50 protein-coding genes (2 of these 50 running past the window's edge) are annotated in these 57,671 nt (G+C 55.1%); 41 read left to right on the forward strand and 9 right to left on the reverse strand.

Features of this window, described 5'->3' with window-relative positions:
* Window positions 1–2,100 carry the 3' portion of a glycoside hydrolase family 38 N-terminal domain-containing protein gene (locus NST26_RS10555; protein WP_340979122.1) on the forward strand. Its footprint begins 345 nt before the window's first position, so only the last 2,100 of its 2,445 coding nucleotides appear in the window; its start codon lies beyond the left edge, outside the window; the stop codon is at window positions 2,098–2,100.
* Between the two features lie 174 nt (window positions 2,101–2,274).
* The gene (locus tag NST26_RS10560) at window positions 2,275–3,828 is read left to right on the forward strand and encodes a response regulator transcription factor (protein WP_036725307.1); all 1,554 of its coding nucleotides are present in this window, start codon (window positions 2,275–2,277) and stop codon (window positions 3,826–3,828) included.
* A gap of 371 nt (window positions 3,829–4,199) precedes the next feature.
* Here the strand turns inward: NST26_RS10560 and NST26_RS10565 are convergent, their stop codons facing one another.
* The 3 genes from NST26_RS10565 to NST26_RS10575 form a co-directional block, all read right to left on the reverse strand.
* Window positions 4,200–5,153: an ROK family protein gene (locus NST26_RS10565; protein WP_340979123.1), complete on the reverse strand. Its 954-nt coding sequence runs from the start codon at window positions 5,151–5,153 to the stop codon at window positions 4,200–4,202.
* Window positions 5,143–6,969, reverse strand: coding sequence for a class I mannose-6-phosphate isomerase (locus NST26_RS10570; RefSeq protein ID WP_340979124.1), 1,827 nt, complete (start codon window positions 6,967–6,969; stop codon window positions 5,143–5,145). The genes NST26_RS10565 and NST26_RS10570 overlap by 11 nt, the downstream gene beginning before the upstream one ends.
* A gap of 108 nt (window positions 6,970–7,077) precedes the next feature.
* Window positions 7,078–7,977 carry an AraC family transcriptional regulator gene (locus NST26_RS10575; protein WP_340979125.1) on the reverse strand — a complete coding sequence of 300 codons (900 nt, stop codon included), beginning with the start codon at window positions 7,975–7,977 and terminating at the stop codon, window positions 7,078–7,080.
* Window positions 7,978–8,058: 81 nt separating this feature from the next.
* On the opposite strand from NST26_RS10575, the gene NST26_RS10580 reads away from it, so the two are divergent.
* The 7 genes from NST26_RS10580 (at window position 8,059) to NST26_RS10610 (ending at window position 18,997) form a co-directional block, all read left to right on the forward strand.
* A complete protein-coding gene (locus tag NST26_RS10580) occupies window positions 8,059–9,591 on the forward strand; it encodes a response regulator (protein ID WP_340979126.1) in 1,533 nt (510 codons plus the stop codon).
* Window positions 9,592–9,747: 156 nt separating this feature from the next.
* Window positions 9,748–11,445, forward strand: a complete 1,698-nt coding sequence (locus NST26_RS10585) for an extracellular solute-binding protein (RefSeq protein ID WP_340979127.1) — start codon at window positions 9,748–9,750, stop codon at window positions 11,443–11,445.
* Window positions 11,442–12,332 (forward strand): ABC transporter permease, encoded by an 891-nt coding sequence (locus NST26_RS10590; RefSeq protein WP_036725300.1) that lies wholly within the window; start codon window positions 11,442–11,444, stop codon window positions 12,330–12,332. Before NST26_RS10585 ends, NST26_RS10590 begins: the two co-directional genes overlap by 4 nt.
* Window positions 12,333–12,347: 15 nt before the next feature.
* Window positions 12,348–13,229, forward strand: coding sequence for a carbohydrate ABC transporter permease (locus NST26_RS10595; protein WP_036725298.1), 882 nt, complete (start codon window positions 12,348–12,350; stop codon window positions 13,227–13,229).
* Between the two features lie 124 nt (window positions 13,230–13,353).
* Window positions 13,354–15,078: a sensor histidine kinase gene (locus tag NST26_RS10600; protein WP_340979128.1), complete on the forward strand. Its 1,725-nt coding sequence runs from the start codon at window positions 13,354–13,356 to the stop codon at window positions 15,076–15,078.
* A gap of 293 nt (window positions 15,079–15,371) precedes the next feature.
* Window positions 15,372–18,455 (forward strand): PAS domain S-box protein, encoded by a 3,084-nt coding sequence (locus NST26_RS10605; protein WP_340979129.1) that lies wholly within the window; start codon window positions 15,372–15,374, stop codon window positions 18,453–18,455.
* Between the two features lie 146 nt (window positions 18,456–18,601).
* Window positions 18,602–18,997, forward strand: coding sequence for a NusG domain II-containing protein (locus NST26_RS10610; protein ID WP_036725293.1), 396 nt, complete (start codon window positions 18,602–18,604; stop codon window positions 18,995–18,997).
* On the opposite strand, the gene NST26_RS10615 is transcribed toward NST26_RS10610, so the two are convergent.
* From NST26_RS10615 to NST26_RS10625, 3 genes are read right to left on the reverse strand one after another with little or no spacing between them, the layout of a single operon-like run.
* A complete protein-coding gene (locus tag NST26_RS10615) occupies window positions 18,998–19,855 on the reverse strand; it encodes a TIGR03943 family putative permease subunit (RefSeq protein ID WP_340979130.1) in 858 nt (285 codons plus the stop codon).
* Between the two features lie 37 nt (window positions 19,856–19,892).
* Window positions 19,893–20,882 (reverse strand): permease, encoded by a 990-nt coding sequence (locus NST26_RS10620; protein WP_340979131.1) that lies wholly within the window; start codon window positions 20,880–20,882, stop codon window positions 19,893–19,895.
* Window positions 20,883–20,913: 31 nt separating this feature from the next.
* Window positions 20,914–21,951: a CobW family GTP-binding protein gene (locus NST26_RS10625; RefSeq protein WP_340979132.1), complete on the reverse strand. Its 1,038-nt coding sequence runs from the start codon at window positions 21,949–21,951 to the stop codon at window positions 20,914–20,916.
* Window positions 21,952–22,166: 215 nt separating this feature from the next.
* On the opposite strand from NST26_RS10625, the gene rpmG reads away from it, so the two are divergent.
* From rpmG to NST26_RS10660, 7 genes are all read left to right on the forward strand, one after another.
* Complete coding sequence (gene rpmG, locus NST26_RS10630) at window positions 22,167–22,316, forward strand: 50S ribosomal protein L33 (protein ID WP_036725285.1); 150 nt, start codon at window positions 22,167–22,169, stop codon at window positions 22,314–22,316.
* Between the two features lie 320 nt (window positions 22,317–22,636).
* The gene (locus tag NST26_RS10635) at window positions 22,637–23,845 is read left to right on the forward strand and encodes a GTP-binding protein (protein ID WP_340954229.1); all 1,209 of its coding nucleotides are present in this window, start codon (window positions 22,637–22,639) and stop codon (window positions 23,843–23,845) included.
* 524 nt (window positions 23,846–24,369) lie between these two features.
* Complete coding sequence (locus NST26_RS10640; RefSeq protein ID WP_340954226.1) at window positions 24,370–25,077, forward strand: metal ABC transporter ATP-binding protein; 708 nt, start codon at window positions 24,370–24,372, stop codon at window positions 25,075–25,077.
* A complete protein-coding gene (locus tag NST26_RS10645; protein ID WP_340958096.1) occupies window positions 25,023–25,886 on the forward strand; it encodes a metal ABC transporter permease in 864 nt (287 codons plus the stop codon). Before NST26_RS10640 ends, NST26_RS10645 begins: the two co-directional genes overlap by 55 nt.
* On the forward strand, window positions 25,880–27,079 hold the full coding sequence (locus tag NST26_RS10650; protein WP_340954223.1) for a metal ABC transporter substrate-binding protein: 1,200 nt from the start codon (window positions 25,880–25,882) through the stop codon (window positions 27,077–27,079). The genes NST26_RS10645 and NST26_RS10650 overlap by 7 nt, the downstream gene beginning before the upstream one ends.
* 21 nt (window positions 27,080–27,100) lie before the next feature.
* Window positions 27,101–27,370, forward strand: coding sequence for a 30S ribosomal protein S14 (gene rpsN / locus NST26_RS10655; protein ID WP_076078385.1), 270 nt, complete (start codon window positions 27,101–27,103; stop codon window positions 27,368–27,370).
* 169 nt (window positions 27,371–27,539) lie between these two features.
* Window positions 27,540–28,163, forward strand: coding sequence for a class I SAM-dependent methyltransferase (locus NST26_RS10660; protein ID WP_340954220.1), 624 nt, complete (start codon window positions 27,540–27,542; stop codon window positions 28,161–28,163).
* A gap of 117 nt (window positions 28,164–28,280) precedes the next feature.
* On the opposite strand, the gene NST26_RS10665 is transcribed toward NST26_RS10660, so the two are convergent.
* On the reverse strand, window positions 28,281–28,865 hold the full coding sequence (locus NST26_RS10665) for a helix-turn-helix domain-containing protein (protein WP_036702276.1): 585 nt from the start codon (window positions 28,863–28,865) through the stop codon (window positions 28,281–28,283).
* Between the two features lie 199 nt (window positions 28,866–29,064).
* On the opposite strand from NST26_RS10665, the gene NST26_RS10670 reads away from it, so the two are divergent.
* The 17 genes from NST26_RS10670 (at window position 29,065) to NST26_RS10750 (ending at window position 46,987) form a co-directional block, all read left to right on the forward strand.
* The gene (locus NST26_RS10670) at window positions 29,065–29,352 is read left to right on the forward strand and encodes a Dabb family protein (protein WP_036702274.1); all 288 of its coding nucleotides are present in this window, start codon (window positions 29,065–29,067) and stop codon (window positions 29,350–29,352) included.
* A gap of 218 nt (window positions 29,353–29,570) precedes the next feature.
* Window positions 29,571–30,011, forward strand: coding sequence for a DUF86 domain-containing protein (locus NST26_RS10675; RefSeq protein ID WP_036725274.1), 441 nt, complete (start codon window positions 29,571–29,573; stop codon window positions 30,009–30,011).
* A 43-nt stretch (window positions 30,012–30,054) separates the two neighbouring features.
* Complete coding sequence (locus NST26_RS10680) at window positions 30,055–30,720, forward strand: helix-turn-helix transcriptional regulator (protein ID WP_340954216.1); 666 nt, start codon at window positions 30,055–30,057, stop codon at window positions 30,718–30,720.
* A gap of 98 nt (window positions 30,721–30,818) precedes the next feature.
* Window positions 30,819–31,298, forward strand: coding sequence for a YtxH domain-containing protein (locus NST26_RS10685; protein WP_340954213.1), 480 nt, complete (start codon window positions 30,819–30,821; stop codon window positions 31,296–31,298).
* A 225-nt stretch (window positions 31,299–31,523) separates the two neighbouring features.
* Window positions 31,524–32,330 (forward strand): glutamate racemase, encoded by an 807-nt coding sequence (racE, locus tag NST26_RS10690; protein WP_036725271.1) that lies wholly within the window; start codon window positions 31,524–31,526, stop codon window positions 32,328–32,330.
* A 168-nt stretch (window positions 32,331–32,498) separates the two neighbouring features.
* Window positions 32,499–33,707, forward strand: a complete 1,209-nt coding sequence (locus NST26_RS10695; protein ID WP_340954210.1) for a M14 family zinc carboxypeptidase — start codon at window positions 32,499–32,501, stop codon at window positions 33,705–33,707.
* Window positions 33,708–34,180: 473 nt separating this feature from the next.
* Window positions 34,181–35,557 carry an FAD-dependent oxidoreductase gene (locus NST26_RS10700; protein WP_209874345.1) on the forward strand — a complete coding sequence of 459 codons (1,377 nt, stop codon included), beginning with the start codon at window positions 34,181–34,183 and terminating at the stop codon, window positions 35,555–35,557.
* Complete coding sequence (locus NST26_RS10705; protein WP_339255324.1) at window positions 35,554–36,492, forward strand: carbohydrate ABC transporter permease; 939 nt, start codon at window positions 35,554–35,556, stop codon at window positions 36,490–36,492. Before NST26_RS10700 ends, NST26_RS10705 begins: the two co-directional genes overlap by 4 nt.
* A 25-nt stretch (window positions 36,493–36,517) precedes the next feature.
* On the forward strand, window positions 36,518–37,354 hold the full coding sequence (locus NST26_RS10710) for a carbohydrate ABC transporter permease (protein WP_209874339.1): 837 nt from the start codon (window positions 36,518–36,520) through the stop codon (window positions 37,352–37,354).
* Between the two features lie 102 nt (window positions 37,355–37,456).
* The gene (locus NST26_RS10715) at window positions 37,457–38,821 is read left to right on the forward strand and encodes an ABC transporter substrate-binding protein (RefSeq protein ID WP_162174689.1); all 1,365 of its coding nucleotides are present in this window, start codon (window positions 37,457–37,459) and stop codon (window positions 38,819–38,821) included.
* 82 nt (window positions 38,822–38,903) lie between these two features.
* The gene (locus NST26_RS10720; protein WP_340954206.1) at window positions 38,904–40,658 is read left to right on the forward strand and encodes a sensor histidine kinase; all 1,755 of its coding nucleotides are present in this window, start codon (window positions 38,904–38,906) and stop codon (window positions 40,656–40,658) included.
* Entirely contained in the window at window positions 40,633–42,255 is a 1,623-nt protein-coding gene (locus NST26_RS10725) for a response regulator transcription factor (protein ID WP_340980833.1), read from the forward strand. The genes NST26_RS10720 and NST26_RS10725 overlap by 26 nt, the downstream gene beginning before the upstream one ends.
* Window positions 42,256–42,362: 107 nt before the next feature.
* Window positions 42,363–43,715, forward strand: coding sequence for an FAD-dependent oxidoreductase (locus NST26_RS10730; RefSeq protein ID WP_340954205.1), 1,353 nt, complete (start codon window positions 42,363–42,365; stop codon window positions 43,713–43,715).
* A 23-nt stretch (window positions 43,716–43,738) separates the two neighbouring features.
* The gene (locus NST26_RS10735; protein ID WP_340954203.1) at window positions 43,739–45,859 is read left to right on the forward strand and encodes a family 16 glycoside hydrolase; all 2,121 of its coding nucleotides are present in this window, start codon (window positions 43,739–43,741) and stop codon (window positions 45,857–45,859) included.
* A 166-nt stretch (window positions 45,860–46,025) separates the two neighbouring features.
* Window positions 46,026–46,277 carry a hypothetical protein gene (locus tag NST26_RS10740; protein ID WP_036725259.1) on the forward strand — a complete coding sequence of 84 codons (252 nt, stop codon included), beginning with the start codon at window positions 46,026–46,028 and terminating at the stop codon, window positions 46,275–46,277.
* Window positions 46,278–46,402: 125 nt separating this feature from the next.
* Window positions 46,403–46,705: a HesB/IscA family protein gene (locus NST26_RS10745; protein WP_036702251.1), complete on the forward strand. Its 303-nt coding sequence runs from the start codon at window positions 46,403–46,405 to the stop codon at window positions 46,703–46,705.
* 42 nt (window positions 46,706–46,747) lie between these two features.
* Window positions 46,748–46,987, forward strand: coding sequence for a DUF1450 domain-containing protein (locus NST26_RS10750; protein ID WP_036725257.1), 240 nt, complete (start codon window positions 46,748–46,750; stop codon window positions 46,985–46,987).
* A 359-nt stretch (window positions 46,988–47,346) separates the two neighbouring features.
* Here NST26_RS10750 and NST26_RS10755 read toward each other — a convergent pair whose 3' ends face one another.
* A complete protein-coding gene (locus tag NST26_RS10755; protein ID WP_036725255.1) occupies window positions 47,347–48,480 on the reverse strand; it encodes a THUMP domain-containing class I SAM-dependent RNA methyltransferase in 1,134 nt (377 codons plus the stop codon).
* 250 nt (window positions 48,481–48,730) lie between these two features.
* On the opposite strand from NST26_RS10755, the gene NST26_RS10760 reads away from it, so the two are divergent.
* Window positions 48,731–49,360 carry an O-methyltransferase gene (locus NST26_RS10760; protein WP_209874312.1) on the forward strand — a complete coding sequence of 210 codons (630 nt, stop codon included), beginning with the start codon at window positions 48,731–48,733 and terminating at the stop codon, window positions 49,358–49,360.
* A gap of 52 nt (window positions 49,361–49,412) precedes the next feature.
* Here NST26_RS10760 and NST26_RS10765 read toward each other — a convergent pair whose 3' ends face one another.
* Window positions 49,413–50,633: an MFS transporter gene (locus tag NST26_RS10765; protein WP_036725253.1), complete on the reverse strand. Its 1,221-nt coding sequence runs from the start codon at window positions 50,631–50,633 to the stop codon at window positions 49,413–49,415.
* A 229-nt stretch (window positions 50,634–50,862) separates the two neighbouring features.
* Between NST26_RS10765 and hemE the strand changes: the two genes are divergently transcribed.
* From hemE to NST26_RS10800, 7 genes are all read left to right on the forward strand, one after another.
* On the forward strand, window positions 50,863–51,924 hold the full coding sequence (gene hemE, locus NST26_RS10770) for a uroporphyrinogen decarboxylase (RefSeq protein ID WP_209874309.1): 1,062 nt from the start codon (window positions 50,863–50,865) through the stop codon (window positions 51,922–51,924).
* 88 nt (window positions 51,925–52,012) lie between these two features.
* Window positions 52,013–52,957 (forward strand): ferrochelatase, encoded by a 945-nt coding sequence (gene hemH, locus NST26_RS10775; RefSeq protein WP_209874306.1) that lies wholly within the window; start codon window positions 52,013–52,015, stop codon window positions 52,955–52,957.
* Window positions 52,954–54,414 carry a protoporphyrinogen oxidase gene (hemG, locus tag NST26_RS10780; RefSeq protein WP_209874302.1) on the forward strand — a complete coding sequence of 487 codons (1,461 nt, stop codon included), beginning with the start codon at window positions 52,954–52,956 and terminating at the stop codon, window positions 54,412–54,414. Before hemH ends, hemG begins: the two co-directional genes overlap by 4 nt.
* A 130-nt stretch (window positions 54,415–54,544) precedes the next feature.
* Window positions 54,545–55,945 carry a CapA family protein gene (locus NST26_RS10785; RefSeq protein WP_340954197.1) on the forward strand — a complete coding sequence of 467 codons (1,401 nt, stop codon included), beginning with the start codon at window positions 54,545–54,547 and terminating at the stop codon, window positions 55,943–55,945.
* A 19-nt stretch (window positions 55,946–55,964) separates the two neighbouring features.
* The gene (locus NST26_RS10790; protein WP_340958094.1) at window positions 55,965–56,696 is read left to right on the forward strand and encodes a glycerophosphodiester phosphodiesterase; all 732 of its coding nucleotides are present in this window, start codon (window positions 55,965–55,967) and stop codon (window positions 56,694–56,696) included.
* 60 nt (window positions 56,697–56,756) lie between these two features.
* A complete protein-coding gene (locus NST26_RS10795) occupies window positions 56,757–57,380 on the forward strand; it encodes a fumarylacetoacetate hydrolase family protein (RefSeq protein WP_339255344.1) in 624 nt (207 codons plus the stop codon).
* Window positions 57,381–57,405: 25 nt separating this feature from the next.
* On the forward strand, window positions 57,406–57,671 hold the 5' portion of the coding sequence (locus NST26_RS10800; protein ID WP_340958093.1) for a DUF92 domain-containing protein. Its footprint extends 547 nt past the window's final position; the window shows 266 of its 813 coding nt (coding positions 1–266); the start codon lies at window positions 57,406–57,408; the stop codon falls past the right edge of the window.

Raw genomic sequence — 57,671 nt, forward strand, 5'->3', positions numbered from 1 at the left:
GCGGGGAACTTCGCCCGGCCGCTGGGGCTTCAGGTGAAGTCGGCCATGACCGCGGATATTAACGGATACAGCTGGGGTTATGCACAGGCTCTGGCAGATGCAGGAGTCGAGAATTTGCTGTCCAGTATCCACACGCATCACGGGATGTTTGCCATCGGGCGCAAGCAATTCCCCTTTTATTGGGAGACACCCAAAGGCAACCGCCTGCTGGTATGGAGCGGCGAGCATTACATGATGGGGAATGATCTGGGGATCAATCCGGATGGGGCATTGTCTTATACCATCAAAGACGAAGACCCGGTATGGGGGATCTCTAAAGATCACTGGAAGCTGGCCGAGACCCGGATTGCCCGCTATCTGGATCAGCTGGAGAAGGAGCAGTATCCCTACGATTTTGTATTGGTGAATGTCATGGGGCTGCTGCGGGATAACTCGGCGCCGAACCCCGGAATCATAACCTTCATCAAGGAATGGAATGAGAAGCACGGGGACCGTGTTGAGCTTGAAATGACAACGCTTAACCGGTACTTCGACCTGTTGCGGCAGCAGGAGGCCGAGATTCCTGTCTATAGCGGGGACTGGCCGGACTGGTGGTCCGATGGCGTGGCATCAACCGCGATGCACACCCAGATCTTCAGGAATGCCCAGCGGACCCTGGACGTCGTCAAGCGGCTGGACCCGGAGCGCAAGCTGGCGGCGGCAAGCGATATTGCCCATGCAGAGCAGCAGTTAATGATGTATGCCGAGCATACCTGGGGATATCACTCCTCCATCTCGGAGCCCTGGCACATCATGGTGCAGGAGCTGGCCGTCCGCAAAGAGGCGTATGCCGCCAATGCCAGCAGACTGGTTCATGCCTCGCTGGATGCGGTACTGAAGGCGCGGGGCGATGTGCTGCTGCGGGCTGACCGGGCATTCACCTATAAAGTAATCAATTCCTTCGATTACCCCGTTGAGGATCTGGCTCATTTCTATCTCGAGGAGCAGTGGGAAGCGGATTATTTCCGGCAGGGGCTCGAGGTGGTCGATGAGCAGAGTGGAGAAGTGGTCCACCATCAGCAGGAGAAGGTAAGCAGAGGATACCAGATTGCGGTCATGGTCAAGCTGGGCGCAAAGGAAGAGAAGCGGTTCCGTATCCGGGAAGCCTCGAAGACCGTCCCGGTGACGACGAGCAGCACCCGCTTGCGGGGAGCCGACCGGATTCATGATATCCGGGATATCTTCCCTCCTGTGCAGGAGGAGACCCCCCGGCTGTTCATCACGGAGAATCATATTGAATCGCCTTACGTACGTATTGCGTGGAGAGCAGGAGAAGGCATCGTCTCCTGGATGGATAAACAAACCGGTCAGGAATTCATTGATCCCCGTCAGGCTCACGGAGCCTTCACTCCGGTGTATGAAGTGACCCCCGGCGGCGGTGACGACCAGATGACCGTGCGTAGAATCATGGGCAGGAACCGCAAAGGTATGAATGTTCAGCGGTCGGAGGGGCTCCTCTCAGGCGTGAAGGAAATAACGAATGGCCCGGTGTATGGCATCATTGAATTGAAATATCAGGTTCAAGGGATGAGCCACTATTCGTTATTCCTGAAGGTGTTCAAGGACCGGAAGAGAGTTGATATCTCTGTCCGCATCCACAAGGATAGTGTGTGGGACCCGGAGAATGTGTACGTCGCCCTCCCCTTTAGTGCAGGCGGCAGCAGTGAGCTGTGGTTCGAGAAGGCCGGGGCTGTCCTAAGGCCCGGAGTAGATCAGATCCCGGGCACCTGTACGGATTTCTATTGTATTCAGGAAGGGCTTGCGGTTATATCCCCTCAAGGCGGGCTGTCCATTGCGGCCCCGGATACGCCGCTGATGCAGACCGGGCCTTTGGAATACGGCCCAAGACTCGTGCAGGGCCAACAGGAAGAGAACGGACATACCTCGTTATACGCCTGGGTGCTGACCAATTACTGGGAGACGAACTTCAAGGCGACCCTCGGGGGATTCTACGAATTCCGGTATATGCTGCAATGGGGAAGCGAAGCGGATACGGCAGAACAAGCTATTCAGTTGTGCCACAGTGCCAATGCAGGCACGGTTGCATTCAGAACCACATAAATTCCGGCGGGCTTAAGAAGGGCTGAATCTTTTATAGAGAAGCCCTTTTTTTGGAATATAAGAAATTATATGTTTCACACCATAACTTATCCTTCTATTTCTGGCTGAAACGGTGCCGTCCCTAATAGGACGGCATAGCTGTTTCCACTTGTGTAAAAAAGGGAGGCGTGCGCTGTGTACCGTATTCTGATTGTGGATGACGAACGCATAGAGAGAGAGGGCATTCAGCAATTGATACAGGATCACCATCTGGAGCTGGAGACACTCCTTGCGGCGAATGGCGAGATTGCGCTGGAGATCCTCGGGAAGCACAGGATTGATATTCTGATTACAGATATCAAGATGCCTTTTATGGATGGACTGGAGTTGTCGGAGAAGGTTAGCAGCCTGGGTCTGGATATTGAAATGATCATCTTCAGCGCTTACCATGAGTTTGAATACGCGAGAAGAGCCTTGCGGACCAACATATCGAATTATTTGCTCAAGCCGGTTCATATCCCGGAGTTTCTCAGTGTGATTAACGAGGCGATCAGGGCCTGTGAAGACAAAGCGGCAGAGAAATTGCGGAACGAACAACTGGTGGAGGGATATAACCGGGGGCTGCTGTATGAGAAGGAGAAAATGCTGCTGGACTCCCTAAACGGTGTGAAAATCAATACAGAGGCCTGGATGTCCCCGGAACTGCTGGAATATGTCCAGCACAAGCATTGGCTGCATATGATTCTGGTGGATTGCCGCCGGAAGTTTTTTGATATTCACAATGATGAATTCATTAGGCTGTTACATGATAACCTCAGCTACGCCTTCGATTATGTGAACTTGAGCGAGCATCAAAGTATGCTGTTCGTCAAGCACCCCCGCCCCATCCCCAAAGAGACGCTGAGGCTGCTTGGAGATCAGATTATCCGCGCCGCCGCCGGGAGCCTGGAGCTGAATGTGGGTCTGGTGATCGGGAGAGCGGTGAATCAGCCGGAACAGTTGTATGATGCCTATACCGAGATGGAGCAGATGCTGGAATTCAAATTTTTCATGGATGAGTATACCCTTCTATTTGCCGATGAACCCTTTGAGCAAGCGGGCTTTGACGAGATCGAATTGAATCCGATTCTGGATAAGGTCTACCAGTGTCTGGAGTATAACGATTTTACCGGTGCGAAATACAGTATAGAGCTGCTGTTCACCTACCTGAGAACCAAAGGGCAATTCTCGTCCCTGTACACCAAGTTCATCTGTTCGGAAATTATGAAAAAGGTGGTGACGAGAGAGAAAAACCATGAGCCTGTGGAAATGAATCATTACTTGGACCAGATTCATAAGACCGTTTCCCTTCAGGATCTGAAGGATCACATGTTTGCGATCCTGTCCCTCATGGAAACCGTCAGCGGAGCGAGCCCCAAGAAGGCCGCCAATCTTAAGCTGATCCGGACCATTACAGATGTAATCGACAAGGAGTACGATCAGGATCTCTCTTTGGAGGGCATCGCGGAGAGGGTCTATTTGACCCCCAGTTATCTGAGTTATTTGTTCAAGAAGGAGACGGGTCAAAGTCTCATCCGGTACATCACGCAGGTGAGAATGGACAAAGCCGTCGAGCTGCTGAGTACAACGAATATGAAGATCGTCGATATTTATAAGAAGCTGGGCTACAGAAGCTCGACCTATTTTATCCAGACGTTTCGTAATTACCATGGAGTCACTCCGGCCAAGTTCAGGGAAGGCTCTCCGTAGGGTAGCGCCCTCACCATGATCCAACTATTTCTCGCTGGCACGATACCGGAAATAGTTGGATTTTGTACACTTACTGATGGACGATGGGAACCTGCGGCGGCAACAGTTGTATAAACAGCACTTAAATTCTCCGATTTCACCCCAAGCAGCGAAAACGCACAATAGCAGATGTAGTTTATCCACTTGCTTCCGTCCATCCCTCGGAAATGGTCAATTTAAGTTACGTATTTCCACTTGTGATCCTAAGCTGGACGGGTGCAACGACGAAGCGCATGGCGAAGCTAGCCGCGAAGCACACGGCAAAAGCACATGGTCAAGCTTGCGGCGAAGCTCGCCGCGAAGCTCATGACGAAGCAATGACGATGCCCCGCCTATCCCTCACTGAACATCCGGGCAATGCCCCGGAAGGTATACGCGAGTACATGCTCCGCCGTGCGGACCGTCAAGGCGGGGGAGCATGACCTCTGCAAGCGGTTCAGCAAGGCAGGGCCTAACAGATCATGGCTTTTGGAGATTTGCCCGCCCAGTATGATGAAGTCCGGCCGGTAACCGTCCACGTAAGGCTGGAGCAGCTCCCCGAGCCGGGCTCCGAATTCGGCGAATACCCCGCGCGCGGCAGCATTCCCCTCTCTGGCTTCATGGGCAAGCTCCTTCACATCCATGTTCGCTCCCGGAAGCCCAGCCTCCCCAATCCCCGCTTCACGGGCCAGCTTCAGGATGCCTCTCCTGGAGAACCAATCATCCGCCCTGCCGTCAAGATAAGGCTGGTCATACAGCCAGCCGTTCGGCGGGATGCCCGGCCCTGATTCCATGATCCGGGAGTTGTCGATGAAGGCGGAACCGAGGCCGGTTCCTAACGTCAAGGCCATGAACCGCTTACGCGGGAATTCGGCGCTGACTCCCAGCGCAAACAGGCGGGCGTCATTCTCGAAGCGGATATCCATGTCCGGCAGCGTGCCGGCCTCCCGGGAGCTGCCAGCGTGCCAGCGTGCGCGTAAGGCTTGGCCCAGATTCAGCCCGTAGATCGCCTCGAATTTGCCAAGCCCCCGGATCAGACAGACGCCCTGCCTGTAATCGAACGGGCCGGGAAAAGCCATCCCGATATGATAGCGGCAGTCCGTTACAGCGTCCCGGTACCTATGCTGATACAGGTTGTACTGGGCCTGAAAGATAGACATGAAATGGTCAAGGATCGTTTCCCGGTCCCGGTCAGCCAGGGCGGGGAATTCCATGTCACTGCCTTGCAGCGGAAGGCCGTCCTCTAGCACGCAGGTCTTAATAAAGGTTCCGCCCACATCCAGCGCAAGTACGATATCACGGCTCAAGGAGACTCACATCCCATGCTGCGGAGACACCGGCCTTGATCAGCTTGCAGGGGCCGGAACCGGTATTGACGATGGTGTATTCCCCTAGTACAGCCGGGAGAATATACGATTCCGCATAATGCAGCTCCACAAATACCGCCTCGTCCGCAGCAGACACAATCCGTACAGACTCTCCTTCAACGAGGTTATACATGGTCATTTCGCCGCGCGTATCGTCTTTCCAGGTATCCTTCAGATGAACACGGTGGACATAGAACAGCAGATCACTGCGCTGTCCCAGCACATACTCTTCATTCTCCCCTTGCTGCTGCAGAAGCACTGGCGAAGGCATGAGCTGCTCTTCAACCCGGGCGGTCTTCTGCGTGAAGTCAATATTGTCGAAGGCGAAGTCGATATTGATCGGCCGGGGTTTGCCGTCCAGGTCCTTGCGCAGAAAATCATAGATTTTGAAGGTGAACCACCAGGTGGTAGAGGAGATTTCCAGCACCAGATTGTCTTTGCCTGCGGAATGGACGGTTCCGGGCGGAATCAGGAACAGCTCGCCCTTCCGGGACTCATAACGGTTGACATAATCGGTCAGCGGCAGCGGGATGCCCGTCTCCTGAGCCTTCTGCACCTCATGGCGGAACTGCTCAGGTAGGCAGTCTTCAGTCAGTCCCAGATAGACCCCGGAATCCCCCTGCTGCTCCATGATGTAATAGGATTCCTGCTGGGCCATGAATTCATTGAACCGGCTGCGGATATAGTCCTGGGTGGGGTGGACTTGGCAGGACAGATTGTCACCGTCCATTGTGTCCAGATAGTTGAAGCGGATCGGGAAATAATCTCCGAATAAGCCCGTCAGACGTTCCCCCAGAATCGCTGGATGCTCCTGCTGCATAACCAGCAGAAACGGAATCTCCATCTCTTTGCCTTCATACCCTACAAGGATGGAATTCTCGGGGGCGATCGGCTCAAAGCTCCAGGCGCAGTTCACCCAATCCTCCGGCAGATCAGCCAGCTGTTTGAGGAATTGTCCGCCCCATACCCCCGGTGCATAAAAAGGCTTCACCCGCAGCGGTGACCCGGCAATATCCGAGATCATCCGGCGCAGGGACGGCACGGCAGTCATGACTGGCTGCTTCGGCTGATTCAGGTCGATGTAGTAGTCCATTTGATCCAGGATTTGTTTGCGGTAGGTTTCGAGAATAGGCCATTCGACGAACAGGGCGATTTTATATTTCTCCACCGCATCCCGGTTCCAGTTGAGGCCGAAACTCAGCAGCTCCTGCCGGTGGCCGGCCTGCTGGTATTCACGCGAGACATCCAGATAGAAGGAAAGATCGAACCGCCCCTCTCCAAGCCAGTAAGCCCCCGGGCCAAAAACGATACAGAATGCAGCCGAATCCGCACCCGGCTCTGCCTCATCCAGCCTGCGGACGGCTTCTTCCCTGGCCCCGTCTCGGAAATAATCCTCTATACTTCCGTCAGTGAAATAGCCGAAGGCGCGGTTATCCGTAATATTGGCCGCAAAAAACTCCCGCAGCTCTTCGCCTGACTTGAGATAGCTGCCCGAGCCGATGAGGGACACGGAATGGCCCGCTTGCTCAAGCGCATCCACTGCTCGCTGCAGAACGGTTTGAAACGGGGCGCCGTGGGTTCCGTCAAAAGCAACATACAGATTGCCGCTTCCCTTCTCACTGGCGAGCTGAAGCAGGGAAGCGGCAATCGCTGAATAGCCTTCCCGGAGCACTGCGGGAGGAGCAGCCAAGGGGATGTCGTCCTGCGGAACAGGAATGGGGCTGCGTACAAGGTTGACTGGTCGTTTAACAAACATGGGGAACTCACTCCTTCTAAGGGTTTACAACCATTGTAAGGAGTCCTTACGGAATTATCTTTGAATACGGCGTCTAATTTTTTGTACAATCCGGACATTTGGCGTTGATTAGCTCAGGTTCTGTCTTCCGTCTGCAAACTGCGATCTGCGGAACCGGGCGGGGGAGACACCAAGCTGCTTGGTGAATACGCGGGTGAAATAGTGCACAGACTCGAAGCCGCAGCGCTCGGCGATGTCTTTGATAGGGTAGTCGGTGTGCAGCAGCCAATCCTTGGCTTGTTGGATTCTTCGTTCCTGAATATAATGGACGAAAGTCTGGCCCAGGCAGGCCTGGAAGATCCTCGACAGATGGCGTGGAGAGATATCCAGTTCCAGGGCCACTTGGGCCATATGCAGCGGGGAGGACAGATTGTCGCGGATATAGCGCTTGGCCCGTTCCAAATGGCGGTGTTCCCCGCTGTCCTCCTTCATTGCCCCGGCCTGCAGATGGGGTTCGGGGGAGAACGCCTGCGGGAACGAATGCAGCAGAGCAAGCGCCAGATGATTCATCGGCAGCCTGGACACCCCCGCTTCGCTCTCGGCCAGGCTGAAGAGGGTCCGCCAGATTCGGGCAGAGAGTGCGGCAGCTTCATGCGGGGCTATGGCCTGCCCTCCGGCGGCGAGTTCCTGAAACGGCTTGCGGCCGTCCGCAGAGCTTAAGGCTTCGTCGATTTCAAAGGCAACGAAGAACAGGACCAGCCCCTGCTCACTGCGGATCTGGTGCCAGATGCCCGGATGTGAGCAGAACAGGGTTCCCGGCTCCAGGGGGAAGAGCGCATCGTCATCCTGGTAGGAGCCGGTGCCTTGCTGAACATAACAGACTTCAAAAAAAGAATGGCGGTGCAGGGAATTATTATAATGATTCGGCATGAAGCCCCAGTAATGAATATGAAATGAGGTTTGTCCGTCACTGATATTTGAGATATGCTGATTCAAAAGTGCATTGGCTTTGCGGTACGCCAGGCGCATGGCGGGACCTCCTCATGGTGTAGGCTTCAATGAAATGATAACGTTTGCTTATGATTCTATCAGACATCAGGAGGGAACTCTATGTTTACCATATTGATCGTGGATGATGAGAAAATTGAACGGGACGGCATCCGGGGGCTGATCGCTGACATGAACTACGAGCTGCGGGTTGCCGAAGCGGAGAACGGGGAGAAGGCGCTGGAGTATCTTCGTCTGAACCCGGTGGACATCCTGCTCACAGATATCAAAATGCCCTTCATGGGCGGTCTGGAGCTGGCGGAGCAGGCAAGCCTGGCGCAGCCCTCCCTGGAAATTATTATCTACAGTGCTTACGGGGAATTTGACTATGCCCGCCGGGCGCTCTATACCAATGCTTCCAGCTATCTGCTGAAGCCGATTGATATTGAGGAGTTCGCCGGGGTGATGTCAGGCGTGATACAGAAATGCGCGGATAAGGCCACCCAGCAGCGCCGCACTGCCGAGCTTATGCAGGGGTATCAAAAGGGCCTGGAGTATGAAAGGGAGAAGTGGCTGACCGATGTGCTGAACGGGGTTCAGGTGATCGCGGATGATGCCGCTCTGCCGTTCGGAGGGCAGCCGGCCGCTCTGCTGCTGATTGATTTCAAGGAGCGTTTCTTTGACCGCAGCTACGAGGCATTTGAACAAGCGGCAGAGCAGCTTACAGCCGGTGAATATGAGCTGCTGAACCTGAATGAATATCAAAGTGTGCTTATGGTCCCTTGCCCAGGCAGCGGCGGACAGAAGAGGATCAGGGAGATGAGTGAAGCGCTGGCGGAGCGGATCGCGGAACGCTTTTACCGGTATTGCTGCATCGTATACAGCCCCGTGATCTCCGATTGGCAGGAGGTTTCGGCGTGTTATGAGCAGATGGAGCAGACGCTGGACTACAAATTCTTTTTTGAAGATACGGTGGTGCTGTTTGCCGGAGATGATCTGGCGGGCCGTGTCCCGGAGCTTGTCAGCACCGAGACGCTGATGGCGGATATCAACCAATTCATTAACCATGGGGAATATGCAGGCGCAGCCAAAAGCATTGAGCTTCTGTTCAGCCACTTGAGCCGGAACGGCGGATCTTCTGCAATCTATGTTAAGTATCTCTGTTCGGACCTGGTGCGGAATGCGTTTGAACAATCAGCCCGCAGGCAGAAGGCGGATTTCCAGCAAACGGTAGAGCGTATCTTCAAAAGCGATTCGATTCTCGGGGTGAAGCAAGTGCTGCTGCAGGCGCTCTCGGAAATAGAACCGGACAACGGGGCTCCCGATGAGAGCAAACGCCATATTGTCCAGCAGGTCATCCGGATTGTGGAGAAGGATTACAGGGAGGATATCAGTCTGGAGGTCATCGCCGGGCGCGTATCGCTTAATCCCAGCTACCTGAGCCATTTATTCAAGAAAGAAACGGGGCAGAGCCTGATCAAATTCATTACTCAGCAGCGTCTGGAACGGGCAAGGCATTTACTGGACAGCACCAATATGAAAATCGTCGATATCGCTGAACATGCCGGCTACTGGAGCTCCTCCTACTTCTGCCAGACCTTTAAAAAATATTACGGCATCAGTCCGCAGAAATATCGTGAAATACTGGACGAATAATAGTACGAATTATTGGAGAGCACCTGCGGGTGCTTTTTACTTCCAAATTAATTGACGCGTATCCAAAGAATTTGGGATTTCGCTCCCTTCCAGGCTAATTTACAATTTAACTGTAAGCATGAAAGCGTTTTATAACAAAGTTTGGGAGGGGCATCTATGAGATTGAAGAAAATTCGTGTTATGGCCTTGCTGCTGTCCATGGTAATGGTGCTGGGAGTGCTGGCGGCCTGCGGCAGCAGTCCAAAGGAGGAGAAGGTTGCTGCGCCCGCCGGCAGTGAGTCCACGAATGCCGGAGGCAATGAACCATCCGCCACCGCCAAGGAGGACGATGGACCCTTCAGCAAATATGAAGAACCCGTTACCGTGTCTCTGGGGAGACAGGGCGTATCGGGGAATAACCTGCCGGCAGGAGATACGCTGGAGAATAACAAGTATCTGAAATATGTCGAGGACCGCCTGAACGTAAAGGTGAAATACGATTTCTCGGTGGAAGACCAGGATGCATATAACCAGAAGGTTACCCTGGCGATCTCGAGCAATTCCCTGCCGGACATTCTGGTGGTGGATGAACAGCAGTTTAAGAGAATGGCCAAAGCGGGTATGCTGGCCGATCTGACCGAGTTATACGATCAATATGCCTCGCCGCTGATTAAAGATTATTACAACTCCTACACAGGAGACCGGGTGCTGAACACCGGAAGAATCGACGGCAAGCTGATGGCGCTGCCCAATACCAACATCGACGGCAATTATCAGCTCCTGTGGATACGCCAGGACTGGCTGAACAAGCTGAAGCTTGAGACGCCCCGTACCATGGATGAAGTTAAGACTGTGATTAAGGCGTTCAAGGAGCAGGACCCTGACGGTAACGGGAAAGCGGATACCGTTGGTCTGCTTGGCGATAAAAGTGTGGTTGCAGACGGCGGCTTCTTCACCTTCGATCCGATCTTCAATGCCAATCATGCCTATCCGAAGAATTGGTTCAAGGATGAGGGAGGAAACATCATCTACGGCTCCACGACTCCAGAGACCAAGCAGGCGCTCTCTGAGCTGAGAGAGATGTATGCGGACGGGTTGATTGACAAAGAGTTCTTGACCCGGAAGTATGAGGATAATGCCGGGCTGGTGTCAGGCGGCCGGGCCGGTATCCTGTTCGCCCCCTGGTTCGGAGGCTGGGCGTTGTCTGATGCAGTGAAGGCCAACCCGGAAGCGGATTGGGTGCCGCTGGCTGTGCCGCTGGACGGAGACGGCAAACGGAATATCGTACCATCCACGCCGTCGGGAACCTTCATGGTGGTGAACAAGAAGGCGGAGCACCCCGAAGCTGCCTTGAAAATGCTCAGCGTGGAGTATGAAGGCATCCGCCTGATTGATCCGGCATCGCAGGAGCTGTATAAGGATCTGGGTGTAGGCTGGCTCAATTATCCGATTAATGTGCAGCTGGATTATCAGGATTCCCTGGCACGCGATGTTCCTATCTATGAGAAGGTGATTAAGGATAAGAAGCTGGACGGTCTGCCGGCCCGCATCCTGCCGAGAGTCAAGGCGGTCTTGAAGAATAATGAAAATCCGAAAAAGGATATTCCGGCTTATGCCGATTCACTGGCCTTCTATACTGCCGCCTCCATCACCGGAGCGAAAGAAATTGTGAAGGTGGAGCCTGTGTTCTACGGCAAGACGGAAGCGATGCTTAAAAAGGGAGCCAATCTGGAAAAACTCGAAAACGAGACCTTTTTGAAAATCATTACCGGCACTTCTCCCCTTGAAGAATTCGACAAGTTCGTGGAGACCTGGAAGAGCATCGGAGGGGAAGAAATCACCAAAGAGGTTGCTGAGGCAGTTGAGTCACCATGAGAAGCAGAGCTTCTATCTGGAATTACCACCTGATGCTGCTCCCCGGCATATTGCTGCTCATAGCATTCAGTGTAGTTCCGATGTTCGGAATCGTGATTGCCTTTCAGGACTTTCAGCCTACGCTGGGCATCTTCCACTCGGAATGGGTGGGCTGGGAGAATTTCGAGTATATGTTCAGCCTGCCGGACAGCAGGCTGATTCTCGGAAACACCCTGAGCATTGCACTGATGAAAATCATTGCCGGATTGACCGTTCCCTTTGTATTTGCACTGCTGTTCCATGAAGTGGCGAATATTAAATTCAAGCGTACCATCCAAACGATTGTGTACCTGCCCCATTTCATGTCCTGGGTCATTCTCTCAGGGGTGCTGATTAACCTGCTCAGTCTGGACGGCATTATCAATCAGATGATCCAGTGGTTCGGCGGCGATCCGATTATGTTCCTTCAGAGCAATCACTGGTTCCGATTTGTGATCGTATCGAGCGATGTATGGAAGGAATTCGGCTTCAATACGATCATCTATATCGCTGCCCTGACTTCCATTAACACCAATCTGTATGAAGCAGCCGCCATTGACGGAGCAAACCGGTTCCAGCGCTTAACCAATATTACGATTCCGGGTCTGATGACCACGGTGATTCTGCTGGCGACCTTAAGCCTCGGCAATGTGCTGAATGCGGGCTTCGAGCAGATTCTCAACCTGTATAATCCGATTGTCTATGAGTCGGGGGATATCATTGATACTTATGTATACCGTTCAGGATTGCTTGAAATCCAGTATGGACTGGCAACAGCGGTAGGCCTGCTCAAATCGGTCGTAAGCTTTGTGCTGATTGCCGCTTCCTATGGTCTGGCTGCCCGGTTTGCCAACTACCGTATTTTCTGACAGAGGTGATTTGCTGTGATCCGTGGAACCAGCCGGACTGTTGATATTGTGATTTATTGTATTCTAACCGTGATTGCTTTTCTCTCCTTGGCCCCCGTACTGAATACCTTGGCTATTTCGTTCAGCGGCAAGGTGGCGGCCATGTCGGGTCAGGTCTTCTTCTGGCCGGTTGATTTCAATCTGGAGGCCTATAAGTCGGTCATCAGTGACCGGAGCTTCTTCACTTCCTTTGGCGTATCTGTGAAAAGGGTGCTGCTCGGAGGAGTCATCAATCTGCTGGTTACGGTGCTGATGGCCTATCCTTTATCGAAATCGAACAAACATTTTCCGGGCAGAAATATCTATATGTGGTTCGTTATCTTCTGTATGCTGTTCAACGGCGGGCTGATCCCGTGGTATATGACGATCAATACGTACGGGCTGCTCGATTCCATCTGGGCGCTTGTGCTGCCTACCGCCGTTCCGGTATTTAATGTGATTCTGCTGATGAACTTCTTCAAGGGCGTTCCGAAGGAACTGGAGGAGGCTGCCGGGATGGACGGGGCGGGGGCGTGGAGAACGCTGGTGACGATTTATATCCCCATCTCCCTGCCCTCACTGGCGACAGTCACCCTGTTCTCGGTCGTCGGCCACTGGAATGCGTTTTTTGACGGGATGATCCTGATGAACCACAAGGAGAACTGGCCGCTGCAAACGTATATCCAGCAATTGATTATCAGCGTGAATTCGATCATGAACACCACCGATCCGGAAGAGATCAAGCGTCTGTCGAATATGTCGAGCCAGCTGCTAAATGCGGCCAAGGTGATGGTCTCGATGATTCCAATCATGCTGATCTATCCGTTTCTGCAGCGGTATTTCGTCAGTGGAATCGTGCTCGGTGCCGTCAAAGAGTAAGCGTTAACTGCATGTAAGCGGGTGTCCCGTAAGCCGGAAACGGCTGGGGACACCCCTTTGTTGTTTCGGGGCAGGGCTCATGCGGCGGGCCGCCGCTTTTACAGATTGTTATTTGCCGGGGGCAATGCTACGTTATAAGGACAAGAGGCTTAAGACAGGAGGGGTAGATCTGGAGCGCCCAGGCCGTTTCATCAGGAATTTAAGAATTAAGCATAAGCTGTTTGTCTCTTATTTACTCGTTATCATTATTCCGCTCAGTGTGCTTGGCTGGTATTCGTATGATCAATCCAGGAGTCTGCTCGTTCAGCAGGCCCGGCTGACCTTAACCGACAATGTGTCTGAGATCGCCGCCAATCTGGATTATAAGTTCAGCAAGCTCAATGCCGCGCTGGACTCGTTCACCTTTAACTCCAGTGTAGTGTCCGTCTTCAACAATGATTACTCGGACAATTATTACTATATGTACAATGATCTGAACACCATCGTGGAGCCGCTGTTCAATACGCTTCTGTTCCTGAACGAAGAGATCCGCCAGCTGACGGTGTATACAGGGAACAACATCACGGAACGGAAGAATACGATTCTGCCGATTAGCACCGTATCCGGGAAGCCATGGTATGAAGCGGCGATGGCCAGCGGCCAGACGCATTGGATCAAGGAGGGTACGGCCTTGTCCGCAGTGCGTAGGATGGTGGGCGGCTCGGGAACGCAGTATGACAACCTGATCTACTTAGGCTTTGACAGCAAGGATATGTTTGCGGGTCTGACCAATGTGGTCTCCGGTGAGTACGGCGTCCTGGTCGAGAATGGAGCGGGGGAGCCTGTGTATGACTATCACAACGGGCTGCCGTCCTTTGAATCGGCTAAGGCAGCGGAAGAGCGCGCGAGCGATTTCATCGTCATCTCCCAGACGCTGGGCGTGACGGGCTGGAAGCTTGTCTTTTATATGCCCAAGAACTCGATCGGTGTCGATGCCAAGACGATTCTCCGCGCCACCATGCTCACGGTCGGGATTTGCCTGCTGATTCTAGTGCCTGCGGTCTGGCTGTTGTCGAATGCATTCGTGAGAAGGATCTACCGTCTGAACCGCACGATGAAAAGAGTGACCCGCGGGGACCTGCATGTGGATATTGTGGTCGATTCCAATGACGAGATCGGCGAGCTGACCTCGCGGTTCAAGGATATGCTGCAAAGTCTGAATGAGCTGTTCAATGAAGTCTACCGCAGCAAGGTTGTGCAGAAGGACGCGGAGCTGAAAGCGCTTCAGGCCCAGATCAATCCGCATTTCCTCTATAACTCCCTGTCGCTGATCAACTGGAAGGCTATAAGCATTAAAGCGTATGACATCAGTAAAATCACCACAACCCTCTCCAAATTTTATCGGACGACCCTGAACAGGGGGCAGGATGTCATCAGCGTTCATGATGAACTGGAGAATACGAAATCTTATATTGATCTGCAGCTGATTATGCATGACCACAGCTTCGATGTAGTGTACGAGGTGGACCCGGAGGTGCTGGGCTACCATATGATCAAGCTGATTATGCAGCCTATTGTTGAGAATGCGATTGAGCACGGCGTGGACAACAAGCGGGAGGGGCGCGGCAGAATCAGCCTGCGGGCTTGCTTCGAGGAAGATACGATTGTGTTTGGCATTGAAGACAACGGTCCGGGAATGACTCAGGAGACGATGGATACGGTATTAAGCAGGCAATCCAAATCGTATGGACTGTTCAACGCCCAGGAGAGAATCCGGATTTATTTTGGCGAGGCGTACGGGATCATGATCCACAGCGAAATCGGCCAGGGTACGACCGTGACGGTGAGAATTCCCAAGAGGACCACGTGAAGGATGGAGGCATCCAGGAGGTGCTCTATGCCAAGCGGTTACGTCATCTTCCGTTATTTCTGTGCCTTCTGGCTGCCGCGCAGGAGACTGGACTAACCTATTATAACCACCGCCTTGATGTCATGAAAGTGACCAGGGCGGTTTTTTCTGTATGTGGATATGCACCGTTTCCAGCGGCAAGCTTGCCCTGTGTATCTTCATTAGCGGGACTTTAGGTCTGGAGCATAAATTCCGAAAAAAAGGTATAATGTTACTAAATTATGTCCCCCATTTTCTCAGAGGAGGCTCTAGCTTTGTCCGACACTCTATTTAAGCACTTGTACTTGCGGTCCTCAATAGGATATGCGGCAGTAGCCATTACGGATGGTACTATGCTCATGGCCAACCCTGCGCTTTGCGGGATGTTTGGATACACCGAGACCGAACTCAAGGAGCTGCGTTACCAGGATATCGTCTTTCCGGATGAAGGGTATACCCTGGATCACGGGCAGATTATGAATGCTTTAATAAACAGTCCTGATATGGCTGTAGATACCGACAAGCGGTTCGTACATAAGAATGGTGAGATGCTATGGGTTGCCCTGCATCTTTTTCTGATCATTGATGAACAGACTGGAAGTCCCTCCCATTTGGTTGCGGAGATGACGGATATTACCGCGCGTAAGCTGGCGGAGAAGAAGATAGAGGAGGATCGCCAGCTCTTCGAGCTGATTACGGAGCACACCCCGGACATGATCTCATTCGCCGATCCCGACGGAACGCTCCGCTACGTCTCCCCGTCAGTCGAAACGCTGCTCGGCTATCCGGCAAGTGACATGATCGGCCGCAACAAAACGGATTATTACCATGAAGCGGATGCGTTGGAAATGACCGAGCCGGGGAAGCTCTACTCTGACAGTGACACCTTTACACGCAGGGTCAGGCATAAGGACGGCCATTACCTTTGGACCCAGAGCTCCTTTCAGGTGGTACGGAATCGTGAAGGCGAAGTGCGGCAAATCCTGACGATTGCCCATGACATCACCGAGCGGAAAAAGGTTGAAGATATGCTGGCTGCTGCGCAGGAGTTAGGACAAATGGGCTCCTGGGAGTGGAATTCTGTATATGAGCAGCTGATCGTCTCCAGCCAGCTGATGGCTATCTTTGAATTAGGCGGCAATTGCGGAAATCATACCGTGGTTCATTATACTCAGCTGTTTGACTGTGTAGTGCCGGAGGACCTGGACAGATTGCGCGAAGAGCTACATTATACGCTGAAGTCTGGGGCTAAGGGCGAGGCGATTTTCAGAGTGAAGGGCAGCGAGGAACGTAAGTCTCTCTATGCGCACTGGGAGGTGATCCTGGATGCAACCGGTAAGGTTCAGCAGATCCGCGGTATGGTGCAGGATGTGACCGAGCGCCAGCGGATGGAGGAGCAGCTCCGTGAGAGTGAGAACCGGTACAAGTCGCTTTTCGAATACAACCCGTCTGCCATCAGTGCCATGGATCTGCAGGGGTACATACAGTCGATGAATGCCAGTCTGGAGCAGCTGACAGGATACAGCAGGGAGACCCTGATGCATTCCAGTTACTGCGAGATTATTGAAGAGGATGAGCTGGAGCATGTGAATATGCGGTTTCTGGCGGCAGCCGGAGGCATGGCCCAGACCTTCGATACCCGGGTGATCCGTCATGACGGGGAGAGGGTGGAGGTAGGGATGATTTATGTCCCTATGCTGATTGATCATGAGGTCGTCGGCGTATTCGCCATTACCAGTGATATTACAGAGCCCAAGCGGTATCTGGAGCAGATTGAGAAGCTTAGTTACGAGCATGCGCTGATCCTGAACTCTGTATCTGAGGGGATTTTTGGCATGAATCTGGAGGGGGAGACCGTATTTATCAACCCCGCTGCGTCGGTCATGCTCGGATATAACCCGGGTGAGCTGGCCGGCAATATCAAGCTGCATACGATAGCGCAGACCTGGATGGACGGCGAGCTGTATCCCGGAGGACACCGGACGCTGGCGGAGCTGCTGAAGACCAACCTCTCTTATGAGCAGGAGCAGGAAGGGATCTTCTGGCGTCAGGATGGCTCCAGCTTCCTGGTCAAATACCGGATGACGGCATTATATGATAACGGAGAGCATAAGGGGGCGGTGGTGGTCTTCCGGGATATCACCGAGGAGAAGGCTGTGGAGCGTGCCAAGGAATCTGCGGAGAAGGCGGACCGGGCCAAGTCGGAGTTCCTGGCGATTATGAGCCACGAGCTGCGTACGCCGATGAATGGAATTATCGGGATGGCCGATCTCCTGTCGGGTACAGAGCTTACGGAGGAACAGCAGTATTACACCCAGATTATCAATAAAAGCGGTGCCGCGCTGGTACATATTCTCAACGAGGTACTGGATTTCAGCAAAATTGAATCCGGCATGATGACGCTGGATCTGCAGCCGGTCGATATCCGGCAGGTCGTTCAGAACGTCTGTGAGCTATTCTATCCGCGTATCCAGGAGAAAGGGCTGGTTCTGCGCAGCCATATTGAGCCCGATCTTCCGGCTGTTGTCATCACAGACGAAACCAGGCTGAGGCAGGTGCTGGTGAATCTCGTAGGTAATGCGGTCAAGTTCACGGAAGAAGGCGAGGTTAGCGTCTGCGTGAAGCTGGAGGCTGCCGGGGAGCCAGGCTCGCTGATTCTGAGGTTCTCGGTAACCGATACCGGTATAGGCATTCCGCAGGGCAGCCAGAACCTGTTATTCCAGTCCTTTTCCCAGCTGGACCCATCGATCAACCGCAAGTACGGCGGGACGGGACTGGGTCTGGCGATCAGCAAGAAGCTGGTGGAGCTGCTGGATGGCGCCATCGGTGTGAACAGCGTCGAAGGAGAAGGCTCGGAGTTCTACTTCACCATCGGCGTGATGTATTCGGTGGAGGAGCAGGGCCAAGCGCTGCTGGCAGGAGTTGCTGCCACTCAGGAGTATAAGGGTGGTGTTTTCAATCTGGATTATCCCGAGGGTCAATACGGGCCGTTGTCCATTCTTATCGCGGAGGATCATCCGGTGAATCAGCAGATCCTGCAGACTTTTCTCAAAAAGCGCGGCTACACCTCTGACCTGGCAGTGAACGGGGAGCAGGCGGTAGAAGCTGTACGGTCCCGGCATTATGATCTGGTGTTCATGGATATTCAGATGCCGGGCATGGACGGGATTGAAGCCACCCGGCAGATCCGCGAGGCGATGGGGCTGTCCCCGGTGATTATTGCCGCCACTGCCTTTGCACGTAAGGAAGATGAAGAGATGTGCCTCCGGGCAGGAATGCAGGACTTTATTCCCAAGCCGATCCGTGGAGATGAGCTGGACAGAGTGCTGAGGGAATGGTCCGGCAGCATCCGAAGATAGTTGTGTAATGTGAAAAGCCGGATAACCGGCAGGCAAAGCAAGCGCTATTCACGTTGACAGCTTTCCCTTGTCTGCATTATTATTATATAAATCGTAAATATTACGAATAAATAATGGCAAGCGAAAGGGTCAATAGAGTGAAAACGATGAAGCGCGGAGATTTCCTGCTGATTCTTATTGTATTGCTGGCCGCCGGTTCCATCTACGGCTACAAGTGGTTCTCTAACCACAATCATCCGTATAAGCAAGGGGAGCTGGAGGCCGTAATCACCGTGAACGGCAAAGCCTACAAGACTGTACAGCTGACCAAGGAAGAGCAGATTATTGATATCCGCACCCGATATGGCCATAACACGCTGAAGGTATACGATTATGGTATTCAGATGACCTATTCGGATGCTCCGCTGACTATAGCGCTGGACATGGGATTCATCTCCCGGCCGAAGCAGCAGATTATCTGCATTCCGGCCCGTCTCCTGGTGGAAATCTCGAACCCGGAGTCTTCGCTGGAGGATGACGATGCGCTGGACGCGGTCATCTAGTCATGGCTGCAGCTCTTTCCATGCGGCTACGGCATCGGCGTTCGTGTACACATAAGGTGTGGACGGTGCTGCCACTGCTATTATACTCTGCGGAGCGATCTGCAGAGTCTCCACTCCCTCATGGAGCGTCACATGAAGCTTGCCCCGAACCTCAATCCAGGTATCGGCGGGCAGGCTTATTTGTGTACCCGGTGTAAGAAGAATGCCGAAGGGGGTGGCATCTGCCGTACAGCATTGGACCAGGAAGCGGCTGATTGCGTAGCCGGATCGACCGGACCCCTGCGGCTCACGGTACAGGAAGCCTGATACAGAGATTTCCTTACCCTCGAACTGTGATTTGTACAGATTAAGGGCACCCAGCGTTTCCGAGAAAATCTCAGGGAATACAGGGATGACGGGCTGCCTGTAGAGCTGTCCTGCCAGCTCTGCAAATTCGGCCTCATAGGGGTTGGCCGCTGTGAAGCTAGCACCGGTGCCGGACTCAACGGCAGTGTAAGACAGGGCAAGGCCCTTCTTGGCCGCTGCGGCACTGCCGAGTGCCCGGTCGGGCAGCAGGAACCCTAGCAACAACGGGAGCAGGAACAGGCTGTACAGCGCGGAGCTGCTCAGGAGTGAGCGGGGAAGGCGGTGCTCGCAGTCACAGAGGGCGGAGCTTCGGCCAAGCACAGCCTGGAGCCCGAGGCTGAGCGCCATCAGGGAGAGCGGAACCGGGCATAACCGGATCCAGCGGGCCAGCTTAGGAGCAACATAATAATGGAGGGCGTCCTGCTGGACCAGATGTCCGATATAGAGGGCGAAGGCGAGCAGAATAACTGCCCTGAGTACATAGTGAAACCGGATGCTTCCGGAGCTATTCATACAGATCCTCCTTCAGATATTCGGAATTTCAGGGCAGCTACAGCCAGAATGAAGCCAGCACGGAGCCGGTGAAGACGGCCGCGGCAATGAGGAAGAACAGGTACAGGGCAAATCTGGTTTTGAACAGCGAGAGCAGCATCAGGGCGTTCTTGAAATCGAGCATCGGTCCCAGCACCATGAAGGCTAGCAGCGCTCCTGCCGGGAAGGTATGTAGGAAGGTGGACGCAACGAAGGCGTCGGAGGTGGAGCAGAGCGAGAGTGCGAAGGCCAGTCCCATCATGAACACGTAGGAGCCGAGCGGACGGTCACCAATGGCGGACAGGCTGCTCTGATTCATGAAGGTCTGGATGCCCGCAGTCAGCAGACAGCCGATGATCAGGAATTTGCCCATCTCAAAAAATTCATCCGACGTATGCACCAGGACCGCCGCCGCCCGGCCCCCGCGTAGTGTGCCATGCTGCTCTTCGCTTCCCTCCCGGCGGATGGACAGGCGCAGCGGCGATCTGCGGACGGTGCCATAGATAATCAGACCAATGCATGCCGCTACGGCAAAAGCCAGTCCCATCCGGGTGTAGGCCAGCTCCGGATGGGAGCGGAAGGCCGTCAGGGTGGCCCCGTAAACCACTGGATTGAGGATTGGGCCGGACAGAATGAAGACGATGGCAACGTAGAGCGGCATACCCTTATGCATGAGGCGGCGGACCAGCGGAATCATCCCGCATTCACAGACGGGGAACAGTATCCCGAGCAGGCAGCCGAAGAGAATCGCCGGAACCGCGCGGCGTGGAATCCAGCGTGAGATCAGCTCGTCCGGCACGAAGACGCGGAGCAGGGAGGAGAGCAGTGCGCCGAGCAGGACAAACGGCAAGGCCTCCAGCAGAATGCCGAGGAATGCGGTTTTGAACGTGTCGACATAGCCGTTGTCCAGCAGGCTCAGATGCCCGGGCAGCCACAGACTGCCCGCTGTGAGCAGAAAAGCGGCGGAAAAGAGCAGCGGCAATATTTTAAACGGCGTAAGGGTTGTCAAGGGTTCATCGGCTCCTTCCCGCACAGGGTTCTTAGCTGAATAACGCCGCCCAGCTGCGGCTGATTGCCTTCTCGTCCAGATTCAGGCCAATGCAGACGATATAAGGCTGGCCCGGATAACTTGAAGCCTCCCAGGAGATACGGTTACCTGCAAGCTGCACCAGCTGCACGGAATCCCGGCCTGCAAGCCGCACATGGCCCTTGGCCCGGAGCAGACTGTAACCCCATTGCCGCAAAAAATGCTCCAGCTCCTCCTGGCGGAGGCTCCCGGTCCATGCCGGGGGAACGGTTAACGTCACTGCTGCCACTTGGGAAAAAGAGCCGTCCTCCCCGGATTCAGGCTCATGTACTGCCGTTGCGCTGCCGCCGCTGCTGCTGTCTGTGTTCATCCGCTGGAGGGTGGCGCCGCTGATATTGCCGGGGCCGCGCCGGGGAGCAGAGCCCTTAAATCCGCGTGCTGCGATGCCTGTCAACAACGGAGCGAGATTAATCTGGCTGTAGTGGGTGAAGACAATCTCGGATTCCGAATTTTGCTTGTAGACCATCTTCTCAATCTTCCACAGGGTCTCCGGTTCTACCAGATCGCTTTTGTTGACGATGATGAGATCAGCGGTGGTGATCTGCTTGCGGAGTGTGCGGACGAGCTGCTTGTCGGACGAGAAGCGGCTGCTGTACTCCAGTGCATTCTCGGCATCCAGCAGCGTAACAGCGTGGTGCAGCTGCAGCCGGTCTGCCAGCGCCGGCGCCAGCAGCGACTTCGCGATCTCATCCGGGTCAGCTACCCCTGTAAGCTCGATGTAGATGATGTCCGGGCGGCGCGCCAGCAGGGCGCTCAGGCTGCGCGGCAGCTCCTCCTTGCGGCTGCAGCAGATGCAGCCGTCCAGCAGCTTTTCCACACTTGTGCCGGTACTCTCCTGCAGGATATAGCCGTCCACATCTTTTGCGCCCAGTTCATTCATGATTACGCCCGGGTTCAGCCCTCTCCGCTTGCTCTCCTTCAGCAGACTCAGCAGCAGGGTTGTCTTTCCGCTCCCCAGAAATCCGCTCAGTATAATCACAGGTATCTTCATGGCTCACTCTCCCGCTCCAATAGTACCGTCCCCATAAGAAGGCGGCCAAGCCGCTTCCGCTTGTAATTCCATCTATACGTCAAGCTTATTCAGGAAAGAACACTAATCTAAGAGAGCCCAAATGTTCCTGGACAGCTGTTGACAGCGGAGGGCGGGAGCGTGTAGAATGTGTAAATCGTAATATTTACGATTAAATAGAAGGGAGCTTGATTGCAATGAGAGTAATCGTTACTTTGGCCTGTACGGAGACGGGCGACCGCAACTATACCACCACGAAGAATAAGAGAACGACACCGGAACGCCTGGAGATGAGAAAATATTGCCCGCGCCTGAAGCGTGTCACACTGCACCGGGAGACCCGCTAAGCTGCGGAAATCACTTTAACTCATCGCTGGTTGAGGGTTTGCATTGCCCCGATTAGAGTGCAAGGGGGAGGCTTGATTGCAGTTTGTACAACTAAATCACCGGATGTGCCGCCGAATCTCTGTTTAGCTGTAGTTCGTGCAATTAAAATGCCTCTATACCTGGGTTTTCGCCCATTTGGGCTAATCTAGTTGTACAGGATACAGTTAGAAGAGGAAAGCCTTCCGTTTCACTGTTTTTAGTTGCACAGAATACACTTATCTCTGGTGGTTCGCTACGAACAGAATGCCTTTTTGAAAATATAATCTACAAGGAGAATACAATGGATAAAATTCCTGTAACAGTGCTAAGCGGATATCTTGGCTCCGGTAAGACTACACTGCTTAATCATATTCTGCATAACCGTGAGGGCCTGAAGGTGGCCGTGATCGTCAATGATATGAGTGAAGTGAATGTGGATGCGAATCTGGTCAAATCCGGCAGCAGCCTCTCCCGCACCGAGGAGAAGCTGGTGGAGATGTCTAATGGCTGCATCTGCTGCACCCTCCGCGATGACCTGCTGCGCGAAGTGAATCATCTCGCCTCGGAGGGGCGCTTCGATTACATTCTGATCGAATCCTCCGGGATCAGCGAGCCGGTCCCGGTGGCCCAGACCTTCACTTACCCGAACCCGGAGCTGGATATCGATCTAACGGAGCTGGCCCGGCTGGACACGATGGTTACGGTGGTCGATGCCAACCGCTTCTGGCAGGATTTCGCCTCGGGCGACAGTCTGCTGGACCGCAATATGACGGCGGGCGAAGATGACTTCCGGGATATCGTCGATCTGCTGATCGATCAGATTGAGACCTGTGATGTGCTGCTGCTCAACAAGTGCGATCTGGTGGAGGAGGCAGAGCTGAACAAGCTGGAGGCGGTTCTGCGCAGACTTCAGCCGCGCGCGAAGATCATCCGTACGGTGAACGCACAAGTGGAGCTATCCGAGATTCTGAATACGGGATTATTCGATTTCGAACAGACCAGCCAGTCGTCCGGCTGGATCGCAGAGCTTGCCAAGGAGGAACACACACCAGAGACTGAGGAATATGGCATCACCTCCTTGGTCTACCGCCGGAGAGCACCGTTCCACCCGCAGCGGCTGAGCTTCTTCTTCAGTAACTGGCCGTCTGAGGTTGTCCGGGCAAAAGGACTGGTCTGGCTGGCAGCCAGCGGTGATCTGGCAGCGACCATCAGCCAGGCAGGGCCGTCGATCCAGTTCGGTCCCGCCGGTTATTGGCTGGCTACCCTGCCGGAGGAGCAGCAGCAGGAGGTGCTGGCTGCGGAACCGGATGTGCTGGCGAAGTGGGACGAGCAGTGGGGAGACCGGCTGAATGAGATCGTCTTCATCGGAGTTCAGATGAACCGAGAGGATATCGAAGCCCGCCTGGACCGCTGCCTGCTGACCGCAGAGGAGATGAACCAGGACTGGACGGCATTCAACAACCCGCTTCCTTGGCATGTAGAGGAACTGCTTGCGGCGGGGCAGGAATAACTTCTTCTGTAAATGATAGTCTGCAAAGCCGGAATCTATTGTGTGGATTCCGGCTTTGTGCTGTATAGGGATTAGGCGCTACGAAGGCACGTGGGGCAAATGCGAATGTATGCGGAAAACCGAACACAATTTGTATTGCGGGGGTAAGTGGGGCATTCATGCTGGCACGGGTGGACATAGACCGAGTCGGTGCGATCCCAATGGCTTGAATTTCGATGTTTTGTCGCACGCTGGCTTGGCCCGAATAAGGTTAATCAGTGTGATTACGATTAATTTGTTGTTTTGGGTTTACAAATCGTAATGATTACGATAATATCAATGAAGTTGAAACATAATCGTAAATATTACGAATAATAATCAATACTTAGTTTGTTTAATCCGTGGAACATGCTTGGTCCAAATTAATAAGTGCCCAACAGCAGACGGAGCAGTAACTACGGCAGTAGCCATAGGATCACGCACGGAATCAGGCACGGAATCATTACGGCACGCCACAGCGGGCCGAATAGAAAGGGGGAGGAGCGATGATTTTGTCATCCATCAGGGATGTGGTGTTCGGTTACGGGGATGAGCCGGTCATTGACCGCTTGTCACTGGATCTGGAGGCCGGACAGTTCATTGGAATTACCGGACCAAACGGGGCAGCGAAGACCACGCTGCTGAAGCTGATGTTGGGCCTGCTGAAGCCCTGGAGCGGAACGGTTACTCTGAACCGGGAAATTACCGGAGGAGGCAAGCTTACGATCGGGTATGTGCCGCAGCAGGTAGCCTCCTTCAATGCCGGATTTCCGAGCAAGGTGATTGAGCTGGTCCGTTCCGGCTGTTATTCAGGGCTGGGGTTGTTCCGCCGCTTCACTAAGGAAAAGGAAGCGCTTGTCGAGAGCAGCCTGCGGCAGGTGGAGATGTGGGAGTACCGTAACCGGAGAATCGGCGAGCTGTCCGGCGGGCAGAAGCAGCGGATCTGCATAGCCCGCGCACTGGCCCAGCAGCCGCAGGTGCTGGTGCTGGATGAGCCGGTAACGGGGATGGATGCTGCCAGCCGCACCGGGTTCTATGAGCTGATGCGGCATTATGTCAGCCGGCATGGCCGGACCGTCATCATGGTTACACATGGCCTGGAAGAGACGAGTTCCTATCTGGATACCGTGATTACGCTGGAACGCAAGGAGCAGGAGGGCTGGACATGCTTGGTTACGAATTCATGCAACGCGCATTTTGGGCAGGAGGCCTGATCGGGCTGATCGGACCCTTACTGGGAGTCTACCTGATGCTCCGCAGGCAGGTGCTGATGGCCGATACGCTGTCTCATGTCTCCCTTGCCGGAGTAGCACTGGGTTCCGTACTGGGATGGAATCCTGCTCTGAGCGGCTTCGCTGTAGCTATAGCAGGAGGGCTGATTATTGAACAGCTGCGCCGCTCTTACCGTACCTACAGCGAGCTTCCGGTTGCTATTATTATGACCTCCGGCCTGGCGCTGGCCGTCGTGCTGATGAGCCTGAAGCAGAATCTGACCAAGAGCTTCAGCTCCTATCTGTTCGGCTCCATCGTTGCCGTAAGTGATACTCAGCTTAAACTGATCGCCGTGGTGTCTGCAGCCGGTCTTCTCTATTTCATCATTCTGCGCCGCCCATTGTACAGCCTAACCTTCGACGAAGAGACGGCCGCTATCAGCGGTGTCCGTACCGGGTGGTTGTCCTTCTCGTTCGCCGTCCTAACCGGTATGACCGTTGCCGCAGCTATGCCGGTGGTGGGTGTGCTGCTCGTATCCGCTCTGATTGTGCTGCCCGCTTCTATAGCGCTGCGGATTGCATCGGGCTTCACGGCAGCCATAATGATCTCCGTCAGTGTGGGGCTGACCGGTGTGTTCAGCGGGCTTACAGCCTCCTACTATATCAACACGCCTTCAGGAGGCACGATTGCACTCATTCTGCTGATATTTCTGCTGATAGCCATTGCAGTACAGAAGCTGATCAGGCTGCGCAGCCGCAGCCAGTATTCATCTCAAGCCAATGAAGAAAAGGGGTCTCACAACATATGTTGAAATTCAAATCCATAGCAATATCCAATTCGAGCGCACAGTCCACATTCAGAATCCGTCAGCTTGCCGCCTTGTCCCTGACCGCCATGCTATTGATCTCCGGCTGCGGCAACAACACTGCGACGAAAGCCGCTTCAACCAGCAGTCCGGCGGCTTCACCATCGGCTGCGGCCGAAGCTTCATCTGTACCCGCAGGGGATAAATTGAACATTAAGGTTAGCTTTTACCCGATGTACGAATTCACGAAAAGCATTACCGGAGACCTTGCCAATGTGGAGGTGCTGGTCCCGCCCGGAGTCGAGCCGCATGATTGGGAACCGACTGCGAAGGATATGGCTGATATTTCGGATGCAGATGTGCTTGTCTATAATGGCGCAGGCATGGAGGGCTGGGCGCAGCAGATTGTGGACGGTGCTGCCGGAAGTGATCTGATTACGATAGAGGCGAGTAAAGGACTCCAGATTATTGAAGGAACAGAGCACGAACACGAACATGAACATGAACATGAACATGAACACAGCCATGAAGAGGAAGCTGCGGCTGAAGCAGACCACGATCACGGCCATGACCATCAACATGATGAGTCCGCAACTGAAGGAAGCGGTCACGACCATTCCCATAATGATACAGCTGTCAGTGAAGCAGACCATGACCACGACCACGACCACGGCGGGCTTGATCCTCATGTATGGCTGGACCCGGTGATGGCTATCCGGGAGGTTCAGACCATTGAAGCAGCACTCTCCGCAGCATTTCCCGTAAATGCTGCTGCCTTCCACGCTAACAGCGATGCTTATATCGCCAAGCTGGAGAAGCTGGATCAGGATTTCAGAGCCGGGCTTCAGAATACGAAGCGCAAGGACTTTATTACGCAGCATGCCGCTTTTGGTTATCTGGCACAGCAATATGGCTTGACGCAGGTGCCGATTGCGGGGCTGTCGCCGGAGCAGGAGCCGTCTGCTGCACAGATGGCCAAGATTGTGGAGTTCGCCAAGGCGAATAAGGTGACTACGATCTTTTTTGAAACCTTGGTCTCCTCCAGTGTCGCTGATACTATTGCCCAGGAAATAGGAGCCAAGACTGCTGTGCTGAATCCAATCGAAGGATTAACAGAGGAAGACGCTGCGCATAATCTAGATTATCTGAGTCTGATGCGGCAGAATCTTGAAGCGCTGATCCAGGCGTTGAACGAATAAGAACGAAGGAGCTGATCTATAGTGGCCAAGAAATCAAAGGTTGTGAAGGAACAGAAGCGGCAGGAGCTGGTGGCGAAGTACGCTGACAAGCGCAGAGAGCTGAAGGCGGCGGGCGATGTGATGGCACTGCAGAAGCTGCCCCGGGATTCCTCAGCCACCCGTCAAAAAAACAGATGCAGCGTGTCCGGCAGACCGCGCGGCTATCTGAGTACATTCAAGATATCCCGGATCGTCTTCCGGGAGCTGGCACACAAGGGACAAATTCCGGGCGTTACCAAGTCCAGCTGGTAGGCTGTTAACTTCATAGATGCTATAACGGCAAGACGGCTGATCTCTCTGTGTTACAGGAGCCAGCCGTTTTGCTGTGTCCATAGACTTTGCCGGATCGGGCAGAGTGGACTATGATAGAGAAGCTGGAACTACATAGATAACTATTCTAAGGCAGGAAAGAAGGAGCTGCATGACTGAGTATTGGAGTAAAAGATTTGCGCAGGAGGGGATGATCTGGGGGAGTGAGCCAAGCCCGTCGGCAGAATGGGCGAAGCGGAAATTCCAGGAGGCAGGTGTCTCCTCCGTTCTTGTTCCGGGTGCCGGGTATGGGCGGAATACCAAAGTATTCTCTGCTGATTTTAAAGTATACGGCATAGAATTAAGTGAACCGGCGCTTGAGCTGGCCGCAGCATGGGACCCGGGAACTAGCTTTATTGCAGGCTCGGCGCTGGAGCCGCAGCTTAGGCAGTCTGTAGATGCCGTATACTGCTATGACGTTCTGCATTTATTCCTCGCCGGTGACCGCCGCAGGCTGATTGAGGCCAGTCTCAGTCAGGTCAGGACTGGAGGGCTGCTTTACTTCACCAGCTTCTCCGATGAAGATCCCCATAACGGCTGCGGGAGAGAGCTGGAGCCGGGCACCTTTGAATATAAAGAGGATAAATATGCCCACTTCTTCAGCGATGCCGATTTGCGGGAGCATTTTGCCGGGACGGAGATTCTGGAGACAGGTTCCTTTACCGAGTCGTTGCAGAACCCGCAGGGCGGGACTCATGAATACATACTAAGAACGATCCTTACGCTCAAACGGTAACTGCCATCTGCGAAAGTAACGTCAACATGGCCCCTCCCTGCGGCGAGAAGGACCCTACTGTGAACCTGATGCTGTGCGTGCTCCTACTTCTTCCTGCGGCTTCCTAATTAATGAAGGTTAATGCAGCTCGCAGTCGGCGAACAGGATATGCCGCGGAATGCGGAAGAAATTCTCGGCCTTCTCCTGCAGGGCCAGGGTAGGCAGATGGCAGTGGTGCAGCCACTTGCGGAAGGTGCCGGGATGGACGCCAATCCAGATGCTGACATCGGTTACCGAGAAATCATACACCATGCAGAGTCCGGTCAGAATCGCGTTATGCTGCGGTGAATGGGCGAGCGTTCTTTTCATGAAACGGGATGGGGTCGGCTGGCACACAATCGGACTTTGCCGCAGAAGAGCTTCATTGAACAGGATATGGGGCGGATAGCCTAAATGGCGGCAGACCTTGTCCAGATTGGTTCTGGAGGGAATGCGTCCTTCATATACCCATGCGCTTACGCTGCGTGAGGAGACGGAGAGCTCTTCTGCGAGACGGGAGAGCTTCATGTCCTTGGCCATCAGGATGGCCAGCAGAACGCGGTTGCGGATCTGGCTGCGTTTGGGGCGGCGAAATCTTTTGACCCGTACGCCTTGTCCAAGATATTTGCGGTTGATCAGAGACCAGGCCTGAATTTTATGTGTTTCTTGCTGATTTTTAGCCATAATACCTCCGGGTGTACTGATTTAATGAAGTGACGGATCATCTAGTTTAGCTGTTATGACTTTACCATTTCATCACGGCATTCGTCCAGAGTGCAAAGCTCCTGTTTTGGTCATGAACCAAGATTGTTTCAGTAATGCTGCAGTTTATGATATATTTTGAGTAATCAATTTCACATTAATCAGGCTGGGAGCGGGATAGATGATCAAGCATATTGTATTCTTCAAATTAAAGGACCGGTCCCCGGACAAGGTCGCAGAGACTGTTGCAGTCCTCCGTAATATGGAAGGAAGAATTCCGCAGCTGCTGTCCATTGAAGTCGGGGCCGATCTGATTCACTCGGAGCGTTCGTTCGATATCGCCCTGGTCACGGTTGTTGCCTCGATGGAGGATCTGCAGGCGTATCAGGTGCATCCGGCTCACAAGGAAGTCATTGCCCATATCAACGAGGTCAAGGAGCTGTCGGTAGCGGTCGATTACGAGATCTGAGACTGCACGACTTGCAAGGCTGGAACCCATTAAGCACGGAAAGTGGTGAGCGGAATGCGTGAGCTTGAGTATCCGATGGAAGCATTGACGTATCTGATTGTTTTTATGGCGGCGTGTGTCGTGATGGTGTTCTGGCTGAAGCGCCGGGGCAGGCGGGGGAAATAACGGCAGTTCATGTTAGGGAAGGTCACTAAATACCGCAGGGTGGAGGGTCAGCTGTGTATTATGTCAACCGGAAGCAAATAGAAGTTATTCTTGAACAGATCCCTGATCTTAATGAAGGTCTAGCACATGCAGCTTCTTCCTGGGACGGCAGTACGCTGCTGGGTCTGGTGCAGGAACGGTGCTTACATCTGGCCGTTGAAGTCGTGACGGATGTGGGCAGCTGTCTGATTGACGGGTTCATTATGCGTGATGCCGGAAGCTACGAGGATATTATATCTATTATCCATGAGGAAAAGGTGCTGGGAGACAGCGGGATCTACGAGGATCTGACTTCGCTTGTAGCCTTGCGTAAGCCGCTGGTTCAGGATTATTTCGTATGGGAACGCAGAGAGCTGCACCCCATGACCCGGACGCTGCCGGATATTCTGGAGAAGTTCGCCTGCGAGGTGCGCAGGTATCTGGATCAGGAGCTGGGCAGCGGGGTCACGGGTTAGCTGAGCCGGGGCTGTGTGCATACAGACAGAAAGGAGGTCCTTTATGGCGAAGAAGGGTCAGGAGAGCGGTTCAACCCGGCGGATGATTATGACGCTGCTGAAGATGAGAGGTCCACTGACGATCAGCGCTCTTGCCGAGGAATTGGGAATTACCGAGATGGGTGTCCGCCGCCATGTGCTTCAGCTGGAGCAGGAGTCGCTTGCCAAGACCAAGGTTGTGCGCCAGGCCATGGGACGTCCGATGCATGTATATTCGCTTACCGAGCGGGCGGAGGATCATTTTCCCAAAAGCTATCACAATCTGGCGCTGGAGCTGCTGCGGGAGCTGGACCACGGGAGCGGGGCGGATGCGGTCAATATACTGTTTGAAGGCCGCAAGCGGCGGATGCTTGCCCAGTACAGTAGGGTGATGCAGAGCCGTGATCTGGAGGAGCGGGTGGCGGAGCTGTCAACCATTCAGAATGCCGGGGGCTATATGGCGGAGTGGAGCAAGGAAGAGGACGGCTCATACACACTGAGGGAGTATAATTGTCCCATTCGTCAGGTGGCTACCCAGTACCGCAAGGCCTGCCAGTGCGAGCAGCATTTGTTCGAGGAGCTGCTGGAAGCGAAGGTGACACGCAGTGAGTGTATGGCGGAAGGCGGCCAATGCTGCCGGTATGCAATCACGCCGAACCCTGAGCAGAAAACTTCCGAAATCAGGGGCTGAACAGTCACAGGACATCCTCTCTATGCTTATGATATAGCAGAAATAGGCGATCGCCCGGGTGGCCGGGCAGAGGCACTTAGAATCCAAAGGAGAGATTGATGATGAAAAAAGATAACAAAAGCTTGCTCTGGGGCGTACTCGCCGGCAGTATTGTGGGATCGGTGACAGCGCTGCTGTTCGCCCCTAAGCCGGGTAAGGAGCTGCGCAAGGATATTGCTGAAGGCACAACGGAAGCTGTGGATAAGGTTCAGGTTATTGCCGGCCAGGCCGGCGAGAAGACCACTGAGATCTACTGTAAGGCCAAAGAAGCTGTAGTCTCGGTGGTAAGCGAAGTCAAGGAATGGAGCAAATCCGTCAAGGATGCGGTGGAAGAAGCAGATGTAGCTACTGTAAGCGGCATTGCGGAGCAGGCTGTGGAAGTTACCGATGCAGTGGAAGCCGTGCGTGACGAGGTGGCTGCATATGAGGCTGCTGAAGAAGCGGCAGTGGTGGAGGCTGAGATCGAAGCTGTGACCGGTACAGATGCCGCTGTAGCGGAAGCTATCGAGGATGGCAAAACCGCAGGGAAGCTGTCCTAAGCTTGATATAAAAGGTATGGAGCCGTTTTCCGCTTCACAGGCGGGAGGCGGCTTTTGCATGTGGCGGTATGCTTCGGGTGGGTCTGCATTATGGCTCCGCTATCTTCCCTACTTGAACTGAACCGGCAAATGGGGTAATATCTGCAATTGGGGCTGAAATCCTGGTACACATTATTCCAGCCTTACATAAGCTACACAAAACGAGTTAAAGGATGCGGTGTGTTCGTGCAGCAGGCAATAGCAATATTAGACTCAGGCGTTGGAGGATTGACCGTAGTCAAGGAAGTGATGCGACAGCTCCCCCGGGAGAAAATCATCTATTTCGGCGATACGGCAAGAGCCCCGTACGGACCCCGTTCCACTGAGGAAGTGAAATTGTTCACTGAACAGATCGTGGACTATTTAATTCAATTTAATCCTAAAATGATCGTCATTGCTTGCAACACAGCAACGGCAGCAGCGCTTGATTATATCTCCGCCAAGGTAGCCATTCCTGTGATCGGAGTCATTCACCCCGGTGCCCGCGCCGCCATCAGCGCATCCAAGAGCGGACAGGTCGGCGTGATCGGCACCATCGGCACGATTACAAGCGGTGCCTATACGGCGGCGCTGAAGCAGTTGTCTCCCTTTGTTCAGGTGGTCAGCCAAGCCTGCCCGGCGCTTGTGCCCTACGTAGAGCAGGGGTTATTCCGCTCGGAGGAGAGCCATCTGGCGGTGGCTGAATCACTGAACGGCATCAAGTACGAGCCGATCGATACGCTGATTCTCGGCTGCACCCATTATCCGTTTCTGGTGGAGCCGATCGGCAGGGTGATGGGACCCGGCGTCAAGCTGATCAGCTCGGCGGATGAGACGGCGCGGGAGATCAGCACCATCCTCTACGATAAAGGCCAGCTGGCGCGCGGGGATGAGAGTCCGATTCACCAGTTCTTCTGCAGCGGAGATGCGGAAATCTTCCAGCGGATTGCCCGGGACTGGCTGGGCGAGCAGATCAGCAGGACGCCGGTAGTATGGCAAGTATCTACTCTGTAGGATGAGAGCATTGCAGCGGCGAACTGAATAGGGACAAACCTCCAAGTTGCTACATTTCCACATGACCCGCTGCTGCTGCTCATATACTAGGCATGAGGGCCGGGTCCCGCATGTCATCACGGAGGATGTTAGGGACGCCGGCACAAGAGGGCCGGGAGGATGAGACCTATGCAGCAATACATTGCCCGCAGGGGAGATACCGTAAGCCGTATCGCCGCAAGACACGGATTGACACCGGAGCATGTCATACAGGGGAATCCATGGGCTGGCAGCCAGCCGTATTTATATCCGGGGCAGGTGCTGTTCCTGCCGTCTGCCCCGCGCAAGCGGTATGCGGTGCAGGCGGGGGACGATGCGCAGAGCATCGCGTCCTTGTTCGGGGTTGGCATAGATGAGCTGGAGATGCTGAATCCCGGGGTAAGCTCGGGACGTATCTGCCTGTCGGGCAAGGTGCTGGTGATTCCGGCGGCCACCCGGGGGACAGAGGTTTATCTGCACGGGGAATACGGACCGGCTGAGATTGAGGCGGATGCTGCAAGACTTGCGGCCCGCTATTCTTTTGTCAGCAGCGAGGTTATAGGCCACAGTGTGCTCGGCAAGCCGCTCCGTCTGCTGCGGATCGGCAGCGGCCCGCGCCACCTGCATGTGAATGCCGCGCTGCATGCCAACGAATGGTTGACGTCCCCGTGCCTGATGAGCTTTCTTGAAGAATATGCGGCTGCTTATGAATCAGGTGCGGACTGGCACGGGCGTCAGCCTGTGGACTGGCACCGGGACTGGACACTCTGGGCCGTGCCGATGGCGAATCCCGACGGTGTCGAGCTGGTGCAGGAAGGGGCGATGCCGGACCATCCTCATTATGCAGAGCTGATGAGGTGGAACTGCGGCAGGCGCAGCTTCCGGCACTGGAAGGCGAACATCCGCGGTGTCGATCTTGGAGACCAGTTCCCCGCACACTGGGAGGAGGAACGCGACCGGCGGCAGGTGCCCGGCCCGGCACCGCGCGATTACAGCGGCCCGGCGCCGCTCAGTGAGCCGGAGGCGGCGGCACTGGCGGCGCTGGCCGAGCGGGTTCCGGGCGATGCCGCCGTATCCCTGCACAGCCAGGGGGCAGAGATCTACTGGAACTACCGGGGCTATGAGCCGCCGGAGAGCAAGCAGTGGGCAGCGGCGCTTGCGGCGGTGAGCGGCTACAGGGCGGTGGAGCTGACCGGCAGCGATGCCGGCTACAAGGACTGGTTCATCGAGCGCTTCCGCAAGCCGGGCTTCACCGTAGAGCTGGGAGTGGGCAAGAATCCGCTGCCCGTGGCTGATTTTGAGGATATGGCGCTGGACACCGGCCTGATTCTAAGTGCGATTCTGTCGAATTTGAAATAAAAATGAAACAATCTCTGCAAATTTGCGTAAGATAACAGCAAAGGGCACGGCCGCAATCCTGACCAAATGATGCTTTGCGGCTGTATCCTTTTTTTGTGTGGGGATGAAGAGCATAAGTGCCCCTGATTTCAGCAAAAGTTGGCTGGGTGAGCCAATGAGGTGTGTAAGTGCCCCTGATTCGCGGGATGCTGCCACTGCCACCAGCCACCACATACCTGACCCAAGAAACTGTTCTTTCATAGAGTTGGAGGGAGACCTCCTACTTCTGTAAGAACGGTTTTTTTGGTATGTTAACGCCTATCTGCGCTTGTTAGCGCAGGCGCTTAGGGCTGGAAATGAGGTCAAAATAATACACATTAACGCGTATGAAAGCTATACCGTATCAGCCAAAGTCTCTTGCTAAAATTAGCGTATAGAAGAGCGGCGGAGGGCTTCACGGAAAGAGGACTACCCGCCGGGAAAGTGAGAGCCAAATGGAGAACGATACGTATACGCTGAAAAGTAAACCAATCCCACTGAACGCCTCCTACGACGTAATTGTAGTCGGAGGCGGGCCGGCGGGCTGCACCGCCGCAGCGGCGGCGGCCAGGGAAGGGGCGCGGACACTGCTGGTCGAAGCGACCGGGAGCCTTGGAGGAATGGGAACCTCCGGCCTGGTACCGGCCTGGTGCCCATTCTCGGACAAAGAGAAGATGGTCTACCGTGGTCTCGCGGCCAAGGTGTTCAATACCTTAAAGGCTCAAATGCCGCATGTGCCGGAGGATGCGATGGACTGGGTGCCGATCGAACCGGAGAAGCTGAGGCGGGTCTATGACGATCTCGTAACGGAGTCGGGTGCCCACATCCTGTTCCTGACCTCGCTTGCGGATGTGGATAGAGACGACCACGGCAACATCACCACACTCCTCCTTCTCAATAAAAGCGGCCTGCAGGCCTTCCGGGCCGCCGTGTATATCGATTGCACAGGAGATGGCGATGTTGCTGCATGGGCAGGTGCCGAGTACCAAATGGGGGACGAAGCGACCGGCGAGCTTCAGCCCGCGACCCATTGCTTCATACTGGGCAACGTGGATGATTATGCTTATGTGAATGGGCCGAAGCTCCATGCGGAGAACCCGCACAGCCCGATCCATGAGGTGGTCCGCTCAGGAGAATATCCGGGCATTCCGGATACGCATCTGTGCAACAATATGGTAGCTCCGCGTGCCGTAGGCTTCAATGCCGGACATCTCTGGGGAATTGACAACACGAATGCCTTCTCCGTATCCGGGGCACTGGTAGAGGGACGTAAGATGGCGGCCGCCTACCGGGACATGCTTGCCGCTGTACACCCTGCGGCCTTCGGCAATGCGGTAGTGATGAGCACAGGCACACTGATCGGCACGCGGGAATCCCGGCGGATTACCGGCGATTATGTCCTGACTGCGGAGGATTACATCTCCCGCAGAAGCTTCGATGATGAGATCTGCCGCAACAGCTACTTCATTGATGTGCATGGCACACAGAAGGAGCAGCAGAGCGGCGCCGGATCCAGCCAGTCCATCACGCTCTACGGGCCGGGCGAATCGCACGGCATTCCGTACCGCTGTCTTACGCCGCGCGGACTACGCAACGTTCTGGTCGCCGGACGGTCTATCTCCTGTGACCGCAGGGTGCTCGGCAGCGTGCGTGTGATGCCGGTCTGCCTGGCGATGGGCGAAGCTGCCGGACTTGCTGCGGCACTGGCTGCCGCTCAGACCGGAGGCGATGTCCATGCCGTAGATGTCCCCCTCCTTCGCGCCCGTCTCCGGGAAGAAGGCGGCTATCTGCCGGACAACCAAGCTGAAACTGCAAGGGAGAGATTGCAATGAGTGAATCTGCGGTTACCCGGAAAACGGCCAAGCCCGCAGCCGGTACGTATTGGACGCGCAAGAGACGGGAGCAGCTCGCCGGATGGCTGTTCATTGCGCCGGAGGTGATCGGGATGCTGGTCATCGCAGTGTTCCCGCTGCTGTTCAGCCTGTTCCTCAGTCTGACGGAGTGGAACCTTGTCGGCGGCTTGTCGGCGATTAACTTTGTCGGTCTTGATAACTTTATCGAGCTGTTCAGGGACAACCGCTTCCTGCTGGCCCTGAAGAATAATGTGCTGTTCACGGTCGGCACAGTGCCGGTCACGATGCTGCTGGGAGTAGTTCTCTCGGCGCTGATTCATAAGAAGCTGTATGCCAAGACCTTTTTCAAGGTAGCCTTCTTTGTACCTTATATCTGTTCCACGGTAGCCATCGCCGCAGTCTGGCAAGCGCTCTACCATCCGTCCAAGGGGCCGGTCAATCAGATTCTGATGCAGCTTGGAGTATCCGAACCGCCGCGCTGGCTGGTCGATACCAGCTTCTCGCTGATTGCCATTATGATTATCTATGTCTGGCAGCTGCTGGGCTATCAGATGATTATTTTCCTGGCGGGGATGACGAATATTCCAGAGGAGCTGTATGAGGCGGCGACGATTGACGGGGCCAGCGGGATCGGACAGTTCCGGCGGATTACGCTGCCGCTGCTGGGGCCGACTACCTTTTTCCTGGCCATAACGAGCACGATCTCTTCCTTCAAAATCTTCGACATGATCAAGTTCCTGACCGGCGGCGGGCCTAACTATTCCAGTACCGTTATCGTGTACCAGATCTATGAAGAAGGATTCGAGCGCTTCAAAATGGGCTACGCCTCAGCGATGTCCTGGGTGCTGTTCCTGATCATTATGCTGGTGACCTCCATTACCTGGATAACCCAGAACCGTAAGGTCCATTACTAGTCCAAGGCGAAAGGAACGAAAGGCAATGACAATGAAAAAACTTAAGCCCGGCAATCTGATCTTCACGGTCCTGTTCGCCCTGTGCTCGGTATTCTTCCTGATGCCGCTGGTCTGGATGCTGTCGGCTGCCTCCAAGACGGAGAAAGAGGTCTGGACCTTCCCGATTCAGTGGATTCCCACCGACTGGAATCTGGTCGCCAACTTCAAGGCCGTATGGATGGGCGATGTGGCGTTTGGATTATTCTATATGAACTCGCTCAAAATCGCCCTGATCTCCACGCTGGCTACGATTGTCATCTCGGCGATGGCCGGGTATGCGCTCGCCAAGCTGGATTTCAAGGGCAGAGCGCTGATCTTCACCCTGATGCTGGCGTTCATGATGATTCCCGAGCAGGCCACGCTTGTTCCGCGCTATATTATGATTAAGGAGCTGGGCCTCTATGACTCCCATGCGGCGCTGATCCTGATGGGGATGTTCTCCAGCTATTTCACCTTCCTGCTGCGCCAGTTCATGATCGGCATTCATAATGATATGCTGGAAGCGGCGGAGCTGGACGGCGCCGGGTTCTTACGTATCTTCTGGAGTGTCGTGCTGCCGCTCAGCCGCCCGATTCTGGCGACCGTAGGGATTATCAAGTTCATCTGGACCTGGAATGATTACCAGGGGCCGCTGATCATGCTGAATTCGACCAAGCTGTATACGATTCCGCTGGGGATGCAATTTTTCAAGGAGGAATTCGGTACACAGATCTCCGTCATGATGATGGCCTCCGTGGCCGCGATTCTGCCGCTGCTGGTGCTGTTCCTGATCCTCCAGAAGCAGGTCATTAACGGGATTGCCATCGGAGGAGTCAAAGGGTAAAGGTCAAAAAAGTGTACGCGCACACCGCATAGCTGTACACGGTGTGCGCAAAGCTTAGATTGTATAATGAGCCTGCAGACAACAAATCAAGGGGGAATTGCTTTGAAAAAACTACCATTTATGCTTGCCAGTATGCTCCTCATGCTCTCCGTCACCGCCTGCGGCGGGAATGGAGGCAACACCTCAGCAGCAACCGATGCACCGGCCTCGGCTGATCCGTCTGCTGGAACCACCGGCACAGCCCAGCCTGCAGGCAAAGCTAAGATCAAATTCTACACCTTCAAGGCCGATAAGCCGGAAGAGCCCATCTACCAGGCTGTTCAGGCGTATAACGAAGCTCAGGATAAAGTGGAAGTGGAGTATGAATCCCTGGTCCAGAACAGCGACAGCACAGATTTCATGAAGAAGCTGGATATTCTGGTCGCAGGCGGTGAAGTGGTCGATGTGTTCATGACCGGGAATGAGGATGAGCTGCTGGAGCGTGCTTCGCGGGGTGTTGTGGAACCGCTTAACTCTTTTTTTGAACAGGAGAGCATCAAACCCGAGGATGAATATTCCAAGCTGCTGAAGCTGGAGGATAAGGTATACGGCATTCTGCCAAGCTCGACGCAGTGGCTGACGGTCTTCAACAAGGATCATCTGGAAGCTGCAGGGCTGTCCCTGCCTGAGATGGGCTGGACCTGGGATGATTTCCGCGATTATGCCAAGAAGCTGACGACACCCGAGCACTTCGGAACGTACTTCCACACTTGGGGAGAATATCCGAACATTATCGCATACACCGAGAAGCCGCATCCGCAGCTTAGCGCAGACTTGAAGCCGATTTTTGACGATCCGTCCTTCGAATACTTCTTCAACCTCCGCCGCACGATGGAGAAGGAAGATAAGAGCGCTGAGCCGTATGCCGATGTGCTGGCCTCGAACTATCATGTGCTACAGCAGTTTTTTGCCGGAAATGCCAGTATGCTGGCTGTGCCAAGCTATGCTGTCCGGGCAGCGCTGAACCTGGAGAAATTCCCGCATGAATTCCAGAGCATGTACGCCCCGCTGCCGCGTTCGGTGGACAGTAAGGAACTGGGCATGACGAATATCTCCGGCGGCGGCCTGGCCATGGGCGCGAAATCAGCGAATAAGGAAGCCTCGTATGACTTCATCCGCTGGATGTCCAAGGAAGCCTACAAGTTCACCAAGGAGATTCCTTCGTTCAAGGGCGTGGACGGGGCGGAGCTGATCAATAGCTTTTTCGGGGAAAATACAGATCTGATCGATACCGCTTCCCTCTCCAAGACGCTGTTCGATCCGAATATTAAAATGCCGGACACCTTCAGCGTGCCCTACGGCAGCGAACTGAAAGCGATTGTGGAGAACGGCTTCGCCAGCTTCATCCTGGACAACCGCAGCTTCGATGAGGTCAAGAGTGAGATGACAGCGGAAGTCGAGAAGGTAGTTTCTGCCAATCAGAAATAACGGATGAAGTGCAAAGGCAGCAGTGATTATGGATTATAATAGGGACGTTGAAGCTTTCATTACAGTGCGGGGTGGAATTCTTATGAAATGGTTAAGCCGTTTTTCCTTCCATCGCAGACTGCAATACACGTTCCTGATCCTGATCCTGCTGCCTTTTGTTGTCGTTACCTTCTGGTCGTATACCTCTGTGCGGGAGAATGTGAGTGAGAAGATCGCCCGTTCGAATGAGGAGACACTGAAGGTAATCGGCAGTCAAATGGAAAAAACGGTGGACAGCATCTCGTTTGTCTCGGTGTATTTCTCTGAGGCTTATGATCCGGCCGTGCTGGAGAGTCTGCGTTATCTCAAAAATACGGGAAGCTTCGGTAATTACGGAGTGTATACCCATTACAACAAGCTCAAGACTACGGCCAATATCCTGTCGGTGCAGTCGCTGGATGCTGATCTGCAGATCATGCTGGTCAACCGGGAGAACCGGATACTGATTGGCAACCAGAATATTCCGGTGTTCTCTGTGCTGCCTGAGAATCTTCTTAAGGAGAGCAGCAGGCTGGATGAGCGGGAAAAAGTGTCGCTGCAATGGTTCCCCTACGGTGGCACCCCCGCTGCACCGGATTATTATTATGCGGTACGCTTCATTACCGACCCGCTGAACCAGGACAAGCTGGCCACGCTGTACGTGGGCATTCCGAGCCACTACTTCCGCAGCCTGCTCGATACGGGCAATGCGCTAAGCAGGCTCACGCTGGTTGACCAGAAGGGGAGAAGCATTGCTGTCACCGGAGAAGCCGCTCCTGCGGATGAAGGTCCGCTGCTGGCCAGTGAGGTCCGTATTCCCAAGGTGGGCTGGCTGCTGACCAGCAAGACGCCCCGCAGCTCCATCGACAGCCATATCAACCGGGAGTTTCTGGTCTCCATCTCGCTGATCGGACTGTTCTTCCTGGCGTTTCTGGTCCTGTCCATGCTGTGGGCCGGATATATGAACAAGCCGATCAGCCTGCTGCGGGCCAGCGTCAAGCAGTATGTCGGCGGCAACCGTGCGGTGCGGATACCCGTCAAGGGCAAGGATGAGGTGGCGGTGCTGTCGGCGGCCTTCAATCAGATGCTGGAGGATATGAACGGGCTGCTGCAGCAGGTCGAGAGTGAGCAGGAGGAGAAAAGGCGGCTGGAGCTTCAAGCGCTGGCGGCGCAGATCCGGCCTCATTTTCTGCTGAATACGCTCAATTCCATCAAGGTGGATCTGCTGCTCAGCGGTGACCCGGCGCATGGTGCCATGATCGATGCGCTCATGAAGCTGCTGCGTGTGTATGTGCATGCGGATAAGCCGCTGGAGCTGGCGGAGGAGTGCAGGGTGCTGGGCAGCTATGTGCAGGTGATGCAGATCCGCAACCGTCTGGATATCGTCTGGGAATGCAAGGTGGGCGAGGAAGAAGGTGCGGTGATGCTGCCCCGGCTGCTGCTTCAGCCCATTGTCGAGAATGCCATCAGCCACGGCTTCTCCGCCCGTCCGGACCATCCGTCGATCCGGCTCGAAGCGGCGTTCGAGTCCGATCTGCTGCGGATCAGCATCAGCGATAATGGCCGCGGGATGCCGGAGGATAAGCTCCAGCGCCTGAACCGGCGTCTGCAAGGAAGTGAAGACACTGCGCTCTGGCCGGAAAAAGGGGTCGGGCTGGTCAACACAGCACGCCGTCTGCAGGTATTGTACGGATATCGCGCACGGCTGAGCGCGCAGGCAAGAGAAGACGAGGAAGGCATGACGTTCACCCTATATATCCCCGTGACCCGGGAGAAGGAGGCGGTTCCCCTTGATGACCCTGATGCTGATAGACGATGATGTCCCGATGCTGGAATACGTGGAATATCTGCTTGGGCCCTTGGGGCTGGATCTGCAGCTGGTGGCTTCGGCGTATAGCAGTGAGGATGCGCTGGAGCAGTTTCATGCAGCACTGCCGGATATTGTGATTGTGGACATCGGTCTGCCGGGGATGGACGGGCTGGAGCTGGCGGATGCCTTCCGGATCACGAAGCCGGAGGTTCGCCTGATTTTCCTGACCTGCTATGAGGATTTCCACTACTCGAAGCGGGCGATCCAGCTGGAGGCGGATGATTATCTGATCAAGGATGAGCTATCCCCTGAGCAGCTTAAGAGCAGTCTCGCCAAAGCGATGAGCCGCTTCAAGAGCCGGGAGGAACTGTTGGAGCGCTACTCCTTCCGCCAGGCGATTGAGCGTAATAAGGAAGTGCTGAAGCAGAGCTTCCTGAAGCAGCTGTTGTCGGGTGCGGCGGGCCAGGAGAACACCCTGGAGTTCGGTGAACGGCTGGGCATCTCCTGGAAGCACCCCTTTCTGCGTCATGGATTCATTCATATGGATGCCGCATCGGTTACCGAGCGTTACCGGTACAAGGATATTCCGCTGATCCATTCAGCCGTGAACAATATTGCGCTGGAGCTGTCTGCGGCAGAGGCTTCCATTACACCGATTATGAGCAGGGACGCCGATATTTATCTGGTCTGGAATGTGGAGGACCCCGGCGTCACAGAGAACAAGCTGGCTGAATTCATGCAGGCGGTACAGGATAAGGTGGAGCAGTATCTGAAGATTAGCCTGCGGGGGTTCTATTCGGAGTCCTGTGCACCGGTCCGCAGCTTCGGTGTGTTATACAAGACTCTCACCGATTGCCGGGAGAATAACTTTTATCAGTCAGTGACGCCGGTGTCCCTGCTTGAGGGTAACGCGGATTTCGGGCAGACGTTAGAACGGCGCGGGGAAAAGGAACGCGGTATGCTGTCGTTGGCGCTTGCAGACCAGCATGCCGCCTGGATTGATCTGGCCGTGAATCAGTGGACGCAGCTGGCGTCGGCGGAGCGGCTGCTGCCCCGGCTGGTGAAGGAGACCTGCGGGAATCTCGTGCGCCAGCTGGCCTTCGAAGCCGGCGGGCTGGCTGAGGAGGACTTCTTCACGCAACTCGAACAGACGGTTCATATCGAGGAAGCGGCCAGCCTGACTAAGCGGGAGCTGAGGCATCTGTGGCGTCAGCATACTCTGGCCCCCGCAGCTGCTGAGGAGAAGGATGTCCGGCTTCAGGCGGTGGATGAGTTTCTGGAGGAGCATGTGGACCGGATGATCACCTCTACAGATATGGCAGAGCATCTGCACCTGAATGCCAGCTACTTCTCCCGTTATTTCAAGAAGCTGTCCGGCGTGAACTTCACCGATTACGTCAACCAGTACAAGATGAATATGGCCATCATGATGCTGGCCCGCCCGCACGAGACCGTGGAGAATGTCGCCTACACTCTCGGCTTCTCCGACCGGGCGTACTTCTCCAAGGTATTCAAGAAATACAGCGGCCGGAATCCCAGCGAATTCAAGGCAGGTCCGCCGGAAGAGCAGGGCAGGGAGACATCCACGGATGATGCCAAGCCATAAAGGTCAAAACTGTCCACCGTAACAGGCAATCAGTCTGCACGCTGTTGCAGCCTCCGCCTTCTTATAATGGTGAGGAGTACTAAGTATAGCTTCAAGGAGGAACAACAATGAATCGAACTGTATTTACCTTGCCTGCGGAGGAGATCACGGTATCCCGCGAGGTGGATGTGCTGGTTGCGGGCGGCGGGCCTGCGGGCGTGGCAGCGGCAATAGCTGCGGCCCGCAGCGGGGCTCGGACGCTGCTGATTGAGCAGCGCGGCTTCCTGGGCGGCATGGGCACCGTTGCCCTGGTGCCAGCCTTCTGTCCTTACAGTGACGGGGAGAAGGCTGTCGTGCGGGGAATCGGCCTGGAACTGCTGGAGCGGATGAAGGCCGGATGTGAGCCGGAGTTCCGCGAGCGCTTCGGGGCAGAGCTGGACTGGGTGCCCATCGACCCGGAGGTGCTGAAGCGTGTATACGACGAGGCTGCCACCGAGAGCGGAGCGGAAGTGCTGCTCCATACCGTGGCGAGCCAGACGGTGATGGATGAGACCGGCCGAAGCATTGAGGGCGTGGTAATCGTCAACAAGTCAGGCCGGAGTCTGGTCCGCGCCCGGACCGTTATTGATACGACCGGGGACGCCGATCTGGCCGCCCTGGCGGGAGCGCCGTTCAATAAGGGCGGAGAATCCGGCGAGCTTCAAGCCGCGACTATGTGCTACCTGCTGGCGAATGTGGACCGGCAGCGTTTTGAAGAATACCGGAATGAAAGCGGTGACACGGATCAGATCCATCAGGCCGTCCAGCAGGCGCAGGTTGACGGGAAGCTGCCGCAGGGCCGGGACTCCGTCTCGGGCCTAGCTTGGATTGCCGATTATCTGGTCGGTGTGAATTTTGGGCATGTGTTCGGCGTCGACGGTTCCAGGGCGGAGGACTTGACCCGGGGGGCAATAGAGGGACGTCGGCTAGCCCACCGCCAGCTGGAATTCTTCAGGGCTTATGTGCCCGGATTCGAACAGGCCCATCTGGTGTCCACCGGCGAGCAGATCGGTATCCGCGAGACGCGGCGGATTGTGGGCGATTACGTGCTGACCCAGGAGGATTTCATGAAAATGGCTTCCTTCCCGGATGATATTGCCCGCAACAGCTACTTCATCGATATTCATATGGCCCGCAGCAGCGGGGCGATGCATATCCACCATCTTCCGCCCGGGAAGTCGCATGGTGTCCCTTACCGCTGCATGCTGCCGGTGGGACTGGACAATGTATGGGTGGCGGGGCGCGCCGCATCCTCGGACCGTGTCGTGCAAGGCTCACTGCGGGTGATGCCGAACTGCTTCGCCATGGGGCAGGCGGCGGGTATGGCGGCGGCGATGGCGGCCGGAGCGGAGGGACAGAGCCGGAAGGTGGATCTCGCCAAGCTTCAGAACGGGCTTGTGCAGCGGGGAGCGTGGCTGGGTGAGGCGATCACAGCGTTATAACTAATTGCGGGAGAGTGATTAGAATGACAAGTAACCATGTGAAACATAATCCAAGGCAAGGCAGGCCGCGCAGATTCACCATGCTGGGCATGATCGTATTTTTACTGTTCAGTCTCCTATCCGGCTTGTCAGGTCCGGTTGCTGAGGCGGCAGGCACCACCTATTACGTCGATGCTGCCCAAGGCAGCGACAGCAATTCCGGCACCAGTGAGGTGGCGGCCTGGAAGACGCTGGGCAAAGTGAACAGCGTCACCTTCAGCCCGGGGGACCGGATTCTTTTGAAGGCAGGCAGCGTATGGAATGATCAGTATCTCGATCTTAAAGGCTCCGGGACGGAGGGGAATCCGATTACCGTGGACCGCTACGGGAGCGGAGCCAAGCCGCTGATTGATTTCGGCAATACCGCCGTGGGCGGGGAGGGCTTCGGCGTCCGGCTGCGCAATGTCTCCTACTGGGAGATCAACAATTTGGAGATTACAAGCGGACAGCAGCCTACAGATATGCGCAGAAACGGTGTGCTGGTCGTAGGCGAAGGAGCAGGGGCGGGGAACTTCCGGCATATCTATATCCGCAATCTCGACATCCATGATATCTTCGGCACAGACCGCCGCACAGGCGGCATCAACTTTCATGCCCGGGGAGCCAATACAGCACTTGAGAGCACCTGGGAAGATATTCTGATCGAGAACAATACAGTCATTAACGTGGCGGATACAGGGATTCAGACGATGACGGATGCTTTTTTCAACAGTGCCTGGACACATAAATTCGACGCCTTCCGGGGTGTGGTCATCCGGGGCAATGTGGTGGAGAAGATCCACCGGGACGGCATCCTGGTCAGAGCCGGCGCCTCGCCGCTGATCGAATACAACAAGACGAAGTCCATCGGAGAAGCCTGCGATGTGAACACATCCATCGTCAACTATCTTGAGGATATCACTGTCGTTGCGGCGCAGTGGGCTTATTATACGAAGGGTGCTATTTTCCAGTACAACGAGGCCTCCGATACCCGGATGCTGGGTGGAGACGGCCAGCCCTGGGACTTCGACATCGAGGTGCACGACAGCATCTACCAGTACAATTTCAGCTATGACAATGAGGGCGGTACCCTGCTGGTCATGAACAACACGAACAATAATATTTTCCGCTATAATATCAGCCAGAACGATAAGGACGCTAACGGGGTGTTCCATCTGGTGAACGGCGGGGGCAATCTCTATGTCTACAACAACATCATCTACCGTTCGGGAACGCAGAATAAGGCGCTGACCCATGCGAGCAATACAGGAATGGCCTATTACACGAACAATATCTTTTATAATGGTGCCAGCGGACAATACACGAACAGCCCCAGAATGACGTATGATCACAACAGCTTCTACGGGCTGAACTCAAATGTTCCGAGCGATCCTAACAAAATTACCGGCAATCCCGGATTCATCAGTCCCGGCACGGCCACAGGACTCGATTCGGCAGACGGATATAAGCTTGCGCTCTCCTCTCCGCTGATCAATGCCGGGGCGGCGGTTGCAGGCAACGGAGGACAGGACTTCTTCGGGAATCCGCTGTATAACGGCGTGCCGGATATCGGAGCATTTGAATTCCAGGGTACGATCACACCGCCGGTTACGTTGTTCCAGGATGATTTTGAGGATGGCAATTCCAGCGGATGGACGACTTCTGGCGGAGCCTGGAGTGTGGAGGATGACGGCACGAAGGCTCTATCACAGAACTCCGGGACAGGAGAAGCGCTTGCCTATACAGGCGACGCCTCCTGGAGGGATTACACGTATTCGGCCAGAGTCAAGCTGCTGAATACCTTCGCCAACGCCGGCCTGCTGTTCCGGTATGCGGATGCTTCCAATTATTACATGTTCCGGCTGAATGATTCCGGTGACAAGGCGGAGCTGTTCAAAAAAACAGCCGGAACGCTCACGATGGTCAGCAGCGTAAGCTTTGCCGTCACGCCCGGCCAGTGGACTGAGCTGAAGGTGACGGTAAGCGGCAGTACGATTACGGCATCTGCGGGCGGTACCCAGCTGATCCAGTGGACCGATACGGCGGCGCAGCCGGCCGGAGGGAAGATCGGACTGCGGATGCATTCCAGCACCGCACGGATCGACGATGTTAAGGTGACGGAGTGAATGTTGGTCCGGCTCGGGAGAATTCGATAAAATTCTACTTAAAAGCGAAACGAAACCTGCGCATTCGCGTAAGATAACAGCAAAGGGCACAGCCGCAATCCTTTTACAGGTGCTTAGCGGCGGTGTCCTTTGCTGCTTACACAGATTACACAGGGAGGCATAACTCATGAAATTCAGAAAACTGTTGTCACTCAAACAATGGTCTCATATATTCCGCAGCTCCTGGCATTATATCGTTTCGCCTAATGTGGCTATGGCCGACAAGCTGCTGTTCACTATTCCGGCGCTGCTGTACTGGGTGCTGCCCGATTTCATGCCGTTTATACCGATTGACGATATTGGCGTAACGATGCTGCTGATGGGCTGGTTCACAGCGCGGATGGACCGTAAATACGCGGCGCTGCACAGCGGAAGATGACATTTTAGCGACGATTGTACCTTTAAGTGTGGATGTCCATCTCCTAATGGTTGCTTTATCCTCCCATATTCCTTAAAATGAATTATTGAGTATTTAAAATATAGAGGCCTGGGAGATGGAATCGAATGAACGTCAAAATTACCCGCAACGCGGCTAAAGTGATAAAGAAAACCATGGAACTTGAAGGCAACAGTGAGCTTAAGCTTCGTGTAGCAATTACACATGCCCATGGCGACCATGCCCACTACGGACTGGATCTGGACACGCCTAAGGAGAACGATGTTGTAGTCTCCACTGACAAGGATATCGATGTCATTCTTGATCCGAACCAGCCCCTGCTGGACGGAGTGAAGATTGATTATCTCTACTTGCCCGAAGAAGGTTTTGTGATTACTAATCCGTCTAAAGGAAATCATGGCGATCACTAGTTGATCCGCCCGTATTTTACGGACATAAAGAAGGGTTGCTTCATGGCTAACGATATAAGATTATGTGACGAGTGCAATCATATCAAAATGAAAAGCATCGTGCCCAAGCTGCTGAAGATGGCACCGGATGCCGAAATCAAGACAGGCTGCATCTCCTACTGCGGACCGTGCGGCAAACGCCCGTTTGTCTACATCAACGGCCGCTATATCAGCGGACCGACGGAAGACGAGGTGCTGGCCAAAGCGGAAGCCTTCGTCAAACGGCCGGTGGAGAAGAAGTAATTCAGATCTGCTGCGCCTGCAGCATCGTACAGCCCCCGCGTTATTTGCGGGGGCTGTTTTGGTGTGCGCGGGTGTAGTCGGAAAACCGAACACAATAGGCGGGTGAGAGGGTGCGTGGGCCGGATGTATGCCGAAAACAACATACAGTGTGTAGCTGCGAGGGTGAGTGGAGCAAATGTATGTGGAAAACATTATACAATGTATAGTTTCGGGGTGAACGGGGGCAACTGTGTACGAAATTGATGCAGCATCAGCGGCTGAATGAGAACAAAAAGCCTTAAGTCCATAGCACAGAGTGCTTCATGGGACTTAAGGCTTCTTAGAGATCGTTACTTAACTGCTTAACCGCGCTGTTCCTGCTATTTCCGCGGAGGCAGCGGCCCCAGGTATTGATAGTATTGGCATTCGATCCGGCCGTTGTAGAGCTTGCGGCGCTTGTCCGCCTTGCGTCCGTAGTATTGCTCGAACTCCTTGTACGGGCTGATGGCGAAGAACGACCAGGTCGGCAGGTAGAGCATCATCTCGCCGAACTGGCGGGTCAGCTTCTCCACTTCCTTGTCATTGCTGATCCGCTCGCCGTAAGGCGGGTTGGTGATGATGCAGCCATATTCGCCTTCCGGCCGGGCCTTCGCAGCGGCCATATGCTTGAACGTAATCTCACCGGAGAGTCCGGCGCTCTTCGCCGCCGCCTCGGCGATCTCAATTGCTGCCGGATCGATATCCGTTCCGGTCAGCTGCAGCGGGTAATCGTCACGCACCGCATCGAAGGCTTCTTCGCGGGCTTCCTCCCACAGGCGCTGCGGAATCTCCGGCCAGTGCTCGGATGGGAAGGAGCGGCGCAGGCCTGGCGCGATATTCCAGGCGATCATCGCAGCCTCGATCAGAATCGTGCCTGATCCGCAGCAAGGATCATAGAGCGGACGATGGCCGTTCCAGCGGCTGAGCTGGATCAGAGCCGCAGCCATCGTCTCCTTCAGCGGCGCTTCCGTAGCCTGGCGGCGGTAGCCGCGCTTGTGCAGGGCCGGGCCGGTGGTATCCAGGGTGATCAGCGCGATATCATTCAGCAGGATCACTTCTACCACATACCGGGGGCCGTTCTCCGGGAACCATTCAGTGCGGTACGACAGCTTCAGCTTCTCGACAATGGCCTTCTTAACGATCCCTTGGCAGGCAGGTACGCTGGTCAGCTGAGATTTATGCGAACGGCCCTCTACCGGGAATTCGCCGTTCTCGGGAATCCAGTCCTCCCAATTTATCGCCTTCACTCCTTCGAACAGCTCATCGAAGGTCCGGGCCGGGAATTGGCCCATCTTAACCAGTACACGGTCCGAGGTACGCAGCCACAGATTACAGCGGCAGATGTCGATGTAATCCCCGCTGAACAGGACCCGTCCGTTCTCGACCGTGGTCTCATAACCCAGCTCGTTTAATTCGCGTGCTACTACAGCCTCCAGCCCCATGGGGGCGGTGGCGATCAATTGTAATTTGCCCAAGTGCGCTCAACTCCGTTTAACTTGTGGATAAATACGTATAGCCAGTACAATAAGAGTAACTATATAAATTGTACATGTAAGTTTTTCAGTAGGGGCTCCGTTACTTTTCCCTGTCTGTAGATTTTCAAGTTCAATTTATATGGTTTGTCATCTGAACCTGCAGAACGTTCAGCTTACAGTATAGGGTAAGGAAGAGTTCTGCACAATGCCTGTCCGCAGGCGCATACACCCATTCAAGAGGAGAATACATATGCAGAATCAGGAAGAGTACAGCGAACAGCTATATACAGAAGATGAATTGTTGCTCCAAGTCAAAGCAGCTATCGCGGCCAAAGGCATGCCGGAGGTGTCCATTGCCCCGGGCTACGGCAGATTGCTGACGATGCTGGTGACCCTCTCCCGCTCAGCAAACCTGCTGGAGATCGGGGCGCTAGGCGGCTACAGCGGAATCTGTCTGTGCCGGGGACTTACGCAGGAAGGCCGGCTGACCTCTCTGGAGCTTAAGGCCGACTATGCTGAGCTGGCACAGAGCCATCTGCAGCAGGCGGGCTTCGGGGACCGGGTGGAATACCGGATCGGCCCTGCACTGGACAGCCTGAAGCTGCTTGAAGCACAGGGGAACAGGTATGATTTCTTCTTCATCGATGCCGATAAGGAGAACTATCCGAATTATCTGGAATATGCGATCCGGTTGGCTTCGCCGGGGGCGATTATTGCCGGGGACAATATTTTTCTGCGCGGACGCACACTCAATACGGAGAAGAACGGACCGGCAGTCCAGGCCATGCGCCGCTTCAATGAGATGATAGCGGGCGATCCCCGCCTGACCAGCACACTGCTGCCTGCCTATGACGGCCTGGCGCTGGCAATGGTGAAATAACTTGTGCTACACCAGCCACACCAGTTATACCGCCCATAAGAAAAGCAGCCTGTTAACGGAATAGCCGGGGTTCAGTCTTCTTGTACAGCTTGATCCGCACCCAGACCGTATTGATCAGCAGGAATGCACCGGAGACAATGAACAGGCCTTCAATCCCGATATAACCGGACAGGAAACCGCCGATTACCGCACCGAGCATATTGCCGAGCGCGAGCGTACTGCTGTTGAAGCCAAAAGCCCGGCTCTCCTTGCCGTCAGGCGTATAGGAGCGGATCAGGGCGTTGACGCTAGGCAGCAGGCCGCCCATGAAGACGCCCATCAGGAAGCGGACGAGAATCAGCTGCCAGACGCTGGTCACGAACGCCTGCGGAATCAGGAACAGAGCGGCGCCGATCAGCGCAAAGGTCAGTATCCGGTGCGCCCCTACCTTGTCGCTGAGCTTGCCGAGCAGCGGCGAAGCGAGCATATTCGAGATGCCGGTGACTGCGCTGACCATACCTGCCCAGAACGCAAGGTCCACGGTGGTGCCATGCAGCTTCTCTACATAGAGCGGCAGTAGCGACATGGGACTGACCATGGCGAACTGCAACAGGAAGGTCACGCCGAACAAGGCGGGAAGCTGCGGTACCTTCGCCAGTTCCTTTAAGCCTTCCAGCACGGATACCTGAGGCACCTGTGCTGCTTCTGCCCGGTCGAATTTCTCTTTGACCAGGAATAACGCCAGCAATGAAGCAACGAACAGCAGCGCGCCGACCACATAGAAAATCGGTCGGAACCCGATCCAGTCCGCCAGTAAGCCGCCCATTAGCGGCCCCAGAATCGTTCCGGCTACCGCGCCGGACTGCATCAGGCCCATCGCGAAGCCCATCTTCGGTTTCGGTGTGGTGCCTGAGACCAGCGCGACAGAGGCGGGGTTGAAGCCGGAGATGGTTCCGTTCAGCAACCGGAGCAGCAGCAGCTGCATCGGGGACTGGGCGAAGCCCATCAGCACAATAACAATCGCCATGCCGAAGCTGGAGCGCAGGAGCATAATTTTGCGTCCGTATTTGTCGGCAAGCTTGCCCCAGAGCGGCTGGAAGATGAACGAGGTCAAGAAGTTGGCGGCAAAAATAAGCCCGGCCCACATCCCGATTGCGCGGTCGCCGGTCACCCCCAGATCTTTGGCGAGATAAAGCGACAGAAACGGGGTAATCATAGTCATGCCTGCATTCACCAGAAACTGGCCGAACCAAAGCACCATGAGGTTGACTTTCCAGGTCTCCCAATTCTTCAAAGTGCTTTCACTTCCTTTCAGGGGATTCAATGTTACAGAGTTCACGAAAAATTGACATTATATCAGTATATCATAGTTTTTCAGCGGGACAATGCAACACATGTCATAGTAATGTCATGGGATTGTCATTCCCTTTCGGGTGAGGCGGTTGTTAGCCGCTTACAAAAGGGGCATAATAATGATATGTGTTTTTTCACAGTATTCTATTAAATCTAATGGAGATCTTATCATGACCTACAACGACACTTTTATCCGTGCCTGCAGACAGCAGAACACGGAGTACACCCCCGTATGGTACATGCGGCAGGCTGGCCGGTATGATCCCGACTACCGTACGATCAAGGAGAAATATTCGCTGCTTGAGATCTGCAGGCAGCCTGAGCTTGCGGCTGAGGTGACCCTGATGCCTGTGCGCAAGCTGGGCGTGGACGCGGCGATTCTGTATTCTGACATCATGAATCCGGTGGCCTCCCTCGGTGTGGATTTTGACATTGTGAAGAACATCGGACCGGTTATCGAGAATCCGATCCGCTCCGCAAGTGATGTGGACCGGCTGAAGCCGATTGATGTGGAAGGCGATCTGGGCCATATACTGGAGACCATCGCCATACTGGACAAGGAGCTGGACGTTCCGCTGATCACCTTCGCCGGGGCTCCGTTCACCATCGCCAGTTATCTGATCGAAGGCAGACCGTCCAAGACCTATCACCGCACCAAGGAGCTGATGTTCAGCCAGCCTCAGGTGTGGGAGAAGCTGATGGAGAAGCTGGGCGATATGGTTATCGCCTATCTGCGCGCCCATGTCGCTAGCGGCGGGAAGGCGTTCCAGCTGTTCGACAGCTGGGTCGGGGCGCTCGCTCCACGTGATTTCGGGCAGTATGTGCTGCCGACGATCACCCGGATTTTTGCCGAGTTGTCTGATCTGGAGGTTCCGAAGATCTACTTCCCGGGTGTCAGCTCAGGGGAGCTGCTCCCCAGCCTGACCAAGCTGCAGGCCGATGTGATCGGGCTGGACTGGCGGGTAAGCATCACCGAAGGACGGCGCAGATTGGGCGGGGGCTATGCGGTTCAAGGCAATCTGGATCCATACCTGCTGACCGCGCCGATGGATATGCTCAAAGCCCGGGCCAAGGAACTGATCGATGAAGGCATCACGCAGCCGGGGTATATTTTTAACCTGGGACATGGATTATTCCCTGAAGCCTCACTCGATACGCTCAAGGAACTAACGGATTACGTGCATGAGTATTCTGCAGCAGCAATGAAACAGGCGGCACCGCCGCTGGCCTAGTTGAAGAAATAGCATCAAGATGGCAGCAGCCTTTGCTGCTCTCTTTGCTGTATAGGACGTTAATTAATTCATAAAGGGGATGGAAACCGTGGCCAACAAAATTGGAGTACTCGTGATGTCGTACGGCACGCCTGAGAGTCTTGAGGATGTAGAGGCTTATTATACGCATATCCGCCGGGGGAACGCTCCCTCTGCTGAGCAGCTTAAAGAGCTGACTGACCGCTACAAGGCGATTGTCGGCGGGGTTTTTCCGCTTAGAGAAAATACCGACCGTCAGGTGGAAGCCTTGCAGGCCAAGCTGAACAGCGGGCAGATCCAGTATGTTTGCTACCAGGGTCTCAAGCATGCCAGACCATTCATCGAGGATGGTGTCGAGGCTATGGTCCGGGACGGTATTACCCAGGCGATTGGCATCGTGCTGGCTCCGCATTACTCTGTGATGAGTGTAGGAACCTATATCAAGCGCGCCAAGGAAAAAGCCGAAGCCTGCGGTATTCATATGGAGTTCGTAGAGAGCTACCATATGCACCCCGAGCTGATCGATGTGCTTAGCCGGAGAGTGACTGCCAAGCTGGACGAGTTCGAAGAGACCGGCGCGTCGCGCGAGGAAGTGCGCGTGCTGTTCAGTGCACATAGTCTTCCTGAACGTATTCTGGCGATGGGTGATCCATACCGTGACCAGCTGCTGGAGACCTCTCAGGCGATTGCCGCCCAGGCGGGGGTGGAATCCTGGCAGTTCACTTGGCAGAGTGCGGGCAGGACGGCTGAGCCTTGGCTGGGCCCGGATATTCTCGATACGCTGCGTGAGCTGGCCGAGAGTCAGGTGAAATACGTGCTGTCAGCCCCGATCGGCTTCGTCTCCGACCATTTGGAGGTGCTGTACGATCTGGATATTGAAGCGCAGCAGCTTGCCTCCGAGCTGGATATGCGTCTTCTGCGGATTGACTCGCTGAACAGTGATCCGGCCTATATGTCGGTGCTCAGCGATGTGGTGCGTACGAAGGCGAACCAGTTGAAGGTGAATCTGCCATGACGGCATCACCCCGCAAGGTAGTTATTATCGGCGGAGGCCTTAGCGGGCTCAGCGCCGCGTTCTATATCCGCAAGTTCTACCGTGAGGCGGCAGTACAGCCGGAGATTACCTTAATCGAGAAGGACAAGGTCCTTGGCGGCAAAATCGAGACACTGCACCGTGACGGCTTCGTGATTGAGAAGGGCCCGGATTCCTTCCTGGCCCGTAAGACGGCGATGGTCGATCTGGCCAGGGAGCTGGAGCTGGACCACGAGCTGGTAAGCACGAATCCTAATGCCAAGAAGACCTACATTCTGCAGCGTGGCAAGCTCCATCCGATGCCTGCCGGTCTTGTGCTGGGCATTCCGACAGAGCTGAAGCCCTTCCTGAAGAGCGGTCTGGTCTCCTTCGGCGGCAAAATGCGGGCGATGATGGATTTCGTACTCCCGCCCCGCCGAAGTGCAGAGGATGAGTCGCTAGGCGATCTGATTGAGCGCCGTCTTGGTACAGAGGTGCTGGAAAATATGACGGAGCCGCTGCTGGCAGGGATCTATGCAGGGGATATGCGCAAGATCAGTCTTCAGGCGACCTTTCCGCAGTTCGGTGAGGTCGAGCGCCAGTACGGCAGCCTGATCCGTGGAATGACCACCGGTAGGAAGCCGGTGGAGACCCATACCGGAACGAAGAAAAGCGCCTTCCTCACCTTCCGGCAGGGGCTGCAAAGTCTCGTGCATGCGCTCATCCATGAGCTGCAGGATGTCCGACAGCTCACGGGGACAGGAGCGAAATCCATCCGTGTTCTGGGAGGTGCCGGTTCTTCCGGCGCTGCCCGTTATGAGGTGGAGCTTGAGGGCGGTGAGTTGCTGGAAGCAGACGACATCTACATTACGGTGCAGAACTTCGCAGCCGCAGAGCTGCTGCGTCCCCATGTGGATGTATCGGCGCTGGATGCAGTGAACTATGTATCAGTAGCTAATGTGGTTCTGGCGTTCACCCGGCAAGATATCGTTACTGAATACGACGGATCGGGCTTCCTTGTTCCGCGTAAGGAAGGGCGGAACATCACCGCCTGCACTTGGACCTCTACCAAATGGCTGCATACCAGCCCTGACGATAAGGTACTGCTGCGCTGCTACGTGGGACGGTCGGGGGATGAACAGAATGTGGAGCTGCCCGATGACGCGCTGGCAGAGCTGGTCCGCAAGGACCTGAAGGAGATTATGGGGATCACCGCAGCACCGCTGTTCACAGAGATTACCCGACTGAGGTCATCCATGCCGCAGTATCCGGTCGGCCATCCCGGCCGGATTGCCGGCCTGCGCAGTGAGCTGGCGCAGAAGCTGCCCGGCGTCTATGCTTTTGGCGCAGGCTATGACGGCATCGGGATGCCGGACTGCATCAAGCAGGCGAAGCTTACGGCTGAGACTGCCGCAGCCAGCCTCACGAAGCTGCCGGAGCCGGCGGGAGCTACAATCTAAAAGCAATGGTGGAGCGGAGCAGTGGCGCTCCACCTTTTTTTATGAGAGGCTCCGTTCCCGGCTTGGAGCGGCAGCTGATAGATATGCTATAATAGAAACACTTTAAGGGTAAAGGAGATTACTTGGACTCATGTATCCGCCGAGATCAGGCAATAGACAAGGCAAGAGACAACATAGCAGGCGACGGCGCAGAAGGGTCTGGGCGTGGGTCAATGTGGCGCTGCTGCTGATGATTACCGCAGCGCTCGCTTATTCATTCATGGATGACAAGGACCCGCAGGGCTCTGCTGCTCCGCCAGCGGCGCTTGTCACCTCCCCTTCACCAGAAGCTGATGCAACGGCGGCCGTCCCTACAGAAGCCGTACCTACAGCGGCAGAGACTGGGACGGAGGCTACAGCCACTGCTGAGCCTGCTCCGGAGGAGACACCGGAGGCTTCTCCAGTGCCTGCGGCGACCACGGAAGCTTCGGCTACGCCTGCACCGTCACCAACGGATCAGGCAACCCCTACGGATGCACCGCAGGCCACAACGGGAAGCAGCAGTGGGCTGGTCGCAGGCTTGCCGGAGAATACCTCCGGCGGGACGGTGAAGCTGAGCTTTGCCGGAGATATCATCTTCAGTGGAAAAGCAGGCGCGCTGCTGGAGCAGAAGGGCTACGATTATTCCTACAGCGCGCTGGATGGAATGTTCAAGAAGGATGACCTCACGGTAGTCAATCTGGAAACGCCGATTACTACACGCGGGGTTGGGGCCAAGAACAAGCAGTTTGTGTTCAAGGGCCCGCCGAAAGCACTGGACGCGCTCAAAGCCGCCGGTGTGGATGCCGTCAATCTGGCTAACAACCACACACTGGATCAGGGGGAGGAAGGTCTGCTGGACACCCTGAAGCATTTGGGTGAGCGCGGAATCCCTCATGTGGGGGCAGGGCGGAATAGCCAGGAGGCCTATTCGGCGCAGTATTTTGAACGTAATGGAATTAAGATTGCCCTGCTGGGCTTCACCCGGGTGATGCCGGTGATTGAATGGAAGGCGGAAGCGGGCAAGCCTGGCCTTGCCTCCGTGTATGACAGTGCGGAAGCGCTCAAGGCGATTGCCGCAGCCAAGCAAAAGGCCGATGTTATCGTTGTCGTCGTCCATTGGGGACGGGAGCGGATGGAGCAGTATGACAAGACCCAGCAGGCGCTTGGGCATAGCTTCATTGATGCCGGAGCCGATCTAGTGATGGGCGGCCATCCTCATGTGCTGCAGGGAATTGAGCCGTACAAAGGCAAATGGATTGCCTACAGCACAGGCAACTTTATTTTCACACGCGGCTCCATCCCGGCGACTTGGGAGACGGCGGTATTCCAGGCGGAATGCAGCAAGCAGGGGCAATGCGCTCTTAAGCTGAAGCCGATGGATGCCGAGCTGGCGCAGCCTGTGCCGATGAATGAAGCCGACGGGCAGCTGCTGCTGCACAGAATACAATCTATTTCTTCCGGCCTGATCAAGGTCCGCAATGACGGTACCGTAACCCAAGCGGTGAAATAGCCGGAGGTGCGTATCAATGATGAACAATATGTGTGTAGCCCACCGTGGTTTTTCCGGTAAAGCCCCTGAGAACACATTGGCTGCCGTGCGGATGGCGATTGCGCTGCCATTTGTACGCTGGATGGAGATTGATGTGCAGCTGACGAAGGACGGGGTGCCTGTGGTCATCCATGATTATTCCCTGGACCGCACGACTAATGGACACGGCAAGGTGAAAAATATGGATTATGAACACATGCGGCGGCTGGATGCCGGTAGCTGGAAAGGGCGTGCTTTTCGCGGAGAGCGGGTGCCTTCCCTGGAGGAGGTGCTCGCTCTGGCGTCAGGCCGGCTGCGGCTGAATATTGAACTGAAGACGGTGGGCGACATGTATCCCGGTCTTGCGCAGGCGGTCATTGATCTGGTAAATGCCAGGGGAATGCGTGAGGAAGTGGTGCTGACCTCGTTCGATGCCGGCGTATTGCGGCGGATCAAGGAGCTGGACGCGCGGTTCCATACAGGGCTGATCTATGACTCCAGATCCGGTAATCCTGCGGGTAAGCTTGATGAGCTGGGCTGCTCCTTCTTATCCATCAGCTATGACCGGCTTAGCCCGGTTCTGGCCAGATCCCTGATTGAACGCGGGGTGCAGGTGATGGCCTGGACCTTGAACAAGGGCAAGGAAATGCGCCGCCTGTCGGAGATTCATTCCGATATTATGATCTGTACGAACCGTCCGGATATTTGGGGCGAACTCTTTTTGAAGGCCTAATAAAGATTGCAGCATTGCAGTATGAATTCCAATTCATAGAGGAAGAGAGCTGACGGAACAATGAGCAGTGCGATCAATAATGTATACTGTGTAGGACGCAACTATCAATTACATGCGGAGGAGCTGGGCAACAAGGTGCCTGCCGAGCCGCTGATCTTCCTGAAGCCGTCTCATGCTGCCGTGGCCCTGGATAAAGCGATCATCCATCTGCCCAAGGACGCCGGATTGATTCATTACGAGGGGGAGCTGGTGCTGCGCATTGCACGTGATTACGTGCCGGGGATGAGCGTGCAGGAGCTGGTGGATGTCATGGCGCTGGGCCTCGACTTCACGCTCCGTGATGTGCATAATGATCTGCAGCGCAAGGGTCTGCCGTGGACGGCTGCCAAGGGCTTCAAGAACGCAGCTCCGCTGACCCCGTACATGGCATTGCCTGAGGAAGAGGAACTGGAGGCCACCGACTTCACCGTCCGTAAGAACGGAATTGAGGTTCAGCGCGGGAACGTGAAGAACATGATTTTCTCCCTGCAAAAAATCGTTGAATTCATTGCCGCACGCTACGGGCTGGGCAAAGACGATATTATCTTCACCGGAACTCCCGCCGGGGTAGGTCCTGTAGTGGCGGGCGATTCGTTCGAGCTGTTCTGGGGCGATACCCTCATGGGCACCTGCCTGATCGGTTAAGGCGATGCTCTCAGGACTTGAAGTGCTGCAATGGCTGATCGGGGCCTGCGGTGCGCTGCTGGTTGCCGGGGCCGCTTACTGGAAGCAGTCGCTTAGCTTCTCAGGAATGGTGGCGGCAGTGGTTATGGGGACGATCTATTTCGGCGCGGGGAATCTGTTCTGGTTCGGTATCCTGCTCCTGTTCTTCATCTCCTCAACCCTGCTGTCGAAGCTGCATCATGAGAATAAGGCAGAGCTGGAGGCCACGTATGACAAAACCGGACGCCGCGACGCGGGCCAGGTCTTCGCCAA

The sequence above is a fragment of the Paenibacillus sp. FSL R7-0128 genome (genome assembly GCF_038002245.1).
Classification (GTDB): domain Bacteria; phylum Bacillota; class Bacilli; order Paenibacillales; family Paenibacillaceae; genus Paenibacillus_AQ; species Paenibacillus_AQ silagei.

Excerpts from the sequence above, each read along its gene's own strand:
- NST26_RS10570 (WP_340979124.1), bottom strand. The coding sequence starts at position 6,969 with ATGTTTGTTAAACGACCAGTCAACCTTGTACGCAGCCCCATTCCTGTT.
- NST26_RS10575 (WP_340979125.1), bottom strand. The coding sequence starts at position 7,977 with ATGCGCCTGGCGTACCGCAAAGCCAATGCACTTTTGAATCAGCATATC.
- NST26_RS10580 (WP_340979126.1), top strand. The coding sequence starts at position 8,059 with ATGTTTACCATATTGATCGTGGATGATGAGAAAATTGAACGGGACGGC.
- NST26_RS10585 (WP_340979127.1), top strand. The coding sequence starts at position 9,748 with ATGAGATTGAAGAAAATTCGTGTTATGGCCTTGCTGCTGTCCATGGTA.
- NST26_RS10590 (WP_036725300.1), top strand. The coding sequence starts at position 11,442 with ATGAGAAGCAGAGCTTCTATCTGGAATTACCACCTGATGCTGCTCCCC.
- NST26_RS10600 (WP_340979128.1), top strand. The coding sequence starts at position 13,354 with ATGCTACGTTATAAGGACAAGAGGCTTAAGACAGGAGGGGTAGATCTG.
- NST26_RS10610 (WP_036725293.1), top strand. The coding sequence starts at position 18,602 with ATGAAGCGCGGAGATTTCCTGCTGATTCTTATTGTATTGCTGGCCGCC.
- NST26_RS10615 (WP_340979130.1), bottom strand. The coding sequence starts at position 19,855 with ATGAATAGCTCCGGAAGCATCCGGTTTCACTATGTACTCAGGGCAGTT.
- NST26_RS10625 (WP_340979132.1), bottom strand. The coding sequence starts at position 21,951 with ATGAAGATACCTGTGATTATACTGAGCGGATTTCTGGGGAGCGGAAAG.
- rpmG (WP_036725285.1), top strand. The coding sequence starts at position 22,167 with ATGAGAGTAATCGTTACTTTGGCCTGTACGGAGACGGGCGACCGCAAC.
- NST26_RS10635 (WP_340954229.1), top strand. The coding sequence starts at position 22,637 with ATGGATAAAATTCCTGTAACAGTGCTAAGCGGATATCTTGGCTCCGGT.
- NST26_RS10640 (WP_340954226.1), top strand. The coding sequence starts at position 24,370 with ATGATTTTGTCATCCATCAGGGATGTGGTGTTCGGTTACGGGGATGAG.
- NST26_RS10650 (WP_340954223.1), top strand. The coding sequence starts at position 25,880 with ATGTTGAAATTCAAATCCATAGCAATATCCAATTCGAGCGCACAGTCC.
- NST26_RS10660 (WP_340954220.1), top strand. The coding sequence starts at position 27,540 with ATGACTGAGTATTGGAGTAAAAGATTTGCGCAGGAGGGGATGATCTGG.
- NST26_RS10665 (WP_036702276.1), bottom strand. The coding sequence starts at position 28,865 with ATGGCTAAAAATCAGCAAGAAACACATAAAATTCAGGCCTGGTCTCTG.
- NST26_RS10670 (WP_036702274.1), top strand. The coding sequence starts at position 29,065 with ATGATCAAGCATATTGTATTCTTCAAATTAAAGGACCGGTCCCCGGAC.
- NST26_RS10680 (WP_340954216.1), top strand. The coding sequence starts at position 30,055 with ATGGCGAAGAAGGGTCAGGAGAGCGGTTCAACCCGGCGGATGATTATG.
- NST26_RS10685 (WP_340954213.1), top strand. The coding sequence starts at position 30,819 with ATGATGAAAAAAGATAACAAAAGCTTGCTCTGGGGCGTACTCGCCGGC.
- NST26_RS10695 (WP_340954210.1), top strand. The coding sequence starts at position 32,499 with ATGCAGCAATACATTGCCCGCAGGGGAGATACCGTAAGCCGTATCGCC.
- NST26_RS10700 (WP_209874345.1), top strand. The coding sequence starts at position 34,181 with ATGGAGAACGATACGTATACGCTGAAAAGTAAACCAATCCCACTGAAC.
- NST26_RS10705 (WP_339255324.1), top strand. The coding sequence starts at position 35,554 with ATGAGTGAATCTGCGGTTACCCGGAAAACGGCCAAGCCCGCAGCCGGT.
- NST26_RS10710 (WP_209874339.1), top strand. The coding sequence starts at position 36,518 with ATGACAATGAAAAAACTTAAGCCCGGCAATCTGATCTTCACGGTCCTG.
- NST26_RS10720 (WP_340954206.1), top strand. The coding sequence starts at position 38,904 with ATGAAATGGTTAAGCCGTTTTTCCTTCCATCGCAGACTGCAATACACG.
- NST26_RS10725 (WP_340980833.1), top strand. The coding sequence starts at position 40,633 with ATGACCCTGATGCTGATAGACGATGATGTCCCGATGCTGGAATACGTG.
- NST26_RS10730 (WP_340954205.1), top strand. The coding sequence starts at position 42,363 with ATGAATCGAACTGTATTTACCTTGCCTGCGGAGGAGATCACGGTATCC.
- NST26_RS10735 (WP_340954203.1), top strand. The coding sequence starts at position 43,739 with ATGACAAGTAACCATGTGAAACATAATCCAAGGCAAGGCAGGCCGCGC.
- NST26_RS10740 (WP_036725259.1), top strand. The coding sequence starts at position 46,026 with ATGAAATTCAGAAAACTGTTGTCACTCAAACAATGGTCTCATATATTC.
- NST26_RS10745 (WP_036702251.1), top strand. The coding sequence starts at position 46,403 with ATGAACGTCAAAATTACCCGCAACGCGGCTAAAGTGATAAAGAAAACC.
- NST26_RS10750 (WP_036725257.1), top strand. The coding sequence starts at position 46,748 with ATGGCTAACGATATAAGATTATGTGACGAGTGCAATCATATCAAAATG.
- NST26_RS10760 (WP_209874312.1), top strand. The coding sequence starts at position 48,731 with ATGCAGAATCAGGAAGAGTACAGCGAACAGCTATATACAGAAGATGAA.
- hemE (WP_209874309.1), top strand. The coding sequence starts at position 50,863 with ATGACCTACAACGACACTTTTATCCGTGCCTGCAGACAGCAGAACACG.
- hemG (WP_209874302.1), top strand. The coding sequence starts at position 52,954 with ATGACGGCATCACCCCGCAAGGTAGTTATTATCGGCGGAGGCCTTAGC.
- NST26_RS10785 (WP_340954197.1), top strand. The coding sequence starts at position 54,545 with ATGTATCCGCCGAGATCAGGCAATAGACAAGGCAAGAGACAACATAGC.
- NST26_RS10790 (WP_340958094.1), top strand. The coding sequence starts at position 55,965 with ATGAACAATATGTGTGTAGCCCACCGTGGTTTTTCCGGTAAAGCCCCT.
- NST26_RS10795 (WP_339255344.1), top strand. The coding sequence starts at position 56,757 with ATGAGCAGTGCGATCAATAATGTATACTGTGTAGGACGCAACTATCAA.